The 40814-nt window shown below is 61.7% G+C and carries 43 protein-coding genes, 1 pseudogene and 1 riboswitch; of the genes and pseudogenes, 19 read left to right on the top strand and 25 right to left on the bottom strand.

Annotation, left to right across the window (positions count from 1 at the left end; translation table 11 throughout):
• From pyrR to lepA, 3 genes are all read right to left on the bottom strand, one after another.
• On the bottom strand, positions 1–510 hold a 510-nt coding region (pyrR, locus tag M6689_RS02625), incomplete at its 3' end, for a bifunctional pyr operon transcriptional regulator/uracil phosphoribosyltransferase PyrR (protein ID WP_298267575.1).
• A 229-nt stretch (positions 511–739) separates the two neighbouring features.
• Entirely contained in the window at positions 740–1381 is a 642-nt protein-coding gene (gene lepB / locus M6689_RS02630; RefSeq protein ID WP_366949718.1) for a signal peptidase I, read from the bottom strand.
• Positions 1382–1454: 73 nt separating this feature from the next.
• Positions 1455–3257: a translation elongation factor 4 gene (gene lepA, locus M6689_RS02635; RefSeq protein ID WP_298267484.1), complete on the bottom strand. Its 1803-nt coding sequence runs from the start codon at positions 3255–3257 to the stop codon at positions 1455–1457.
• A gap of 324 nt (positions 3258–3581) precedes the next feature.
• Here lepA and M6689_RS02640 point away from each other — a divergent pair, with 324 nt between their 5' ends.
• From M6689_RS02640 to yhbY, 3 genes are all read left to right on the top strand, one after another.
• Entirely contained in the window at positions 3582–4865 is a 1284-nt protein-coding gene (locus tag M6689_RS02640; RefSeq protein ID WP_298267487.1) for an ATP-binding protein, read from the top strand.
• Between the two features lie 17 nt (positions 4866–4882).
• The gene (locus M6689_RS02645; RefSeq protein WP_298267490.1) at positions 4883–5200 is read left to right on the top strand and encodes an Hpt domain-containing protein; all 318 of its coding nucleotides are present in this window, start codon (positions 4883–4885) and stop codon (positions 5198–5200) included.
• Between the two features lie 257 nt (positions 5201–5457).
• Positions 5458–5754, top strand: a complete 297-nt coding sequence (gene yhbY, locus M6689_RS02650) for a ribosome assembly RNA-binding protein YhbY (RefSeq protein WP_298267493.1) — start codon at positions 5458–5460, stop codon at positions 5752–5754.
• Positions 5755–5850: 96 nt separating this feature from the next.
• Here the strand turns inward: yhbY and M6689_RS02655 are convergent, their stop codons facing one another.
• Together M6689_RS02655 and M6689_RS02660 are read right to left on the bottom strand one after the other, a co-directional pair.
• Positions 5851–6402, bottom strand: a complete 552-nt coding sequence (locus M6689_RS02655) for a hypothetical protein (RefSeq protein WP_298267495.1) — start codon at positions 6400–6402, stop codon at positions 5851–5853.
• Between the two features lie 104 nt (positions 6403–6506).
• Positions 6507–6583, bottom strand: a riboswitch (cyclic di-GMP riboswitch).
• Positions 6584–6660: 77 nt separating this feature from the next.
• Positions 6661–7818, bottom strand: coding sequence for a deoxyguanosinetriphosphate triphosphohydrolase (locus tag M6689_RS02660; RefSeq protein ID WP_298267498.1), 1158 nt, complete (start codon positions 7816–7818; stop codon positions 6661–6663).
• Between the two features lie 155 nt (positions 7819–7973).
• On the opposite strand from M6689_RS02660, the gene M6689_RS02665 reads away from it, so the two are divergent.
• The 13 genes from M6689_RS02665 (at position 7974) to M6689_RS02725 (ending at position 19870) form a co-directional block, all read left to right on the top strand.
• Positions 7974–9065 carry a class II fructose-bisphosphate aldolase gene (locus M6689_RS02665; RefSeq protein WP_298267500.1) on the top strand — a complete coding sequence of 364 codons (1092 nt, stop codon included), beginning with the start codon at positions 7974–7976 and terminating at the stop codon, positions 9063–9065.
• Positions 9056–9634: a 16S rRNA (guanine(966)-N(2))-methyltransferase RsmD gene (gene rsmD / locus M6689_RS02670; RefSeq protein ID WP_298267503.1), complete on the top strand. Its 579-nt coding sequence runs from the start codon at positions 9056–9058 to the stop codon at positions 9632–9634. The genes M6689_RS02665 and rsmD overlap by 10 nt, the downstream gene beginning before the upstream one ends.
• Positions 9627–10121 carry a pantetheine-phosphate adenylyltransferase gene (coaD, locus tag M6689_RS02675; RefSeq protein ID WP_298267506.1) on the top strand — a complete coding sequence of 165 codons (495 nt, stop codon included), beginning with the start codon at positions 9627–9629 and terminating at the stop codon, positions 10119–10121. Before rsmD ends, coaD begins: the two co-directional genes overlap by 8 nt.
• Before the next feature lie 45 nt (positions 10122–10166).
• The gene (locus M6689_RS02680; protein WP_298267508.1) at positions 10167–11366 is read left to right on the top strand and encodes a pyridoxal phosphate-dependent aminotransferase; all 1200 of its coding nucleotides are present in this window, start codon (positions 10167–10169) and stop codon (positions 11364–11366) included.
• A 182-nt stretch (positions 11367–11548) separates the two neighbouring features.
• On the top strand, positions 11549–11743 hold the full coding sequence (locus tag M6689_RS02685) for a DUF1858 domain-containing protein (RefSeq protein ID WP_298267510.1): 195 nt from the start codon (positions 11549–11551) through the stop codon (positions 11741–11743).
• A gap of 6 nt (positions 11744–11749) precedes the next feature.
• A complete protein-coding gene (locus M6689_RS02690; protein ID WP_298267512.1) occupies positions 11750–12739 on the top strand; it encodes a PilZ-like domain-containing protein in 990 nt (329 codons plus the stop codon).
• Between the two features lie 298 nt (positions 12740–13037).
• Positions 13038–14567, top strand: a complete 1530-nt coding sequence (locus M6689_RS02695; RefSeq protein ID WP_298267514.1) for a glutamate synthase-related protein — start codon at positions 13038–13040, stop codon at positions 14565–14567.
• Between the two features lie 4 nt (positions 14568–14571).
• Entirely contained in the window at positions 14572–15021 is a 450-nt protein-coding gene (locus M6689_RS02700) for a 4Fe-4S dicluster domain-containing protein (RefSeq protein ID WP_298267516.1), read from the top strand.
• Complete coding sequence (locus M6689_RS02705; RefSeq protein WP_298267518.1) at positions 15018–16328, top strand: FAD-dependent oxidoreductase; 1311 nt, start codon at positions 15018–15020, stop codon at positions 16326–16328. Before M6689_RS02700 ends, M6689_RS02705 begins: the two co-directional genes overlap by 4 nt.
• A 47-nt stretch (positions 16329–16375) precedes the next feature.
• On the top strand, positions 16376–17497 hold the full coding sequence (locus M6689_RS02710) for a glutamine amidotransferase family protein (protein ID WP_298267521.1): 1122 nt from the start codon (positions 16376–16378) through the stop codon (positions 17495–17497).
• A gap of 88 nt (positions 17498–17585) precedes the next feature.
• On the top strand, positions 17586–18332 hold the full coding sequence (locus M6689_RS02715) for a hypothetical protein (RefSeq protein WP_298267524.1): 747 nt from the start codon (positions 17586–17588) through the stop codon (positions 18330–18332).
• A gap of 235 nt (positions 18333–18567) precedes the next feature.
• A complete protein-coding gene (locus M6689_RS02720) occupies positions 18568–19068 on the top strand; it encodes a DUF882 domain-containing protein (RefSeq protein ID WP_298267526.1) in 501 nt (166 codons plus the stop codon).
• Between the two features lie 10 nt (positions 19069–19078).
• A complete protein-coding gene (locus tag M6689_RS02725; protein ID WP_298267528.1) occupies positions 19079–19870 on the top strand; it encodes a L,D-transpeptidase in 792 nt (263 codons plus the stop codon).
• Positions 19871–19896: 26 nt separating this feature from the next.
• Here M6689_RS02725 and M6689_RS02730 read toward each other — a convergent pair whose 3' ends face one another.
• Positions 19897–20451: a cob(I)yrinic acid a,c-diamide adenosyltransferase gene (locus tag M6689_RS02730; protein WP_298267532.1), complete on the bottom strand. Its 555-nt coding sequence runs from the start codon at positions 20449–20451 to the stop codon at positions 19897–19899.
• Positions 20452–20482: 31 nt separating this feature from the next.
• Positions 20483–21379 (bottom strand): signal peptide peptidase SppA, encoded by an 897-nt coding sequence (sppA, locus tag M6689_RS02735; RefSeq protein WP_298267534.1) that lies wholly within the window; start codon positions 21377–21379, stop codon positions 20483–20485.
• A gap of 133 nt (positions 21380–21512) precedes the next feature.
• On the opposite strand from sppA, the gene M6689_RS02740 reads away from it, so the two are divergent.
• Positions 21513–21998, top strand: coding sequence for a metallophosphoesterase (locus M6689_RS02740; protein ID WP_298267536.1), 486 nt, complete (start codon positions 21513–21515; stop codon positions 21996–21998).
• A gap of 11 nt (positions 21999–22009) precedes the next feature.
• Here M6689_RS02740 and M6689_RS02745 read toward each other — a convergent pair whose 3' ends face one another.
• The 10 genes from M6689_RS02745 to M6689_RS02790 all read right to left on the bottom strand — a co-directional run bounded on the left by M6689_RS02745 (position 22010) and on the right by M6689_RS02790 (position 31448).
• Positions 22010–22402, bottom strand: coding sequence for a hypothetical protein (locus M6689_RS02745; protein ID WP_298267538.1), 393 nt, complete (start codon positions 22400–22402; stop codon positions 22010–22012).
• A gap of 16 nt (positions 22403–22418) precedes the next feature.
• Positions 22419–22811, bottom strand: coding sequence for a response regulator (locus M6689_RS02750; protein ID WP_298267540.1), 393 nt, complete (start codon positions 22809–22811; stop codon positions 22419–22421).
• Between the two features lie 100 nt (positions 22812–22911).
• Positions 22912–23880: an ABC transporter substrate-binding protein gene (locus M6689_RS02755; protein WP_298267542.1), complete on the bottom strand. Its 969-nt coding sequence runs from the start codon at positions 23878–23880 to the stop codon at positions 22912–22914.
• Positions 23874–25868 carry a hypothetical protein gene (locus M6689_RS02760; RefSeq protein ID WP_298267544.1) on the bottom strand — a complete coding sequence of 665 codons (1995 nt, stop codon included), beginning with the start codon at positions 25866–25868 and terminating at the stop codon, positions 23874–23876. The genes M6689_RS02755 and M6689_RS02760 overlap by 7 nt, the downstream gene beginning before the upstream one ends.
• Before the next feature lie 67 nt (positions 25869–25935).
• On the bottom strand, positions 25936–26940 hold the full coding sequence (locus M6689_RS02765) for a DmsE family decaheme c-type cytochrome (RefSeq protein WP_298267546.1): 1005 nt from the start codon (positions 26938–26940) through the stop codon (positions 25936–25938).
• A 33-nt stretch (positions 26941–26973) separates the two neighbouring features.
• Positions 26974–27741 (bottom strand): ABC transporter ATP-binding protein, encoded by a 768-nt coding sequence (locus M6689_RS02770; protein ID WP_366949719.1) that lies wholly within the window; start codon positions 27739–27741, stop codon positions 26974–26976.
• A 197-nt stretch (positions 27742–27938) separates the two neighbouring features.
• Positions 27939–28397, bottom strand: coding sequence for a hypothetical protein (locus tag M6689_RS02775; RefSeq protein ID WP_298267550.1), 459 nt, complete (start codon positions 28395–28397; stop codon positions 27939–27941).
• A gap of 111 nt (positions 28398–28508) precedes the next feature.
• Positions 28509–29462, bottom strand: coding sequence for a hypothetical protein (locus tag M6689_RS02780; RefSeq protein WP_298267552.1), 954 nt, complete (start codon positions 29460–29462; stop codon positions 28509–28511).
• Positions 29459–30310, bottom strand: a complete 852-nt coding sequence (locus M6689_RS02785; protein WP_298267554.1) for a hypothetical protein — start codon at positions 30308–30310, stop codon at positions 29459–29461. The genes M6689_RS02780 and M6689_RS02785 overlap by 4 nt, the downstream gene beginning before the upstream one ends.
• Positions 30291–31448, bottom strand: coding sequence for an acetoin utilization protein AcuC (locus M6689_RS02790; RefSeq protein ID WP_298267556.1), 1158 nt, complete (start codon positions 31446–31448; stop codon positions 30291–30293). Before M6689_RS02790 ends, M6689_RS02785 begins: the two co-directional genes overlap by 20 nt.
• Positions 31449–31720: 272 nt before the next feature.
• On the opposite strand from M6689_RS02790, the gene M6689_RS02795 reads away from it, so the two are divergent.
• Entirely contained in the window at positions 31721–32941 is a 1221-nt protein-coding gene (locus M6689_RS02795; protein ID WP_298267558.1) for an ammonium transporter, read from the top strand.
• 221 nt (positions 32942–33162) lie between these two features.
• Entirely contained in the window at positions 33163–33996 is an 834-nt protein-coding gene (locus M6689_RS02800) for a response regulator (RefSeq protein WP_298267560.1), read from the top strand.
• 30 nt (positions 33997–34026) lie between these two features.
• On the opposite strand, the gene M6689_RS02805 is transcribed toward M6689_RS02800, so the two are convergent.
• The 8 genes and pseudogenes from M6689_RS02805 to ffh all read right to left on the bottom strand — a co-directional run.
• Positions 34027–34482, bottom strand: a complete 456-nt coding sequence (locus M6689_RS02805; protein ID WP_298267562.1) for a nitrous oxide reductase accessory protein NosL — start codon at positions 34480–34482, stop codon at positions 34027–34029.
• A 17-nt stretch (positions 34483–34499) separates the two neighbouring features.
• Positions 34500–36443 carry a transglycosylase domain-containing protein gene (locus M6689_RS02810; RefSeq protein WP_298267577.1) on the bottom strand — a complete coding sequence of 648 codons (1944 nt, stop codon included), beginning with the start codon at positions 36441–36443 and terminating at the stop codon, positions 34500–34502.
• 101 nt (positions 36444–36544) lie between these two features.
• The gene (locus tag M6689_RS02815) at positions 36545–38242 is read right to left on the bottom strand and encodes a UbiD family decarboxylase (RefSeq protein WP_298267564.1); all 1698 of its coding nucleotides are present in this window, start codon (positions 38240–38242) and stop codon (positions 36545–36547) included.
• Positions 38196–38363, bottom strand: a pseudogene (locus M6689_RS02820) (tRNA (guanosine(37)-N1)-methyltransferase TrmD); the annotation flags it as partial. The gene M6689_RS02815 and the pseudogene M6689_RS02820, both read right to left, overlap by 47 nt.
• Positions 38360–38881, bottom strand: a complete 522-nt coding sequence (rimM, locus tag M6689_RS02825) for a ribosome maturation factor RimM (RefSeq protein ID WP_298267567.1) — start codon at positions 38879–38881, stop codon at positions 38360–38362. The gene rimM and the pseudogene M6689_RS02820, both read right to left, overlap by 4 nt.
• A complete protein-coding gene (locus M6689_RS02830) occupies positions 38881–39111 on the bottom strand; it encodes a KH domain-containing protein (protein WP_298267569.1) in 231 nt (76 codons plus the stop codon). Before M6689_RS02830 ends, rimM begins: the two co-directional genes overlap by 1 nt.
• 56 nt (positions 39112–39167) lie before the next feature.
• Positions 39168–39434, bottom strand: a complete 267-nt coding sequence (rpsP, locus tag M6689_RS02835; protein WP_298267571.1) for a 30S ribosomal protein S16 — start codon at positions 39432–39434, stop codon at positions 39168–39170.
• Positions 39435–39492: 58 nt separating this feature from the next.
• Positions 39493–40814: signal recognition particle protein (gene ffh, locus M6689_RS02840; protein WP_298267573.1), on the bottom strand; the 1322-nt coding region annotated here is incomplete at its 5' end.

Consider the following 40814-nt stretch of genomic DNA (forward strand, 5'->3'; position numbering starts at 1 on the left):
TACCTCAGTCGGCCGGGAATCGGTGTCGAACTGGACAACGATCTTTTCCTTCATGCTCGTCGGGACGTTGCGGCCGACAAAGTCGGCGCGGATCGGCAGCTCCCGGTGCCCGCGGTCGATGAGGACCGCAAGCTGGATGCAGTCGGGACGCCCGTGGTCCATGATGGCATCCATGGCGGCGCGGATCGTCCGGCCGGTGAAAAGGACGTCGTCGACGAGAACCACCTTCATCTTCTCGATGACGAAGGGGATGTCGGTCTTGCCCACCGGCAGATGGGGGGCCTGCCCCTTGAAGTCATCCCGGTAGAGGGTGATGTCCACCTCGCCGACGGGAACCTTCGCTCCCTCGATCTCCTCCAGACGGGCCGAAAGCTCCCGGGCCAGATGCACGCCGCCGGTCCTGATCCCGACCAGAACCAGGTCCTCAACCCCCTTGTTCCGCTCGAGGATCTCGTGGGCAATCCGGGTCAGCGCCCGCTTGACACCCGCCCCGTCAAGAATGGTCGTCATTTCTTCCGCCACAGCTCCCTCCTTTCCCGTGTTTCCGTCCCCCCCCGGCCGCTTCGCCGTCCCGGCAGCAGGCGCAAAAAGAGCCCTTCCGCACAGAAGGCGAAAAGGCTCGGATAAGACTGTAGTTCGAGTCTGTCACAAACACCTTTTCTAACCTCACGGGGTTAATTTAAAAGGCCGGGATAAATTTTTCGTACCGTAACACCGGGTCGGGGACGGTGTCAAGTATTCAGTGGATCAGGGTGCCGATGCTTCTCCAGCGCACACTGAAGTTGTCACGGTCCCACGACCAGTACTTGATGAAGGCGAGACCCTTGATCTGATTGTTCTTCACGACCCCCCAGAAACGGCTGTCGTAGGAGCGGTCGCGGTTGTCCCCCATCATGAAATAGGAGTTGGAAGGGACCGTGAAGGGACCGAAATTGTCCCGGGGGTTCTGGGCCGCGGGGACGAGATCGTTCTCCTTGTGGACCTCCTGGGGAATGACGTACGGCTTGTCATTGACGTAGACCCGCTTGTTGATCACCTGGACCTTGTCGCCGGGGAGCCCGATCACCCGCTTGATGAAATCCTTGCTCGGGTCCTCGGGGTACTCGAACACGATCACGTCGCCCCGCTTCGGGTCGCGGATCTTGAGAAAGCGGCCGTCAACGAAGGGAATCTTGGTTCCGTAGATGAACTTGTTGACGAGGATGTGATCGCCGATGGCAAGGGTGTCCTCCATGGAACCGGAGGGAATCTTGAATGCCTGGACGATGAACGTCCTGATGAAAAGGGCGAGGATGACGGCGATGATGATCGACTCGGCATACTCCCGGACGACGTGCTTCCTCTTCACCGGCTGCTCCGCCGGCGCGGCACCGCTCTCCATGGTGCCGTTCGGTCCGTGCTGGAAGTCCTTGTAATCCATAGTCTGGTTCCTTTGCGCTGGGAATGGGAGGGCGCTACTTGTCTTCCACCTTGAGGATGGCGAGAAACGCCTCCTGCGGCAGTTCGACGTTCCCGACGTTCTTCATCCGCTTCTTCCCTTCCTTCTGCTTTTCGAGAAGCTTGCGCTTGCGGGTGATGTCGCCGCCGTAACACTTGGCGAGAACGTCCTTGCGAAGTGCCTTGACGGTCTCGCGGGCTATGATCTTGGTGCCGATGGCCGCCTGGATCGCCACCTCGAACATCTGGCGGGGGATCAGCTCCTTCATCTTGGAGACTAGGTCGCGGCCGCGGTAATAGGCCTTGTCCCGGTGGATGATGAGCGACAGGGCGTCGACGGTCTCGCCGTTGATGAGGATATTCATCCGGACCAGGTCGCTGCGGCGGTAATCCAGGTGCTCGTAGTCCAGGGACGCGTACCCCTTGGTGATCGACTTGAGACGGTCGTAGAAGTCGAGGACCACCTCGTTGAGGGGGAGCTCGTAGATGATCATGACCCGCGTGGGGGTCAGGTACTTGATCTCGCGCTGCACCCCCCGCTTCTCCTCGCACAGCGCCAGGATGCCGCCGACGAACTCGTTGGGGGTGTGGATGGAGGCAAGGATGAACGGCTCCTCGACGTAGTCGATCTCCTGGGTGGGGGGGAGCTGGTTGGCGCTCTCGATGGTGATCACGTCACCCTTGAGCCGGTGGACCTTGTAGACGACCGTAGGCGCCGTGGTGATGAGGTCGAGGTTGAACTCCCGCTCCAGCCGTTCCTGGATGATCTCCATGTGAAGGAGCCCCAGAAAGCCGCACCGGAAACCGAAGCCGAGGGCGAGGGACGTTTCGGGCTCATAGGAGAAGGAGGAGTCGTTCAGTTTGAGCTTTGCCAGGGCGTCGCGCAACTGCTCGTACTGGGCCGTGTCGATGGGATAGAGCCCCGAGAAGACCATCGGCTTCACTTCCTTGAAGCCGGAGAGCGGGGCGGTGCACTGGTTGTGGAACAGGGTGACGGTGTCACCGACCTTGGCGTCCCGCACCTCCTTGATGCCGGCGACGATGAAGCCGACCTCCCCCACCGAAAGGGAGGGGACCTCCCGCATGACGGGCGCGAAGACGCCGACCTTGAGAGCTTCGTAGCTCCGGCCGGTGGACATGAGGAGGATCTTGTCCCCCTTCCTGAGGGTGCCGTCCATAACGCGGACGAGGATGATGACCCCCTGGTACTGGTCGTACCACGAGTCGAAGAGGAGCGCCTTCAGCGGCTTGGCCGGATCGCCGTCGGGAGGCGGAATCTTCTTGACTATTTCCTCGAGGATCTCCCGGGTACCGATCCCTTCCTTGGCGCTGGCCAGCACCGCGTCGTGAGCATCGAGCCCGATGATCTCCTCGATCTCGTGCTTGACCCGATCGGGCTCGGCGGCCGGCAGGTCGATCTTGTTCAGAACCGGAAAAACTTCCAGGTTGTTGTCGATGGCGAGATAGACGTTGGCCAGGGTCTGGGCCTCTACCCCCTGGGAGGCGTCGACGACGAGAAGCCCCCCCTCGCAGGCGGCCAGGGAACGCGAGACCTCGTAGGTGAAATCGACGTGACCGGGAGTGTCGATGAGGTTCAGGATGTAGTCCCTGCCATCGTCGGCCCGGTAGTTGAGCCGGACGGTCTGGGCCTTGATGGTGATCCCCCGTTCGCGCTCCAGGTCCATCTTGTCGAGGAACTGGTCCTGCATCTCCCGCTCGGACAGGGCCCCGGTGTACTCGAGAAGGCGATCGGCAAGGGTCGACTTGCCATGGTCGATATGGGCAATGATGGAGAAGTTGCGGATATTTTCAATCTTCATAGACACCCGTTTCCTGGACGTACAAAGGGCGCCGCCCGGACGCCTCACACATCGGCGCAACATCAGACGGGCCGCCTCTTCGTATCGGTTTAACCGAAAAAGCATATCTGATATTCCGGGAGGTTGTAAAGGGATTTCTCCCGCCCCTCCCTACAAGAGACATGCCATTAAATAATTCACATTTTTCCATTGCCGACCTGCCGCAGCTGTGGTATACAACTTTCAAATCATTTCAGACCGGTAACATCTTCACCGTGGAAGACGACATACCCGGTCCCGGACCAGGCAGGGATCAGCATCGCACACCGGAACAGAGCACACGCCATGACCATTTCCTGCTCCCACCCGTCGCACCCGCTTCCCGACAGCATTGATGAGCTGAAGCGCCTGATTTGCGAGCTCAGGGAAGAGGCAGCAAGAAGGACAAGGACCGAGGAGACGCTGAGACAGTCGCTGGCCGAAGCCTCGGAGGCGGCCAGGGCACGGGGTGAGCTCCTCGCCCACGCAAGCCATGAAATGCGGACGCAGCTTCAGGTCCTCAGCGGCGCCCTGGAACTCATCGGAGAGACCCCGCTCTCATCACGGCAACGCAAATGCGTATCGCAGTGCCGGCAGGCAAACACGCTGCTCCTCTCCTTCATTAACGACATCCTCGACAGTGCCCGGATGGACGCCGGGCGCCTTCCCCTCGAACTGTCCCTCTTCTCCCCGGCCGAGCTTCTCGGGAGCACCGGGGAGATGCTCGGCGGCCTTGCCCGGAGCAAGGGGCTGTCGCTGGAGCTGCGGGCCGCGCCGGACCTCCCCGGGTTCGTCCTCGGCGACGTGCGCCGCCTCCAGCAGGTGCTAGTAAACCTGGCGGGCAATGCCATCAAGTTCACCCGCAAGGGAACGATCACGATTTCCGTCGAGCAGGACGACTCTTCTCCGGGGCCGGAAACCACCCTGCGCTTCTCGGTGGCCGATACCGGCATCGGTATCCCAGGAGCAAAGCTCGACGAGATCTTCGAGCCGTTCGCCCAGCTTCACGGTCCTTCCGCGGGATCGGCAGGGGGGACGGGGCTGGGGCTTGCCATAGCACGGAAACTGATCGAACTCATGAACGGGTCCGTCGAGGTTGAAAGCGAAGAAGGGAAAGGAACCCGCTTTACCTTCTCGATCCCATTCGGAGCTCCCTCCCTCCCGGCGGAACGGGAACCGGCGGAGTCCGCCGCTCCGAGCGGCTCCCCCGGCCGCAGGCTCCGCGTTCTCCTGGCCGAGGACACGACGGATATCCGCCGGCTCATCACAGTCTTCCTCACGTCGTCGGGCCATCTGGTCGAGGCGGTTGCGGATGGCAGACAGGCAGTCGAGAAGTTCACCTCCGGCAGCTTCGATATCGTGCTGATGGACATGCAGATGCCCGTTCTGGACGGATACGCGGCCACCAGGCAGATCAGGGCGTGGGAGCGGGCGCGCGGTACCGGGCCGGTCCCCATCCTGGCTCTCACAGCCCATGCGGAGCGAAACGGTCACCGCCAGAGCCGCGAAGCGGGCTGTACGGCCCACCTCGCCAAGCCGATCAGAAAGGAAACCCTCCTGCGCACCGTCGCCGCTCATGCCGGCGCATGAATCAGGGAGCGTGAAACATGGACCAGACAAGGCAGAAGAGACATACCGTTTCCGTGGACCCCGAGCTCATGGAGATCGTACCGACATTTCTCGAGTATCGCTGGCAGGACGTCGCGTCGCTTCAGGATGCCCTCGCCCATGAAGATTCCGGCCTCATCCGCAAGATCGCCCACAATCTCAAGGGAGCCGGCACCTCCTTCGGCTTCAACGCCGTGACCGGCATCGGCATCCGGCTAGAACGTGCAGCCCTCACGAGTAACTGGCCCAGAATTTCGAAGTTCATCGACCTTCTGATCGAATACCTCCAGCAGGTGCAGCCGGTCAGCGGCAGATGACCCGTCGCTGCATGGAGATTGCCTTTCCTTTCGGACTATTTCGTGCTATAGGAGCCTGTCGGACTTAGGGAATCGTAGCGAAAGAATGGCAGATCGAGGACAGATTTTCGGGAATTTGAAGGCGAATAGTGGTTCTATTCGTCAAGAATTCCCGGGAATATGGACCGATTTGCCGTTCTTGCAGTAGATTCGTTCCTAAGTCCGACAGGCTCCTGAGCACCAGCGGCATCAGAAAATTCATGAAAGGAAACCGGCACATGCTGACTGGAAAACAGAAACGTTTTCTCCGCGGGCTGGGACACGCGCTCAATCCCGTGATAACCGTCGGAAAAGCCGACATCTCGGAATCACTCACGCGGGAAACCGACGAAGCGCTCGCGCATCACGAACTCATCAAGGTAAAAATACTCGAAAGCTGCCTCATGGACCGCCACGATGTCGCCGACGAACTTGCCGCCGCCTGCGGCGCCGATGTGGCCCAGGTGCTCGGACGGACTTTTCTGCTCTACCGTCCGGCGAAGGAGCCGAAGATCGCCCTTCCCCGCGGGAAGTAACGGCGGCTTTTTCATCGAACGGACACACACAAGAGGGGGCCGCCCGATGCGACCCCTTTTCTCTGCCTGCCTTCTGTTCATGACCGACACAGGGAATCAGTCGTCCCAGTGTCCTCTTCCGCGGTGTTTCCGCTCCTCTTTCTCCCACTTCCGCTCTTCCTTCCACCGCTCGTGCTCTTCCTTGCGACGTTCCTTCCACTCCTTTTCGGGCCGGAAGTATCTGCCCCGGTAGTGGTCGTGGTCCCCGCGGTATACCCGGTATTCGTGATCCCGGTAGTAGTGGATCCGTTCCAGCCTGTGCCTGCGCAGCCCCGGCGGAAGGCTCCGGTACCGGACCACTCCCCAGGGACCATTGTAGTGCGGGGCGACGTACCAGGAATTCCCCTGATAAAGATAATAGCGGCCCGAGATGAAGAAGATGTCGTAGGGGATGTCGACCCCGACGTAGAAGCCGAGACGGGGCGGGGCGATGAATACCGGCGGCTCCTCGAACACGACCCCGGGCGGGACGACGGCGACCGGCGGGGCAGGAACGACCACCTGCGGTCTGTTGCCGACGTTGATGTTCAGGTCGAACCCGACGTCAGCGGCAAAGACGGGGGAGGCTGACACCGTAAACAGCGTTGCGAGCATAAGCGCTCTTTTCATGATTCTGCTCCTTTCGCGGGAAACTGCTCCAGAATATTAAATATACTGCCGGCACGAAGCCGGAATGCAAAAAAGCCGGGGCCACAATATCTCTCCATCGATATTTCGGCAACCCGGCTGTCTGCGTGAGACCCTGTAGGCTTTCCGCCCCACCCTCGCAGGTGGTTGAGTATTATCGTCTATCGGAACCGGCTTTTTTCTTCTTAATACCCCATTCAACGCTGAAGAGTCAAGAGTGTCAAGATCCCGGCTCCGCAATCACACCCGCTCGTAGGGCTCGAACAGCCGCTTGAACTCATCGAGGGCAAAACGGTCGGTCATGCCGGCGATGTAGTCGCATACCACCCGCTCGCGCCCGAGAATCTCCATCTTCTGCTGGTACTTGCGCGGCAGGAGGGTGGGATGCTTCAGATAGCTTTCGAAGAGTTGCGTGAGATAGCGCTCCGCCTTGACCCGCATCCGCTCCACCTTGTAGTGCCGGTACAGGTTCTCCAGCAGGAACCGTTTGAGGGCACGGTTTTTCTCGGCCAGCTCGGGGCTGAGGGCAACTACCGGGCGGTTCACCCTCCGAAGGTCTTCGAGGGTTTCGATGCCGAACGCCCGGACGTTGGCCAGCGTGGTCGCGGTCAGGTCCTTGATGAAGACGCCGATCAGGGCACTGATCGTCTGAAATTTCTTCCGCTCCGGATCGAGTGCAGGGTGGGCGGCTCCGACCCTCTCCCAGACCTCCCGCCAGAGCGTCACCCCCTGGAGCTGTTCGAGGGTGATGTACCCCGACTTGAGACCATCGTCGATATCGTGGTTATTGTAGGCGATCTCGTCGGCGTAGTTGATGATCTGGGCCTCCATGGTCGGAACGACCCCCGGCAGGAACTCGTCGATGACACCGCAGGGGCGGTCGTAGGGAGACGAATGCTTGACGATCCCCTCCCGGACCTCCCAGGAGAGATTGAGCCCGTTGAAGCCGGGATAGCGCTCCTCCAGCTCGTCCACCACACGGAACGACTGCAGGTTGTGCTCAAACCCGCCGGCACCCTCCATGAGCCGGTTCAGCACCTCCTCGCCCGTATGGCCGAAGGGCGTATGCCCCAGATCGTGCGCCAGGGCCAGGGCCTCAGTCAGCTCCTCGTTCAGCTTCAGCCGCCGGGCGATCGCCTTGCCGATCTGGGCAACCTCCAGCGAATGGGTAAGGCGGGTGCGGTAGTAGTCTCCCTCGTGGTTGACGAAGACCTGGGTTTTGTATTCGAGGCGGCGAAATGCCGCGCAATGGATGATCCGGTCCCGGTCTCGCTCGAAGGCGGGACGGTGGTCGCGGAACTCCTCCCGGTGCTTCCGCCCCCGGGAAGCCGCACTTCGGGCCGCATACACCGCCAAATCGGGACGCTCCAGACTCTGTTCATCGACGCCGCTCGTCATGGGTTCCTCCTGCGTGGTGAAGCAAATCTAATTCCGCTTCACCGGGGGAGTCAACAACAAAAGTAGTCCTTGACGAGAACTGGCGTATCATGCTAGTTTTCTAAGCCTTTTTTAAGATTGACCAATCTCCGTATACACGACTGCGAAACAACGTTATGCTACAGACCCTTATCGACCGCATTCCCGCCAGGATCAAAAGCAAACTAGACTCACGGACGGCCGTCTGCCTGCTGAACGGCGCGGATGTCTTTTCCACCCTCAGGCACGAAAAAATGATCCTCATGGCCTGCAACCCTCGCATCAGGCACGTGATCCCCGGCATCATGAAGGCAGCCGAGGAGCTCGACGCCGTAATCGCCTTCGAACTGACCCGCACCGAAGGTGGGATCGACGGTGGCTACACGGGGCAGACGCCGGAGCTTTTTTTCGAGACCGTCGCAGACTACGCCGAGCGGTTCAGATTCTCGAAGCCGTTCATCATCCACGGCGACCACACCACCGTCCTTTCCACCGATCCGGCCGAAATCGAGAGGGCCCGGGCCCTCATCGCCGCGCAGCTTTCCGCCGGCTATACCTCCTTCGCCATCGACGCGTCGTTCACCCCCCTGGCGGACAACATCGCCATCACGGCTGACCTGGCCCGGGCGGTGGTTGCCGAGGGGTACGGCCTCGAAGTCGAACTGGGGGAGGTGAAACCGGCAGGGGTCACCTCGAACCTGACCACCGTGGCGGAAACCGAGGAATTCCTCACGGGCCTTGCCGGCAGGGGGATCCACCCCCAGCTCCTTGCCATCGACAACGGTTCCAAGCGGGGGAACTATCTCGACGGCGAAATGGTCAGGATCGACCTTGAGCGAACCCGCCAGATCCATGAGACCGCAACGCGCCACGGCCTTTCCGGGCTCGTCCAGCACGGGATCACCGGAACGCCGCTGCGCATCGTCGGCAAGCTCGTGGATTACGGCATCCGCAAGGGTAATATCGGCACCCTCTGGCAGAACGTGGCCCACGCGGGCCTTCCTCTGGATCTCATGGACGCCATGCGCCGCTGGGCGAAGGAGAACGGCAAGGACATCAAGTTCGCCACCAGCCCCTTCAAGGCGGAGATCGACGCGATCCCCGAGGAAAACGCCCGGCAGATCCTCGACATGGCCTACCGGGAGGCAAAGGAATTCCTCCTCGCGTTTCATGCCCGGGGGAGTGCGTCGCGCCTGGCCCAGCATCTGAAGGAATTGCCGTGCGCGTGATCAGCGGCACCGCGCGGGGCCGCCGGCTCGCCGCACCGCCGGGGGAACGGGTGAGACCGACAGCAGACAGGGTAAAGGAAGCCCTCTTCAGCATCCTCAATTCTCTCATGGGCAATTTCGAGGGAGTCCGGACGCTCGACATCTTCGCCGGGACGGGAAGCCTCGGCATCGAGGTGCTGAGCCGCGGCGGCTGCGAGACGGTCTTCGTCGACAACCACCGGGAGTCGGCGGCGACGGTCAAAAGGAACCTCGAAACGCTCGGATTTGCCGGTCGCGGCACGGTACTCGTGAAGGATGCGGTTGCAGCCATTGGCACCCTTGAAAGGGCCGGCCGCCCGTTTCGGCTCGTTCTTCTCGATCCCCCCTACCGGCTCGGCATGACCGGGCGGGTACTAGAGCGGCTTGCCGGCTCGCCGCTGGTTACCGACGAAACGATCATAACGGCCGAAACCGCCGATGACGAGGAGATTGGCACCGAGTTCGGCCCCCTGCGGATGTTCGACCGAAGGGTCTACGGCGACACCGCTCTCTCATTCTTCAGGAAAGGGGCTTCCACCGACCATGCCTAGAAAAATCGCCGTCTACCCCGGCTCCTTCGACCCGATAACCTACGGGCACCTCGACATCATCGATCGCGGCCTCAGAATCTTCGACCAGATCATCGTCGCCGTGGCCCGCAACTCGGCAAAGAACTCCCTCTTCACCATCGACGAACGGGTGGACATGATCCGGCGCGTCCTTGCCGATAACGTCCGGGCGAGGGTTGACACCTTCGACGGCCTTCTGGTAGATTACGTCCTTTCCCAGAAGGCAACGGTCATCATCCGCGGGCTGCGGGCCATCTCGGACTTCGAGTACGAATTCCAGATCGCCCAGATGAACCGGAGCATCTCCCAGGAAGTGGAAACGCTCTTCATGATGACCTCGGTTCCCTACGGCTACCTTTCGTCATCCATCGTCAAGGAAGTGAGCTCCCTGAACGGCCCCGTCGACAGCCTCGTCCCGCCGCTGGTGCGGGAGGCGCTCAAGGCGAAGTTCTCCACCATCAATAGATAAGGAATGGCCCTTGCGGAGTCATCCTATTACCCAAAGGAGGGAACAATGAAACTTGCAGATCGCGTCAACAAGATCCAGCCTTCCCCGACCCTGTCCATCGACGCCAAGGCCAAGGCACTGAAGGCGCAAGGGGTCGACGTCGTCGGCTTCGGGGCCGGCGAACCGGACTTCGACACTCCCGCCAACATCAAGGAAGCCGGGAAGAAGGCCATCGACGCAGGTTTCACCAAATACATGCCGGTGGGAGGCGACGACGACCTCAAGGACGCCATCATCGCCAAGATGAAGCGGGACCACGGGCTCGACTACACCCGCGACGAGATTTCGGTCGCCTGCGGCGCCAAGCACACCCTTTACAACATTTCCCAGGCCCTGATCCAGGAAGGGGATGAGGTGATCATCCCCGGGCCCTACTGGGTCTCCTATCCCGACCAGATCGTTCTTGCCGGCGGCACCCCGGTCTTCATCATGACCGACGAATCCACCGCCTTCAAGATCACCCCGGATCAACTCGAGAAGGCGATCACCCCGCGGACCAGGTACGTGATCCTCAACTCCCCCTGCAACCCGACCGGCTCCACCTACACGAAGGACGAACTGAAGGCCATTGCCGCCGTCCTCCTCAGAAACCCCCACGTGCTGGTCGTATCCGACGACATCTACGAGAAGCTCCTCTATGACGGGCTGGAGTTCTGCAACATCCCCATGGCCTGCCCGGAGCTCAAGGACCGCACCATCATCGTCAACGGCGTCTCCAAGGCTTACTCCATGACCGGCTGGCGGATCGGCTACGCCTGCGGACCGAAGGAGCTGATGGGGGCCATGACCAAGATGCAGTCCCAGTCGACCTCCAACGCCACCTCCATCGCCCAGAAGGCGTCCGTCGAAGCGCTCAACGGTTCGCAGGACGCCGTGGCCGCCATGGTGAAAGAATTCGAGAAACGGCGCACCTACATCGTCGACCGGCTGAACGCCATCCCCGGCGTGACCTGCTTCAGATCCACCGGCGCCTTCTACGCCTTCCCCAACTTCTCCGGCGTCTACGGCAAGACCACGCCGGCAGGGAGGAAGATCGGGAACTCCTCCGACTTCGCCGCATACCTTCTGGAGGACGCCAAGGTCGCCCTCGTGCCGGGCGTTGCCTTCGGCGACGATCGTTACGCCAGACTCTCCTATGCCACGAGCCTGGAGACCATCAAAAAGGGTCTCGACCGGATCGAAGAGGCTATACGGAATCTGAAGTAATGTCCCGGCGCCGTTGCAAAGGGGTGGCTCATTTGCTGCCGTGATGGAGAAAGGCGAGGTCTACCGCGGTATTCCTCGCCTTTTTCATACCCGGCCCCTAAAGGGACTCTCATTTCAGCCGATATATTACTATCGGACCGGTTTCGATCCCCCCCGCGAACCGACACTCCCAGGAGGATGCAATGATCACCAAGGAAATGACCATCGGCGATATCATCCGAACGTACCCCGCAACGCTCAAGATTTTCGAGAAGTACGGCCTGGACTGCTACGAATGTCAGGTGGCCGACTACGAACAGCTGGAACACGGCGCCGGCGTTCACAAAACCGACCTTGACCTGCTTCTCGAAGAGCTCAACGAAGCGATCTCGTCCTGACCGTCCATGAAGGAACAGCCGCCCAACTATTACAAATATTTCGATGTCGGGCTCCGGGTGGAGGTCCGTTTTCCGCACTCCGGGGATCTCTCCTTCAGCGACTGGGCGGTCATTACTCTCTTCGAGGAAGACCTCGTGGAGCTCCAGCTCTCCCGCGATCTCCTTCCCGAGTTCGTCAGGACCGATGTCGGCACGATTCTCGACCTGCGCCTCGGCAAGGAAGGAAGCGCCTACTGCTGTCGGTCGATCATCGTCGGAGAACGAACGGGTGCGAAGATCACGACCCGGCTCATCGGGGAGGTCGTCCCGGACGAGCTCAGGGAATTCTACCGCATCGATGCCTACATCACGCTCCGCTATCGCCTCCCCACGGGAGAGCCGGCCGGTGAAATCAAGGCCCGGTGGGAAGCCGGACGCTACGGCCATCCTGACGCCGGCGGCGATCTTTCGCCCTTTCCCGCCGGCACCGATCTGCCTGGGGGACGCCCCCTCGGCCACCCTGCGCCGGTTGCGGCAAACATAAGCGGTTCGGGGATTCGGATCAGGACCCACGAGCAGTTTGCCATCGGCGATCTGCTTCCCCTAGATCTTTTCCTGCCCGAGCAGCCGAAGACGATTTCGGTGGTCGGGCAGGTCGTTCACGTCGGCCAGGTCCGAACCCGGGATGGGGAGCCCCCCCTCTTCAGCACCGCCCTTCACTTTTTCTGCATCGACGAGCGCGATCGGGACGCCATCGTCAAATTCGTTTCGATGGTCCAACTGGAACATCTCCGCTCCATTCGCGGCAACACCATCAGCATCACCGACCTGGAATATACGGACTACTCCCGGCGGATGAGGCTGCGGAGGATCATGTTCGCCGCTATCCTGACAACCATCATCCTGATCGTCATGGCACTCCTCGCCATCTCGCGTCTCACCGGCGCCAAGGGAGAGATCGAGCGGGATTACGAACGGGAGATCAGAAAGTACCGCTCGGCAGTCCCCTGGCACTGAGACCTTTTCCGGACAAAGGGACCGGAATCGACTCCCAGTGTAATATTTATACTCTGCACACCCGCCCAATCTACCCCGTAAGACAGCAAACTCGGCAAACCTCCCCCATATCGAATACAGCGACCACGGCAAACCGCTCCGTCCGCCAGCCTGCTTTTCCAGCAGAGTCGGGGCGTTATGCAATCACCAAACATAAGTTGTCCGACAACTAGATAAATGGCACACCTATCGCAATATGAGTTGTCCACGAGGCACGAGTGTACCCGGAACACACTCCCCGCATCCAGGAGGTCCCAAGGTGCTGTACAAAACCGTAACAGAGTCGTTCAACGAATTCATCATCGACCGCAGCGACGCCAAGTGCATCCGCTGCAAGGTCTGCGTCCGCCAGTGCTCCTACGAGGTCCACTCGTACCGGGAAGAGGCAGATATCCTGACCGAGGACAACACCCTCTGCATCGGCTGTCGCCGCTGCTCCGCCCTCTGCCCCACCGGCGCCATCACCATCCGCGCCAACGAGGAGGCCTTCAAGCGGAACGAGTCGTGGTCCGGCGCCCATATCCGCAATCTCTACGCCCAGGCCGATACCGGCGGCATTCTCCTGGCTGCCATGGGAAACCCGGCAAAATACCCCATCTACTGGGACCACATGCTCCTCGACGCCTCCCAGGTCACCAACCCCTCCATCGATCCGCTCCGGGAACCGATGGAGCTGCGGACCTACCTCGGCAAGAAGCCCCACGCCATCGAGGTGGTGAGGGACGAGCAGACGGGGAAGCCGAAACTCGCCACGAAGCTCACGCCGCAACTGAAGCTGGAGTACCCCTTCATCTTCTCCGCCATGAGCTACGGCGCCCTGAACCTCAACGCCCACAAGGCGATGGCGGCGGCCGCCCAAGAGCTGGGCACCCTCTACAACACCGGTGAGGGAGGGCTCCACAAGGACCTCTACCAGTACGGCAAGAACGTCATCGTCCAGGTCGCCTCGGGGCGGTTCGGCGTCAGCGAGCAGTACCTGAACGCCGGCGTCGGGATCGAGATCAAGGTCGGCCAGGGGGCCAAGCCGGGAATCGGCGGGCACCTCCCCGGCGAAAAGGTCAACAGCGAGATCTCCGAGACCCGGATGATCCCCATGGGCTCCGACGCCATTTCGCCGGCCCCCCACCACGACATCTACTCCATCGAGGACCTGCGGCAGCTGATCTTCGCCCTGAAGGAGGCAACCAACTACGAGAAGCCGGTATCGGTCAAGATCGCGGCGGTCCACCATGTGGCGGCCATCGCCTCCGGCGTGGCCCGGGCCGGCGCCGACATCATCACCATCGACGGCTTCCGGGGGGGGACCGGTGCGGCACCCCAGGTCATCCGCGACAACGTCGGGATCCCGATGGAGCTAGCCCTCGCCGCCGTGGACTCGCGCCTGCGTGACGAGGGGATCAGGAACCAGGTTTCCATCGTGGTCGGCGGCGGGGTCCGCTCCTCGGGAGACGCCATCAAGGCCATCGCCCTCGGCGCCGATGCCATCAACCTCGGCACCTCGACCCTCCTTGCCCTTGGCTGCACCCTCTGCCAGCGCTGCTACACCGGCAAGTGCCCCTGGGGAATCACCACCAACACCCCCTATCTCGCCAAGAGACTCAACCCGGAGCTCGGCGCCGAGCGGCTGGTGAACCTCATCCACGCCTGGGGCCACGAGATGAAGGAGATCCTCGGCGGCATGGGGCTCAACGCCCTCGAATCGCTGCGCGGCAACCGCTACAAGCTCCGGGCGGTGGGGCTCTCCGAAAAGGACATGAATCTTCTGGGCGTGATGCCCGCTGGAGAATAGAACCATGAAGCGAATCTACACTCTCGAAGACGCCTGCATCGGCTGTCACCTCTGCGAGGTGGCCTGCATCACCGAACACTCCCAGTCGAAGGATCCGGTCAAGGCATTCCTCCACGAACCGCTTCGCCCCATCTCGCGCTGCACGGTCGAGGAGTGGGACGGTGGCATCGTCTCCTTCTCCACCACCTGCCGCCATTGCGACGAGCCCGACTGCATGCGGGCGTGCATCTCGGGCGCCATCCGGAAATTCGACAACGGGGTCGTCCGGGTCGACACCGAGCAGTGCGTCGGCTGCTGGTCGTGCGTCATGGCCTGCCCCTACGGCGCCATCCAGCGCAATCTCACCAAGAAAAAGGCGAACAAGTGCGACCTCTGCCCGGACCGCAAGAGCCCGGCCTGCGTCGATGCCTGCCCCAACCGCGCGCTTGTCTTCAAGGAGGGGAGCCAGAAATGAACTACGTGATCATCGGAAACTCCGTGGCCGCCGTCGGTGCCGTCCGGGGGATCAGAAGCATCGACCAGAGCGGGAACATCACCGTCATCTCCCGTGAGCGCCATGTCGCCTACGGCCGCCCCCTCATCTCCTACCTCCTCGGCGGTCTCGTCACCGAGAAGCGGATGGCCTACCTCCCCGAGGATTTCTACGAGAAACAACGGGTCAATCTCCTCCTCGACTCCGAGGTGGTCGGCCTCGACGCGGAAGCCCGCAAAGTCACGCTCGCCGCGGGCGACACCATAGCCTACGACCGGCTCCTCATCGCCACCGGCGGCGATCCCTTCGTCCCCCCCATCGAGGGAATGACGGACAAGGAGCGGATCTTCACCTTCACCACCTGGGACGATGCCGCCAAGATCAAGGGGATTGCCAACGACATCGGGAAGGTCGTCGTCATCGGCGGCGGCCTCATCGGGCTCAAGGCGGCCGAGGGGCTCCACCTCCTCGGCAAGCAGATCACCATCGTGGAACTGGCCGACCGTATTCTCTCCATGGCCTTCGATCGGCCCGCGGGACGGATCGTCGCCAAGAAGATGAAGGCCAACGGCATCGAGGTCCTCACCGAAGAGACGGTGGTGCGGATCGAGGGTGAAGGGTCCGACATCACGGGAGTGACGCTCCGTTCCGGCGACTTTATCCCGTGCGACACGGTCGTCGTCGCCATCGGGGTGCGTCCCGCCTGCACGTTCCTGAAGGGGAGCGGCATCGAAGTGAACCGCGGCATCGTGGTCGACGACCTGATGGAGGCCAGCATCAAAGGTGTCTTTGCCGCCGGCGACGTGGCCGAGGCCAGGGACTTCTTCACCGGCGTCAAGAACCCGATGCCGATCTGGCCCGACGCCTACATCCAGGGAGACATCGCCGGGGTCAGCATGGCCGGCGGCACCAAGGAGTATGCGGGGGGTATCGCCATGAACTCCATCGAGCTCTTCAAGGTGCCCACCATCTCCATGGGGATCACCAACCCCCAGGAGCCGAAGGAGTTCGAGATCCTTACGTACCTGGACCAGGAGAACTATCTCTACCGCAAGATCGTCATCAAGGATAATCTTCTCGCGGGTGCCGTGCTCGTGGGTGCCGTCGACCGCGCCGGGATCTTCGCCGGGCTCATCCGCGACAGGGTGGACATCGCTTCGTTCAAGGAGCAGCTTCTCGTTCCGGATTTCGGCTTCGCCCACCTGCCGAAGGAGTTGCGGAGCGCCCTGTTCGCCCCCGCCGGCAAGGTAACGGATACCGGGGCGCCGGCCCCGGCCGTCGGGCACTGACCCGTTTCCTTCCCGCGATTCGCCATGACCAGACAGAGGTTCGAACTATGAACGTAACGCGCAAACCGACCCACAACTTCCAGAAAGACATCTCCAACTGCGGTCTGACCGGCTTCATCTCGAAATCGGGGACCCTCGTGGGCGGAGAGGTCATCATCAAATCGATCGCCCTCATGCACGACCGGGGGAATGGCCTCGGCGGCGGCTTCGCCGCCTACGGGATCTATCCCGACTACAGGGAGTTCTTCGCCTTCCACCTCATGTACGAGAGCGGCATGGCCCTGCAGCTGACCGAGGAGTATCTGGAGCGCCACTTCTTCATCGAGCAGCATGAGGAGATCCCGACGCGCCGCACACCGGCCATCGTCAATCCGCCCGTCTTCAAGCGCTACTTCGTGAAGCCGCTCGAAACGCCGGAGTACAGGGAGGCGATCGAATTCCAGAAGATGACCGACGAGGACGTCGTCGTCCGCCACGTCATGGCCGTCAACAACGAGATCGAGGGGGCATTCGTCGTCTCCTCCGGCAAGAACATGGGGGCCTTCAAGGGGGTCGGTTACCCTGAGGAGATCGCCGATTTCTTCCGCCTCGAAGAGTACAAGGGGTATGTCTGGACCGCCCACAACCGCTTCCCGACCAACACCCCGGGGTGGTGGGGGGGTGCCCATCCGTTCACGCTGCTTGACTGGTCCATCGTCCATAACGGGGAGATCTCCTCCTACGGGATCAACAAGCGTTACCTGGAGATGTACGGCTATCTCTGCACCATGCTGACCGATACCGAGGTCGTCGCCTATACCCTCGACCTCCTGATCCGCAAGCACGGGCTCACGCCGGAGCTGGCGAGCCTTGCCATGGCATCCCCCTTCTGGGACATCATCGACGCGCTCCCCGAGGACGAGCGGAAGCTTCTGACCGCCATCCGCCAGGTTTACGGCAGTGCACTGCTCAACGGCCCCTTCGCCATCCTCTTTGCCAGCAACGAGGGGCTCATCGGCCTCAACGACCGGGTGAAGCTCCGCCCGCTGGTCTGCGCGACGAAGGACGACTTCGTCTACATGGCCTCGGAGGAAGCGGCGATCCGCGAGATCTGCCCGCAGCCCGACAAGGTCTGGGCACCGCGCGGCGGCGAGCCGGTCATCGCCAAGCTGAATCCGGGAGTTATCTAATACCAGGGGGTCCGGGCTCCGGACTGGGGGCTAGGGATTTTACCGGCCCCGAGTCCCGAGTCCCGAGCCCCTCTACAAGAGGTCAGACATGAAAATCGATGCGCAGGGTCTCTACTATCGGGACCTCAACCAGAAAATCCGCGAAGCAGTGGCAGCAGGCGCTACGGAGATCGAACTGGTCAACGTGAACGGCCAGTATTTCATCGGCGATGGCATCAACCGGGAGGTGACCCTCACCATCCAGGGTGTTCCGGGCAACGACCTGGCGGCATTCATGAATGGCGCCACCATCATCGTCAGGGACAACGGGCAGGACAACATCGGCAACACGATGAACGCCGGCAAGGTGATCGTCCATGGTCACGCGGGGGACGTGCTCGGTTACGGCATGCGCGGCGGCCGGGTTCACATCCGCAAGGACGTCGGCTACCGGGTGGGTATCCACATGAAGTCGTACAACGAGAACAAGCCGGTCCTCGTCGCGGGTGGCAAGGCAGGCGACTTTTTCGGCGAGTACATGGCCGGCGGGGTGCTGATCCTGCTCGGAATGTTCAGCGACGACGCCGACAAGCCGAAGCACGGCTTCCGCTTCGGCACCGGCATGCACGGGGGAACCATCTTCGTCCGGGGTGAGGTCGACGAAAAAAAGCTTTCCCGCGAGGTGGGGGTCTTTGAACTGACCGACGGGGACCGCCAGGAACTGGAGGGGTACCTGAAGGATTACTGCGGCGACTTCGGGATCGACTTCGCCGAGGTTATGGCGGAGCGGTTCGTGAAGATCCTCCCCAAGAGCACGCGCCCCTACGGCAACATGTACTGCCCCATGCCGCGCTGACCGGCAGCAGCACAGAGGCAGAGTAACTGAAAAGGAAGGCCAACCGGCCTTCCTTTTTCATTTCCCGGCCTGCCTTCATGAAAGTCATTATAGTTGAAATTACTCGCGTTTTTTGCTATGAAAAGCTGCTTTCACGCAAGTCGCACGATCACTGCGGCAAGAAAGGACTCAAAGCTTGTTTTCGATCTTATTAAGCAGAAGGATCTTTCTCAAGGCCTCCCTCACCGGGGCGCTTATGCTGTTCGCCGGAAAGCCCGCTTTCCCGAAGGGGCTCGCGAACGCCCCTCTGCCGGAAGGAAGGCTCTCATTCTACAACATCCACAACGGCGAACGGCTGACCGTCACCTACAGGCCCCCGGAGGGTGACTACGATCCCGAGGCGATCAGCGCCATCAACTGGATCCTCCGCTGCCACTACACCAACGAGTCGACCGAGATGGACGTCCGCACCATCGAGTACCTGAACATGGTCGACAAGAAGCTGGGGGGAGGCAACGAGATCCACGTAATTTCCGGCTACCGCTCCCCCCAGTACAACAGGCTGCTGCGGGGAGAAGGGAGACACGTCGCCAAACACAGCCTCCACATGTCAGGAAAGGCTATCGACATCGCCATCCCGGGAAAGAGCCTGGAAAGCGTCAGGCACACGGCGCTGAACCTGCAACGGGGTGGAGTCGGCTACTATCCCGGCCCGGGATTCGTCCATCTGGATTCCGGCGCGTTCAGAAGCTGGTAAGCCCGTTTCCATGCTGCGCCTTCTCCTCTTCGGCCTTCTGCTCCTGCCGTCTCTTACAGCGCGGGATGCCGCCGCAGAGGATCCGAAAAAAATCCTGAACCTGTGCACAATTGACTATCCGAGCGACGCGACCGTTGCATGGGAATGCCACCGGTTGAAACCGGGAGAGACGGCGGAAACACTGTTCGGCGATTCCTGGCGGGACGTGCTGCGGTTCAACCGGGTCGACCGGAGGCACCTCTCCCCGGGGGTCTCTCTCAAGGTGCCGAAAAATCTTGAGGATGTGGCCGATTTCACGCCGATGCCCCGCTTTTACCCCGAGGCGGAGAACGAGGCGAAGTTCCTCCTCGTCGACCTCTCCGAGCAGTTTCTCGGCGCCTACGAGTTCGGGCGCCTGGTCCATTCCTTCCCCATCGCCTCGGGAGACCGGGAGAACCCGACCCCCACGGGCGACTTCAGGATCACCGCCTTCGACCGCCGCCACGCTTCCACGCTCTACAAGATCGAGAAGACGGACATCCCTTATCCCATGCACTACGCCTTGCGGTTTTTCGTAAACAGGAGATGGGTTTCTTTCTGGCTCCACGGCCGTGACGTTCCCGGCTTTCCGGCGTCCCACGGCTGCATCGGACTCTACGACGAGGAGATGCAGAAAAGGTACTACCACTTTCCCCGGGAACCGCTGCTCCAGGACGCCCGGATCCTCTACGAATGGGTTGTTTCCCCGCTTCCGGACAGCGGCGGATTCACACCTCTCAGGGAGGGACCACGGCTGCGGATCGTCGGTGAGCCGCCGCTTTAGTCCTTACGTAAATCCGTTAAGGGGGATCAGTAGTCGATCCCCTTCTGGGGCTCGATCCCCTGTCGGAAGGCATGCTTGATTTCCAACATCTCCGTGACCGTATGGGCGCGCCGGATCACCTCGGGGTGGGCGTCGCGCCCGGTCAGGACAAGGTGGGTGAGGGGCGGCTTCGCGTCGATGAGGCCGAGGACCTGGGAAAGGTCGACGAGTTTGAGTTTGAGGGTGTTGTTGATTTCGTCGAGGATGACGATGTCGAACGCCCCGGAAGCGATTTTTTCCCCGGCCAGCCTGATCGCATCCTGGGCGTTGGCCCGGTGTTCCCGGAACGGATAAGGGTTTCCGCGGATGCCGCAGAATCCCTTGCCGGTCAGATGGTGCTCCACGTTCGGCAGGAGCTTGAGCCCGTCGATCTCCCCCGCGTACAGATCACCCTTCATGAACTGGATGAGACAGACCCTGAGGCCGTGTCCCGCCGCCCGGAGGCAGAGCCCGAGCGCCGACGTGGTCTTTCCCTTCCCGTTGCCGGTGATGACGACCACAAGACCTGCCTTCTCTTTCGTCTCCAGGCGCTGAAGTTCCATCTACTCCTCTGCGGGCGCCGGACCCGGCACCTCAGTTGGCGCCGCCATTCAGCTCATAGTTGACGCTGAAGCCGCTATCGCGACGCGACGCCTCGCCGACGACGCTGCTCACCCCTTCCACGAGCAGATCCCGCAGCAGACTTCGCTTCTTCGGCGGCATGATCAGCTTCGGCTCTCCCTTGATCCCCGCCAGTCGTCCCGCCTCCGCAATGGCATCCTGGAGCGTCCCGATCCGGTCGACGAGGTGTAGTGCCAGGGCCTGCTCGCCGGTGTAAACCCGGCCGTCTGCCAGCTTCCGTACCGTGTCGGCCGGCAGCTTCCGACCCTCGGCCACCGCCTTCACGAACTGCCCGTGCAGATTGTCGATGATTCCCTGCAGGATTGCCCGGTCTGCCGGGGTCATCTTGCGCAGCGGCGAGCCGACATCCTTGAACCGGCCACTGGTGATGGTGAACGCCTTCAGCCCCACCTTACCGAGGAGTCCCTCGATGTTCGACATCTTCATCAGGACACCGATACTGCCGGTGATGGATCCCGCATTGGCATAGATCGTCGTCGCGGGAACCGCTATGTAGTAGCCGCCGGAGGCGGCAATGCTCCCCATGGAAACCACCACCTTCTTCGCGGCGGCAAGCTTCTTCATCTCCGCGTAAATCTCCTGGGACGGCCCGACGACACCGCCCGGGGAATCGATCCGGAAGACCACCGCCTTGACGTTGGACCGTTTTTTCAGCTCCTGGATCTGCTTGATCGTTTCCTCGGAGTCGATGATGGGTCCCTTCACCTCCAGGTAACCGACCCCCTCCTCGCTGGTCATGACACCCAGGGAGTCCCCCAGGATCAGCCGCGCCACCTGCACCGAGAAGGCAAACAACATCAAGAGCGCCACGGCAATGACGATGCCGGTTATTATGTGGTTCTTTTTCATGCCACCCCCCTGCAGGGACTCCCGCCGCCGGTCCCACCCCCTGCCGGAATCGAATTTATACAGGGTTTACATGAGTGATTTTTCTCGATAAAGATGTTGACCATAGACACTGTTTTATCCCAGAATGCTTCTCATGAAAGTCGTAATCCTCTCGGACACCCACGGCAATCAGACCCTGGCCCTCAGCATTGTTGACGCCAATGGCGACGCCGATCATATCGTGCATCTGGGCGATGAAACGGACGATGCCTGCTTCCTTGAGGATGTGACCGGCAGGACCGTCGTGAAGGTCAGCGGAAACTGCGATTGTACCTCACGCTACCCCCGCGAGGTGACGCTCGATTTGGAGGGATGCCGCATCCTCATCACCCACGGAGACCTGTACAACGTCAAGGCAGGGAAGGAACGGCTCAAAAAACGGGCCCATGAGGTAAAGGCCGATATCGTCCTTTACGGCCACACCCACCTCCCCTCGATCGAAGAAATCGACGGCATCCTCTTCATAAACCCCGGTTGTCTCAAGAAAGGGTGCGAAGAGCCGAGCTACGCCGTACTCACCCTTGGAAACGGCGCCCCATCGGCTGCAATCATCCCCGCACCGACTCCCCACCCCGAGTAACCGTCCCCCCTTCAGCATCCACAGCCGCAGTTGTGGCATACCTTCCGGTTATGGTCCTCCGGAGGAACCGTTTCGGGGGCAAAGGCGATGCGGGTCACTGCCCGCCTGATATCCTCGAAAAGGCTGAGGTTCTCGCTCTTGCCGATGACATGCCCGACGCAGACGCTGTGAAAACCATCTGCAGGGGAGGAAATTCTCACCGAGTTGAGAAGGTCGGCGTAGCTGTTGATATCGATCGTGAAGACGTCATTGGCGGCGCGCTTCAGGACAATCCCGAACCGCGACAGATCTTCCGCGAATTCGGCAAAAAACCGGTTCGCCGCCTCTCCGTCGATGTCGACGCGCCAGTTGTCCCGCTTATGGTTCTGCCGATAGAACACCACCGTCATCTCTTTCTTTGCCATGGCCATCCTTTCCCGATCAACCGGCGTTCGCCGCCGCCTTGCGCTGCAGAGAGTTGAAGATCATGTCAAGCACCGCCTTCTGGGCGGTTTCGTACTTGTTCATGACCGCCAGACACGTCCCCAGGGGAAACTGCTCGTGAAGAAAGTCGGCCTCGCGGCTCGAAAGGATGATGATCCGGCTCTTGTCGATGCCGACCTGCCGGGCGTAGTTCGCCACTTTTTCGCCATCGAGCACCGGCATTTCGTAATCCACCAGCAGCAGGTCCAGGTCCCCCTTCCTGATGAATGAAAGTGCCCGCACGGGATCAGAGCAAACCTGGACGCTCAGGATGGGATAGTATCGCTTGATATAGCTCTTCAGGAGCCGCGAAAACGCCTTGTCGTCGTCAACGATCAGAATCTTGCCCATTAGTACCTCTTGCTGCACTCGTCCCAGAAATCCGCCCCCTGCTCAGGGGATCGGAACCGTTGCCCGCCTCCGCTTCGTCACAATCGGGGTCTGTGCCGTATCACCTGAGCACCTTGGTGGCGACACTCAGGGTTCGGAACGGGACCTGGAGACCCAGCAACTTCGCCGCATTCAGATTCACAACCAGCTCCACCCTGTGCGGAGAGGCAATCGGCATCTCGCCGGGCTTCTTCCCCCCGAGAACCTTGACCACAAACTCCGCGGCGAGTTGCCCCTGCTCGGCGGGGCTTGCCTCCAGCGAGAGAAGGGCCCCTTTCTCCGAGGCGTCGGGGACTGTGGAGATGACGGGGAGCCGTGCTTCCCTTGCCCTGCGCATGACCCTGTCGATCTGCCTCCCCACCACCGAACTCTCCGTGACAAAGAGGCAGTCCGACCGGGCAACGAGATGATTGAGGGCCGCGTCGAGCCCGGCGGCGCTGGGTACGTTGGCCTCCGCCACCTGGAAACCATGCTGCGCCGCGAGGCGCTTGAGCTCCTTGAGCTGTACGATCGCTCCCGCCTCCCGATTGTTGTAAAGGATGCCGAAGGTCTTAACCGGCCGGATTTCCATCATGCTCCTGACGAGCGTCGCCACGGGGACCTTGGAGCTTGCCCCGCAGAGATTGTTCCCCGTCCTGGTCATGCTTCGCGTCAGGCCGGTCTCCACCGGGCCATAGACGTCGGCAAAGACGATTGGAATATTGTCCGTTTCCTGAACGGCGGCCAGGGTCGCGGGGGCGCCGAAGGTGACAATCACATCGGGTCTGACGGCATTGAATTTCCTGAGGGTATTCGCCCACGAGATCGGATCGGGATTCGGGGTCTGGGTGATGATTTCCAGCTCGTTGCCGCGGGCGGAAAGCGCCCTCACGAAGGCGTGGTGAGCCTCTTTATAGCGCGGCAGGTCGCTGGTCAGCACCGTGGCCACCACCTTCCCCCCCCCCGACGCACTCCCGTCCCAGAGCGTCACGATACCCAGGATCAGGATTGCAATGAAACGCGTCACCCCCATGGTCGCCCTGTTTACCATATCGTCTTGACCGAGGCCGAGACGACGTGAACGGTTCCTTCCCCCAAGGTGCCGTCCCTGTTATCGTAATCACGGAAAGAGTAGTCGAGGGCACAAGAGAGGTGCCTGGTTACCCGGTAGTCGGCACGGGCAGAAAGGGAGCGCTCGATGGTCCTGACACGGCTCAGCTCCCGGACGCCGGCTGTCGAAAATCCCCCGTCGGTCGTGGCCGCAGGCTTGAATTCGGCGCGGGAATGAAGCTCCTGCAGCGCCAGGGAGAGATCGACGGAATCGGTCGCACGGTAGGTGGCATTCAGGGAGTAGAGCTCTCCCTGGGAGACGTAATCGGAGGCAGCCTGATACCCGTTGAGCACGGACGCGAAGAGCACCGCCTGATCGGAGCGGTTGCGGAGGAACCCAAAGTGACCGCTTAGGACCAGACGCTCCGTCGGGCTGACCCAGAGACCGGCAGCGGCATGGGCCATGACCCGGGCTGTGGGGAGGACGTAGGTGATGGACGGGCTGCCATCGAACGGCTGGGTCGAACGCGCGATGCTGTCGTTCCATTCCCGCGAGATCCGGTAGTCGGCGGTGGCCCCCCAGCGCCCGTTGCGCGTGTACGAGGCAAGGATTTGTCCTTCATGTTTCTGTTCCGGCGACGTTCCGTATGAGGGGTTGTCCGTCGTGGAGTACCCATAGAGCCCCCTGAGCCGCAACCCCTTGAAGGGACGCAGCAGGAGGGTCAGGGTGGCGCTGTGGGTGGCGGAATTCTCGGGGAGGTTCCATTCCGCCCCCACCCCGTTCCGACGGAGAAAACTCCCCCGGTACTCGCCGTTTACCGAAAGGATGGTGTTGGGCCGGATCGTGACATTGGCCGAGATGATGTCGCGCACGGTGTCGAAAAGAGGGCGGCCGCTCGCCACGCCCCCCGTAAGTGAAGGGACGACGAGGGTTGACGGACGCTCGCGATCGATCTCCTGGTGCCGGTATCTGACGGCAGTCGCAAACCAGGCGCAGGGGGCATAGGTGAAATCCCCCGCCGCGTTCTGCAGCGTGTCCCGCGCCTGGTCGGCGCCGATCACGGTAGAGAGGGACGAACGGTTTTCGCTCCGCGCGTAGGAGTAGGAAGCGGCCCCCGTAATCCCTCCGGCCAGGGACGAATAGAGCCTGACAGTATGGGAATAGAAGCGGCTGTCGGGGTTTTCGTTATGCTCAACCGGACCCGGCTGGGCAATGAAGGTATCGGCAGGAGTCCCCCCCCGCTCGTCGTGCTGCCTGATCTGGAACTGGTAGAGGAGGTTGATCGGCCCCAGATGGGCATCGAACCCCGCGGTTCCTTCCTGGGTGGTTCGGTCGATCCGCCGCGATTGGGAATGAAGCGACGAAGCCCCCAGGTTCTCAAAAGAGAAATCGGCGAAGCGGAGTTGGGCGCTCCCCTCCCGATCGATGAGCCAGTGGCTCAGATTGAGATGGATCGGATAATCGCGCAGCTTGTACCGGAAATGAAGGGCATCCTGCCGGGTGGTGATGCCGTAGCGATCCAGGGGGGCCGCATCGATAAAGAGGGAAGGGGGCAGCGGAGACGTTTCGTGGTCCAGGTTGTGGAAGAGCGATTCGGTCCGGAAATCGAGCCGGTAGTACCCGGCATAATCGAAGTCGAGGGTGGCGTGGTAGTCATTGCTGTTGAGGTAGGCGCCGTCGATATCCAGCTTGAGGTCCTTCCCCAGATGTGCCGCATGGGCGGCGCCGGTAACACTCGGACGGAGATACTCGTACTCGGCGGCCCTGCCACCGTAACCGTCGGTTTCGACGAAACGGTATCCGGCAGAAACATCGAAGGAACGGTGGGTTTCGACTTCCGTATCGTACGGAGAGAGGGCCAGCGGTTCCACGGCTTCCGCTTCGCTGCCGGCATCCTCCACTGCGGCCGCTTCGTCGTTTCCGGCGGCAACAGGCTCCTCACCCCGGGCCGGGGCGACTCCGAGGAGGAACAAAATGGTAAGGGGCACCAATACCTTCTGCCGCGACATAAGCCTCATCACAGTTATACCCCTTCCGCTGGGGAGCCGGTACCGGTCATTTGAGGAAGACCCCCTTCTTCACGGTGTCAGTCGGGACGTCACTGCCGTGGATCTGCGAGTGGCAATCGGTGCAACGGTTGTTGAACAGCGGCGTACCGTTGGCGATGACATCCGAACCGACCACGTGCCCCGCATGGCACTGGAGACAGAGAAACGGCATCGCCGCATTCAGGAGATTGTTGTTGACGGAGCCGTGGGGGGTGTGGCAGTTGGCGCAGTTATCGGTGACGTCGCCATGCTCGAAGGCGAAGGGCCCCTGCTTGTCCATGTGGCAGCGGGTGCACAGCTCCTTGACCGTGTTCCCCTTGAGGAGGTGGGACTGGGTGGAGCCGTGGGGTTCATGGCAGTCGACGCACGCCATCTTCTTCTCCCGCAGCGGATGATGGGAAAAGAGGCTGTTTTCCGCCCTGATCTCGGGATGGCAGCCATAGCACATCTCCGCCATTTCCTCGCGGCTCACCTTCTGCCGGGGACCCTTGTGGAGTTTGTGGCAATCGAAGCACCCCACATCGTTCAGCGCGTGGATGCTGGCGTTCCAGAGGGCAAGGCTCGGCGTCGAGGCGGCCGAATGGCATTTCAGGCAGATGAGGGACTGGGCGGGGGTGGGGAGATTCTTGATATCGAGGAACTTGCTCGTGTCGCACTTGACCTTCTTCTCGTCGTTCTGCGCGACATCATCGGAGATATTTTCGACGGCGAGGCTTCCCGGTCCGTGGCACGACTCGCAGTTCACCAGCGGCAGCCCCGTCTCCGGCTTGATCTGCTCCCCGTGGACACTATGCTTGAAGTCGTCGGTGATCTTTTCGTGCTGGTGACACTTGGAGACGCAGTTGTCGGTCCCCACATATTCGGCGTCGAGGCGACCGACGATCATCCGCTCGTATTCCCGGACCGGAAGAAGGGGGCGATCCTGCTTGATTGCGGCACAGGCGGCCAGTAGCGGGAGGACGCAGACGACGGCGGCAAGCAGGACGGTGCTCGTCTTCGGTTTCTCGTTCATGGAGCTGCCCTTGGCTGGCGGGGCGAGGGGCTGCTACTCCCCCTTGATCCCCTTGGTTGTCGTGTAGATGAATCCCCGGATGATCGGATCACTGCTTGCCTTGATTTCGGCCGGAGTGCCGACCCCGACGATGGTTCCGGCGTGCATCATGGCGATGCGGTCGGAGACGTAGAGGGCGAAGTTCAGGTCGTGCGTGACGATGACCGTCGTATTCTTCGTCGACTCCTTGAGGCTCAGGATGGTGTTGGCCAGCTCATCGGTGGTGACCGGGTCGAGCTCCGCAGTCGGCTCGTCGTACAGGATCAGGTCGGGATTCATCGCCAGCGAGCGGGCAATGGCAACCCGTTTCTTCATCCCCCCCGACAGTTCCGATGTCCTGAGATCCTCGGTCCCTTCGAGCCCCACCTGCGCAAGCTTTTCGCGGATGATCTCCCTGATGCGCGGTTCCTTGCAGACCCGCTTCTCCCGGAGCCAAAGCCCCACATTCTCCCCCACCGTCAGGGAGTTGAAGAGGGCGGAGGACTGGAAGACCATGCTGTAACGGTAATCGTGGAGATTGTGTCGGTTCTCCCGGGCAAAAAGCGGCTGATCGTCGATGTAGATCTCGCCGTCGTCGGGAGTTTCCAGCTTCACGATATGCTTGAGGAGGACGCTTTTCCCGGTGCCGGATGGCCCGATGATGCAGAAGGTCTCTCCGGCCCGGATTTCCAGGTTCACATCCCGCAGGACATGCTTTTCGCCAAAACGCTTGTTGAGATGCTCTATCCGTATCGACACCCCCCGGGTGTCGCTCAGGTCGATCCTTCAGCCGGCGCCGCTGTCGTGGAAGATGGAACCGGCAAGGCCGTGCATCAGCTTGGTGAGCAGCCCTCCCCCTTCGTTTTTCGATTCCATCAGTGCTTTCAGAAACACATGCGCTCCTTGGCCACCGGCATACCGACGACGACGGCCCGCCATGATACCAGAGGCGGCCGGCGACCGCAACCTCCACTACCAGGTCAGAAAAGGTAGAGTTTCCGGTTTGTGAAAAAGCGGCGGTGACGGTAGATGTACTGCGTCAGCAACAGGATCGCCAGTGCACTTGCGATGTTGTTGACGACCAGGGCATCGTGGTCGATGTGCTCGCCGACGACCCGCTCCAGTTCCGCCAGGGAGATGACGTTGAGGTTGACGACGGTATTCACGATCTCGATGAGGTTGTAGCAGATAAGAAGGTACCAGGTCATGAACTGCCGCTTCACGAGGCCGAGAAACAGGTAGAGGCAAACGAGACTGTCGGCGAATACCAGGACCTTGGCCGCAGTTCCCACGTAAATTCTCCCCAGAAACGGAAACGGATGGCCATAGGTCGAGGCGGTGACCAGGAAGAAAAACAGGTAGAGTCCCGTCAGGAGAACCAGGCCGAGGGGGCGGCGTTCCTCGTCACCTTCCGTCAAATCGCGCTCTTCGTCGTTCATTTCTTGCTCTTCCTCATGTCGCTGATGGCGACACAGACGAATATGGTCACCATGACGAGTGCAATGAAAATCCAGTCTGCAATACTGAAGCCGAACACGGCGCCTCTCCTTCTATTCCGTCAGGTGTGCGAGCCGGGAGCGGGACTCCTCATGATCCGGATCGATCTTCAATGCCTCGCGGAACTCCTCTTCGGCGTACTTCGGCATGCCGAGCTCGGCAAAACATTTCCCCATGACGCTGTGGATCTCGGCAACCGCAAATTCCTCCCGGAACACTGGATCCCGCACCACATCCTGCAGAATCGCCAGGGATTCCTCGAAATCACCGGCCTGGAACTGGGAAAAGGCCACGCCGACCGCCTCCAGGTAGTCGACGGTCGGAATGAGCGGCAGCCGCCCCTCTTCAATCCGCGCCAGTCGCCCGGCGAGGCCGCCGGCGTCCGCCGGCCCGGACCCTGCAACTATATCACGCCACAGCCCCGCCGCATCGCCGTATTTCCCGAGCAGGTAACAGACCTCTCCCAGCAGCCGGCGGGCGTTCCGATCTTCGGGTGCGAAGGAGACCGCACGGCGGAGAAAATGCTCGGCGCGATAGAGGCTTACCGTGGAAAGATGGAGCGCCGAAAGCCGCAGTCCCCGGTCAAGAAAGGTCTTACCGATTTCCAGGGGAAGACCGGCGTTCTCCGGTTCCAGCAACGCAAGCACCTTGAGGCAGTTGATCTTGCGGTCGAGGTATGGCACCTCCACGTCCTTGCCGTCAAGCATGATGGCGTTGCTCGCCAGTTCGGCCAGGTAGTGGGGATAGGCATCCCTCAGGAGTGCGGCGTAACGCTCGCAGAAGGAGCAGTCGGGGTTGGCCCGCAGCGCCTGATAGATGCCGCGTCCGACGACGTCGTAGGAAGGCTCTCCCTCCAGGGCCTCGTAATCTTCGTCCAGCAGCGGGATCGAAAGCCCGCCATAGGAAACCCGGGCGGTGCCGTCCTTGAAAACAAGCTCGGCATCGTCCGGCGGATAGTAATACTTCATTCCCCTGATCGGGGTAAGGTCTGCCCGTTGCGCCATCATCCTCGCACCTCCTCCATTTCAGGCTCCCTGCCGGGGAAGGTATCGACCCCGGCATGCACTCCCACCATCTTGTAGATCCTCACCCCGTCCCATGGCTCGTCCATGATCCCGTCGTGAATCGCCCAGCTCCGCCCGCGCACCGTCCGCTCCATCCCCGGCATCCGGAAGGGGGAGGAGCCGTCGAGGCGCCGGAAAAGAACGCCACCGGGCTGAAACTCCCGGTCGATCTCAAGCATTAGCCGCTTGCCGGTGAGGTAGTCAAAACCGTACTTTTCGTAGCGGATGGCGTTGTCGTAGGTCAGTGGCTCGGCCACGATCATCTCCATCCCGAGCGCATCGACGAAGCGCTCGAAGAGCACGAAGAACTCACCGAACAGCTGCAGCCCCCGCCGGGTCTGATTGGGGAAAAACCCCGCCTTCATGGCGCGTTCCTCTTCCCGGCGGTTCCTGCCGAGGGAGGCGAACAGGTTGTCCCGCCCCTCGCTGTCGCGGTCGACATCGAAGCGGGGAGAGCGCGGATCGGCGATGATGCAGAACGCGAGCTCCATCTGCCGGAACTGGGTGTCGGCCAGTTCGAGGAAAAAGACCGTGTCCCGCTGGGAGGGATGGGCCTTCACCTCCAGCCGGACGATACCGATCCCCTCGGGGGCGATGACCTCGACCCGCTTCAGGCCGTCCCGGCCACGCAGGGAGTCCGGGGCAATGTCGAGATACGCCAGGAGGCGGGGCGGGAGCAACGTGCCGTAGATCCGCTCCTTCTCCTCCGAGCCGAGGGCGTTGATCTCCCGGAGGGAGTGGAGCGGCCTCCCGCCGCTAGCCACCAGCGCCTCATTCCCCGCAAGCCGCATCGTACCGTCCGATGATGATCGGGAACACGTTCTCCCTGATGGCGGCGATGCTCCTCTCCACCGCGTCCAGGGCCCGGTTCCGGTCGTCCTCCTCGGCCCAGTGCATGGCGTCGAGGAGCATCCTGTTTTCGTGCCCCATCGGGGCGATGATCTCCACGAATGTGCCGGGAAGCCGCGGCGAAAGCTCGACGCCGTTCATCACTCCCCAGGCGATGGTCCAGGCCCGGGCGACGTTCACCAGGTTGTACCCCCCTCCCCCCACCGCCACCCAGGGGATCTTCAGGGCCTTCAGCTTGCGGAGGATGTAGGAGTAGCTGTGGGTGGTCATCTCAAGCCGCGTAAGGGGATCGGTCCGGAACGTGTCGGCGCCGAGCTGGGTGACAAGCACGTCGGGGTTGAAGGCTGCGATCAGCGGATAGGCCACCTCGTCGAAGGCCTTCATGAACAGGGCATCGTCCGCGTGGGCCACCAGCGGGACGTTCACCGAATATCCCTCCCCCCGGCCGCTGCCGATCTCGTTCTCGAATCCGGTGCCGGGGAAGAAATAGATGCCGCTTTCATGGATCGAAACGGTCAGCACCCGATCGGTGTCGTAGAAAGCCTCCTGGACCCCGTCGCCATGGTGGGCGTCGATATCGAGGTACGCGACCCTCAGCCCCCTGACCAGGAGCCGGTTGATGGCGACCACCGCATCGTTCAGGTACGAGAACCCCGATGCCTTGGCCCGATGGGCATGGTGCCATCCCCCCGCCAGGTTGAAGGCGATGTCGTATCCCCCCTCCGTGACCAGGCGGGCCGCCTCGACGGTCCCCCCGGTGCCGAGGCGCGCCCAGTCGTAGAGTCCGCGGAAGACGGGATTGTCCAGATCGCCGAGCCCGTAGCGGAAATCGGCCCGGGGTTCGTCCGAGCCGCTGAACTCCTTCAGGCGGGCCAGATAGTCGGGGGCGTGGAAGGAGAGGAGATCCTCCTCCGCCGCGGGGGGACAGTCGATCAGAGCGGCATGCGGTACATCGGTGAGCCCATACTGCCGCATGAGCTCGAAGGCGAGAAGAAAGCGCTGGATCTTGAACGGATGATCGTCGCCGTAGCTGAAGCGCTCGAAATCATGTGAGTAGATGAGGGCGGTCTTGGCAGGCACGAGGATCCCGGGTCGCGGCAGAAACGCCGCTTTTTCTTTTAACCGCGCGAATTTACAATGTAACCCCCAAACCGTCAACCTCTATTTTCCCCATCCGTGCCCATTTACAAGGCACCGCTGCCCAACAAAAAGGCAGACACGAAAAAGGAGCACCCCGGTGGTCATGTAATTTCATCGGGTTAGGCAGTTGGCAGAAAGGTTGCTAAGGTCGCGGGACAGCTCTCCCCAATGGCGGGTTTAAAGAGAGCAGATTACCAATGGAGGTAATATCGATGGACACTCTGTCAATGGCGACAGGTCTCAGGAACAGCACCGACGTTCTGTTCCTCATGCTCGGTGCGGTCATGGTCTTCGCCATGCACGCCGGCTTCGCGTTTCTCGAAGTGGGAACGGTCCGCAAGAAGAGCCAGGTGAACGCCTTCGTGAAGATCCTGACCGACTGGTCGGTATCGACGGTGGCCTACTTCCTCGTCGGCTTCCCCCTTGCCTACGGCATCTCCTTCCTCGTTCCGGCCAAGGATCTCCTCGGCGCCACCCAGGGATACGATCTCGTCCACTACTTCTTCCTCCTCTGCTTCGCCGCCTGCATCCCGGCCATCATCTCCGGCGGCATCGCCGAGCGGGCCAAGTTCTGGCCCCAGGTGTTCGCCGGGGCGATCTTCGCCGCCATCACCTACCCGGTTTTCGAGTCCCTGATCTGGGGGAAGAACGCCTCGCTTCTCCAGGGTTTCTTCAAGAGCGTCGGGGGAACCGAGTTCCACGACTACGCCGGCTCCGTGGTGGTCCACTCCATCGGCGGCTGGATCGCCCTTCCGGCGATCCTCTTCCTCGGTCCCCGTGCCGGCAGGTATGTCAGGGGCAAGTCCCATCCGCTCCCGATCAGCAATATCCCGTTCCTGGCGCTCGGCTCCTGGATCCTGGCGGTGGGTTGGTTCGGTTTCAACGTCATGAGCGCCGGCCATCTCCAGAACATCTCGGGGCTCGTGGCGGTCAACTCGCTCCTCGCCATGGTCGGCGGCGTCCTCTCCGCCCTCGTGGCCGGGAAGAACGACCCCGGCTTTGTCCATAACGGGGCGCTGGCCGGTCTCATCGCCGTCTGCGCGGGGAGCGACCTGATGCACCCCCTCGGCGCCTTCGTCACCGGCATCGTCGCCTCGCTGATCTTCGTCTACGGCTTCCACTTCGAGCAGGAGCGGCTCAGGATCGACGACGTGCTCGGCGTCTGGCCGCTTCACGGCGTCATCGGCTCCTGGGGCGGGATCGCCGCCGGTATCTTCGGCCAGCCGCTCTTCGGCGGCATGGGAGGCGTATCGCTCATCTCCCAGACCCTCGGCACCGTCGCCGCCATCATCTTTGCGCTGGCAAACGGTTTCCTGGTCTACGGAGTTCTCAGCAAGACCGTGGGGATCCGGCTATCGGACGAGGAGGAGTTTGCCGGTGCCGACCTTTCGATCCACCACATCGGAGCGTATCCGGAAGAGCACATCCACTGACCTTCCCTCCTTCCCCCCCTGCAACGAGGCCCCTTTCAGGGGCCTTTTTTCGTTGGGCAAACAATTTACTGAAGCATTCCCACGCCTTCTCCCTAAAGTTTTGCACCCTGCAGCCGATAAAACTAATGAATCCTCCAGCCACTCAGCAGTAGAAAAACTGGGGAACTCTGTGGTAAAGAAGGATGGAGACCTTCCCCCGGAAGTTATGGAGTATCCTTCACATGGCCGACAAGAAACAACTCGGAGACCTGCTGGTAGAGGCGGGAATCATCACCACGAAGACGCTCGAACGGGCTCTGGAGCGGCAGCGGGGTAGCGGCAAGAGGCTGGGGCAGGTTCTTGAGGAGATGGGGGTCATCACCGGTGAAGAACTCATCGACGCCCTCTCGAAGCAGTTCAGCTTCCGGACGGTCAAGGGGTTCGCCGAGTTCTCCTTCCCCGCCGACCTGCTGGCCCTGGTGCCGCAGGACATGGCGGTCCAGAGGCTGGTCTTTCCGATCAAGACCAAGGAGAACATGCTGGCGCTCGCCATCAACGACCCCTTCGACCAGGAGACGATCGATTTCCTCGCCAAGAAGAACCGCCTGCAGGTGATTCCGGTGCTCGCCACCCGCCAGGAGTTGCAGATCGCCATCGAGAAGCACTACCTCCACGGCAAGATCAAGGACACGGAACGGCTGAAGGTGCTGGTGGTGGAGGATTCGGCGCCCATCGCCACCATCATCCAGGTGGCGCTTCTGAAGGAGGGATACGACGTCCTGGTGGCCAACGACGGGGTAGACGGCCTCAAGTGCGCGGTGACGGAGAAGCCCGATCTGCTCATCTGCGACTCGGTCATGCCCCGCATGGACGGCTTCGGTCTTCTGCGCGCCATGCGGGCGAATCCCGCCACCGCCGAGATCCCCATCATCCTCCTCACCTCCAAGGCAACCGGAGAGGACGAACAGCGCGCCCTGGAGGCAGGGTTCATCGACTTCATCGCCAAGCCGGTCCAGCCGATCAGGATCGTCACCCGGGTCAAACGGGCGTTCGAACTGATGAAGAAGTATCGCTGACACCGAGGCCTTTCCCCTTCATACCCCCGATCAATGATCGTCCAGGGTACTTTCCATTCCCGCCAGCTTCAAGGCCTGTTCGAAGGTGGCAACAACGCCGCCGTTTTTCTTCACGAATGCCCGGGCTTCCTGGTTGCCGGCAAAGGCCAGCTGCACCACACCGGCCATGGGTCCTTTCATCTTGCTGCCGATCACCCATACCGCCCTTTGGGCATCGATCAGTTTGCCGCTCTGGAAATCGGCCACCCTGATCGATGCGATCTTCTTGCCGGACCGCTCATCCATGGCGATGGCAGCGCAGTGCAGACTGCAGGTCCCGACGACAGTCCCATCGGCATAGGTAATCAGCACCCGGCCGCGGGCAAAATCCCCCCTGTTCATGCCGCACACCTGGCAGGATGCTGGGGGTTCCACTTTCTCCATGGCGAAGGCCGCAACGGCAGTAACAACCAGACAGAGCACCATGCCAGAGATAAATTTGATCATAGCCGTATCCCTCCCTGTCACTCTTCCATTTGCTTCGTAGCGCCCGTCTCCGCGCCGGGCCCCTCCCCCTCTCCTTTCGGCGGCGGCAAGTCCGGGGGAGGTGGCTTGGAACAGTCGGCCGGCTGGGTCCCCGCGATATAGAACTCATCCCTTTTTTCGGGAGAGTCGGCCGATGCCGGGCACCCCGTCGCGGGGTCGATTGAGAGCGAGACGACCGTATCCGGCTTCTGAAAATCGACGGCCGGCTGGGCGGCCAGGGCCGGGCCCATGAAGCGTTCCCAGATGGGTGCGGCGACAGCCCCGCCGGTGAAGCCCTTCCCTCCGGGCCGGGGCCTGTCGTATCCCACCCAGATGCCGGTTATCATGCGGGGGGTGTAGCCGATGAACCAGGCATCCCGATAGTCATCGGTGGTGCCGGTCTTCCCGGCCGCGAAGTGTTTCTGGCCGAACTTCTTCAGGGTCTTGGCGGTGCCGTACGCCAGGACGTCCTTAAGCATCTGGGTCGTGACAAAGGCGGCGCCTGGCGAAAGAACCGGGGTCTCCGCCGGAGGATTCTCCTCCCAGGCCCGGCGGCTTCGGTCGTAGATACGGATGATGGTCCTCGATCCGGAACGGACCCCTCCATTGGCCAGGGAGGTGTACGCCGTTACCAGTTCGTTCAGGGTGACTTCGTCGGTGCCGAGGGCCAGGGAGAGATCGTTGTGCTGGCGCAGCGGCAACCCGAGCCTTGCGGCGAAATCGACGAAATAGGGGACCCCGATCGACTCAAGCAGTTTCACTGCTATGACATTGTTGGAGTACGCCAGGGCCTGCCTGAGCGAAAGCTCCCCATACTGCTCCCTGCCGTAGTTCATCGGCGTCCAGAGCTGATTGTTACCCCGGTTGTAGGCGACCGGAGTGTCATCCCAGAGGCTGCTCGCCACTACCCCCTTTTCCAGGGCCGCGGCGTAAATAAGCGGTTTGATGGCCGAGCCGGGCTGACGCCTGGCAAGGAAGGCCCGGTCATACCCCTTCGCCAGATCGGCCCCCCCTACAGCAGCCAGCACATCTCCCGTGGCGGGGTCCAGGGAAACCAACGCCCCCTGGAGCTGGGGAGAAACCCGCCTGACCCCTTCGCTCAGGCTCTTCTCCGCCAGCTTCTGCAGGTTCAGATCCAGGGCGGCGGTCACTTCCAACCCACCACGGTCGATGATCTGCGGACCGAACCTCGCAATCAGCCCGCTCTGGACATGGGCCAGGTAGTACGGCGCCTGATTGCGCTGCACCACGGATACGCGCCGGGACCTCAGGCTCTTTTTCTGGCGGGGGGTGATCATCTTCAGTTCCACCATCCGATTGAGGACCACGTCCCGCCGGGCAACGACCCGGGACGGCTTGCCAAGGGGGTTGTAGCGCCCCGGATTCTTGGGCACCCCGGCCAGCAGGGCGCATTCGGCAGGGGTCAGTTCCTCCGGGTTCTTGTCGAAATAGATCCGGGCGGCCTGGGCGATCCCCCAGGCACCGTTGCCGTAGTATATCTCGTTGAAATACATCTCCAGGATCTGCTTCTTGGTGTATTTGCGTTCGTATTCCATGGCCATCCGGGCTTCCTCGATCTTCCGTTCGAAGCTCTTCTCCCCGGAAAGGTACTTGTTCTTGATCAACTGCTGGGTGATGGTCGATCCCCCTTCGGCCAGCCTCCCCTTGACCACGTCTTTCACCAGGGCCCGGGCAATCCCCCGCAGATCGATCCCCCCATGCTCGTAGAAGCGGGCGTCCTCGACAGCCACCAGCGCCTTCTGCAGGAAGGCGGGAATGCGGTCGATGGGGACCCAGTAGCGCTTTTCCGGGAGTATCCGCCCCACGAACCGGCCGTGACGATCGAAGACCCTGATGGAGGAGTAGCCGGACGGAAGGAGGGGATACCTGACGAAGCTCTCCTGGGCCCGGGCCGCGGGGACCAGCGCCAGGAACAGGAGCAGTCCCGCCGTAATGAAGAAGACAAATCGTTTGCTGCTTGAAGATTGAAGGGAATGCAAGGTTCTCGTTCACTCCTTCGGTGATAAGTATGGGAGGTACCGCTTCATATGATCCCGTGCAGCGGCCCGCCGGGGGCGCCGAGGAGGTCAACGCTCCGCTCGACCTCCGGCACCTCCTCCAGCGGCGGTGCGTGATGGGGCTTGACCCGGGCGTCGATGACGAGCGCCCCCTCGCATCCCCAGTGTTTGGCGCGGGTCAGTTCACCGATCCCGTAGATGTCCGACGCGGGGTTCGACCGGGTGAAGGTCACCCAGAGGAAGTTGTTGAGGGTCCGGGCGGCGAAGTCGCTGTCGTCGACGATGACGACCAGCGGAAAGCGGTTGATCGGGTCATCCGGGGCGAAGAATGCGCAAAACCGCGCCGGTTCCCGGCCGTCGATATAAGCCGGCCCCTGCACCGCCAGGATGCCGGGAAGACAGAGCCTGGGCTCACCGAAGCCGTCCGGAAGCCTCAGCCCCGGGGGAAGTTCGGTCGGCAGCTGGCGGCGCCTCTCCCCCGCGGCGGCGACGACCACCTTCGATCCCTCGTTGAGACCGCTTCCCGAGTAGTCGAGGGTATCGATGGTGGTGCGGGTCTGGAAGTGGAGATCCCGACGCCAGTCGACCCGCTCCAGCATGAAGCGGAGGAATTCGTCGATGTGGTGGAGGTCGGGAGGATTGTCCTCGTGGGGGGCAATGAAGAGATACTTGGCGAGGGAGAGCTGGCCATTCCCCAGGATGGCGTTGGCGATGGTGAGGAGTTCTCGGGGGGTGCGCGCCGGCGCATACGGAACGTAACGCTCCGAGCCGATGGCCAGGAGCAGCGGATGGACGCCGGCGGCATCGACGGCATGGACCGCGCGCACCCCCGGCAGGACCTCGGGGATGAGGAGCCCGGTCAGCTCGTGGATGAAGGCACCGAAGGTGGTATCTTCCTGGGGAGGACGGCCGACAGTGGTGAAGGGCCAGATGGCGCCGTCGCGGTGCCAGACGTTCTCCACCCGCAGGACTGGAAAGTCGTGGACGAGGCTGTAGTAACCGAGATGATCGCCGAAGGGGCCTTCGGGGAGGGTCTTCGCCGGATCGACGGTGCCGGTGATGACGAAGTCGGCCTCGGCCGGCATCGGCAGCCCTCCCCCGGGGGAGGTGACCATCTCGATCCGTCTCCCGCCGAGGAGCCCGGCGAACGAGAGCTCCGGAAGCCCCTCGGGGAGAGGCATCACAGCGGCGACGGTGAGGGAGGGAGGGCCGCCGACGAAGACGCTCACCCGGAACGGGAGCCCCCGCTCGATCGCCTCGGCGTGGTGAACGCCGATGCCGCGGTGGATCTGGTAATGGATGCCGACCTCTTCGTTCGGGCGGTAGCGGTTGCCGGCAAGCTGCACCCGGTACATCCCGAGGTTCGAATGCCGGAACCCGGGGCGAAGAGGGCTCTCCGAATAGACCTGCGGCAAGGTAACGAAGGGGCCGCCGTCCATGGGCCATGATCTGAGCTGCGGCAGCTGGTCGACCGTGGTCCGGTTGGCAAGGATCGCCCCCCGGGAAACCTTTTTCGGGAGGAGGTGCAGTGCGGCCCGCGGCACGCCCAGATAGCCGAGAGGATTCTTAAGTGCGGCAACGGGGTTGATCTTCAGCTCCACGAGACGGTGAATATCGGCCAGGGCATCCCGGAACAGGTACCGGGTCCGCTCCAGGGTGCCGAAGAGGTTGCCGAGCACCGCCGTAGGGCGCGTCGTCGGCCGTCTGGTGGCGATCCGTGGCATAGTCGCGGATATTGTGCAGCCTGATGTCAATGAGCTGTTTTTCCCTGGCCCGCCGAATGATACTCTCGTCGAAAGGCCCGCTGAACATCCCCGGGAAAAGGGTCAGAATGTCGAACTTCATAGATCCAGAAGCCCTTCCAGCGGGGTTATGGTCATCTTGCCGCTTTCCAGGTCAACATTGCTGATAACGGAGGCCACGGCAGGAATCAGGTATTCCCGTTCACCACTCCGCACCACGTAGACGTCGTTGCTGCCGGTTTCGAAGATGTCAACGAGGGACCCGATCACCGCCCCGTCCGTGGTGACGACCTCAAGTCCGATCAAGTCCCGCCAGTAATACTCGTCCTTTTCCGGCTCCGGCAGTTGGCTGCGCAGCAGGCAGACCTCGCTGCCAACGAGCGGCAGAACCTGGTTGATGTCGTTGAAGTCCTTCAGTCCTAGGATGATCTTCCCGCTATGGGGGATGACACTCTTGAGGGCGACCTCGCTCATATCCCCTTGCGGTGATTTCAGGACAACACTGCGGGCAGCCCGGAGGCTTTCCAGGTTGCCCGAGTAGGAATACACCCTGACCTGTCCCCTGATCCCATGGGCACCGATTATCTTCCCCACCGGGATCAGCGCGTCCGACTCAGGCATTATTCCACAATCTTGAGCACAGCCTTCTTGTTATCCTTGGTGGAAACGGCATTGAGGATGGTGCGAATGGCCTTGGCGGTTCGACCTTCCTTCCCGATGATGCGCCCCATATCTTCCTTTGCGACGGTCAGCTTGATGACCAGGGTGTCCTCTTCCATCTCCTCGCCCGCCTGAACCTGCGTGGGGTCATCGACGAGGGCCTTCGCAATGGTTTCAACAAGTGCTTTCATGTCGGTATCCTCAGCTCATGTGGAATATCCGGCGTACCGGAGATAGAATGGATACGCTATGCGGTGGGTTGTGCCACCTTGTCCAGAATTCCGGCCTTTTTGAGAATCTGCCTGACCGTGTCGGTCGGCTGTGCGCCCTTGCCGAGCCATGCCACGATCTTCTCCTCGTTCAGCTTGTACACGGCGGGATTCTTGGTGGGGTCATAGGTCCCCATGTTTTCGATGAAACGCCCATCCCTGCGGCTGCGCTCGTCGGCGACGACCACCTGGTAGAACGGTCTTTTCTTGGCGCCTGCCCGGGCAAGCCTGATCTTTGTTGCCATGGTGATTCCTCCTGATTCTTTCTCGATGCGTTTTGTGTATGAAATAGTGATACGTGTCCTAGCCAAACGGTAACATGCCCCTGCCGAGTCCCCCCATGCCCTTGAGGAGCCCCTTGGGGCCGAGTTTCTGCAGCTGCTTGACCACCTTCTGCGCCTCGGTGAAACGCTTCAGAAGCTGGTTGACCTCCTGAACGCTGGTGCCGCTCCCCTTGGCGATGCGCAGGCGGCGGCTGCCATTGATGATGCCGTGGTTGGCACGCTCGGCCGGGGTCATGGAGCGAATGATGGCCTCGATCCGCTTCATCTCCTTCTCGCTCGGCTGGGCGCCCTGCATCTGCTTCATCATCTTGCCCATGCCGGGGATCATGCCCATGATGGATTCCAGGGACCCAATTTTCTTGATCTGCTGGAGCTGAGCCAGAAAATCTTCCAGGTCGAACTGGCTCTTCTTCAGTTTCTGCTGGAGGCGGGCCGACTCTTTCTCGTCAAAGACCGATTGGGCCTTCTCCACCAGGGTAAGCACGTCACCCATGCCAAGGATTCGCGATACCAGGCGGTCGGCGTGGAAGACCTCCAGGGCGTCCAGCTTTTCTCCCAGGCCCACGAACTTGACCGGCTTGCCGGTAACGGCCTTGATGGAAAGGGCCGCGCCCCCCTTGGCGTCGCCGTCCAGCTTGGTCAGCACCACACCGGTGATGTCCAGGCGTTCATTGAAGCCGCCGGCCACGTTGACGGCCTCCTGGCCGGTCATGGCATCGGCCACGAACAGGATCTCGCGGGGAAGAACGGCGGCCTTGATCTCGGCCAGTTCGTTCATCAGAAAGTCGTCGATCTGATGACGGCCGGCGGTATCCAGGATGACCGTGTCGTACCCGTTCAGCTCGGCGAACGCCATTGCCGAGGTGCAGATGTCAACCGGCTTTTGGTCGGCCGAGGAGTTGAAAACCTCAAGGCCGAGTTGGCGGCCTACGGTTGCGAGCTGTTCGATGGCGGCGGGCCGGTAGATGTCGGCCGGAACCAGCAACGGCCTGCGTTTTAGGCCTTTCAGATGTCTGCCCAGTTTGCCGCAGGTGGTGGTCTTTCCGGCTCCCTGAAGGCCGACCATCATGACGGCCACCGGCGGTTTTGCCGCCAGGTCGAGGCTGTTGTCCTCGTGACCGCCCATCACGGCCACCAGTTCGTCGTGGACGATCCTGACCACCTGCTGGCCGGGGGTCAGGCTCTGCAGCACCTCGGTGCCGACCGCCTTTGCCCGTACGTTCTCGACAAAATCCTTGACGACCTTGAAGTTGACGTCCGCTTCCAGCAGGGCCAGCCGCACCTCGCGGAGCGCCGCCTGGATATTCTCCTCGCTCAGCGTGCCGTGGCCGCGCAGCTTCT

The sequence above is a fragment of the Geobacter sp. genome (assembly GCF_027327745.1).
Taxonomy (GTDB): Bacteria; Desulfobacterota; Desulfuromonadia; order Geobacterales; family Geobacteraceae; genus Geobacter.

Coding starts and splice junctions, on each gene's coding strand:
- lepB (WP_366949718.1), bottom strand. CDS start 1,381: ATGGAGAGCGGTGCCGCGCCGGCGGAGCAGCCGGTGAAGAGGAAGCAC.
- lepA (WP_298267484.1), bottom strand. CDS start 3,257: ATGAAGATTGAAAATATCCGCAACTTCTCCATCATTGCCCATATCGAC.
- M6689_RS02640 (WP_298267487.1), top strand. CDS start 3,582: ATGACCATTTCCTGCTCCCACCCGTCGCACCCGCTTCCCGACAGCATT.
- M6689_RS02645 (WP_298267490.1), top strand. CDS start 4,883: ATGGACCAGACAAGGCAGAAGAGACATACCGTTTCCGTGGACCCCGAG.
- yhbY (WP_298267493.1), top strand. CDS start 5,458: ATGCTGACTGGAAAACAGAAACGTTTTCTCCGCGGGCTGGGACACGCG.
- M6689_RS02655 (WP_298267495.1), bottom strand. CDS start 6,402: ATGAAAAGAGCGCTTATGCTCGCAACGCTGTTTACGGTGTCAGCCTCC.
- M6689_RS02660 (WP_298267498.1), bottom strand. CDS start 7,818: ATGACGAGCGGCGTCGATGAACAGAGTCTGGAGCGTCCCGATTTGGCG.
- M6689_RS02665 (WP_298267500.1), top strand. CDS start 7,974: ATGCTACAGACCCTTATCGACCGCATTCCCGCCAGGATCAAAAGCAAA.
- coaD (WP_298267506.1), top strand. CDS start 9,627: ATGCCTAGAAAAATCGCCGTCTACCCCGGCTCCTTCGACCCGATAACC.
- M6689_RS02680 (WP_298267508.1), top strand. CDS start 10,167: ATGAAACTTGCAGATCGCGTCAACAAGATCCAGCCTTCCCCGACCCTG.
- M6689_RS02685 (WP_298267510.1), top strand. CDS start 11,549: ATGATCACCAAGGAAATGACCATCGGCGATATCATCCGAACGTACCCC.
- M6689_RS02690 (WP_298267512.1), top strand. CDS start 11,750: ATGAAGGAACAGCCGCCCAACTATTACAAATATTTCGATGTCGGGCTC.
- M6689_RS02700 (WP_298267516.1), top strand. CDS start 14,572: ATGAAGCGAATCTACACTCTCGAAGACGCCTGCATCGGCTGTCACCTC.
- M6689_RS02705 (WP_298267518.1), top strand. CDS start 15,018: ATGAACTACGTGATCATCGGAAACTCCGTGGCCGCCGTCGGTGCCGTC.
- M6689_RS02710 (WP_298267521.1), top strand. CDS start 16,376: ATGAACGTAACGCGCAAACCGACCCACAACTTCCAGAAAGACATCTCC.
- M6689_RS02715 (WP_298267524.1), top strand. CDS start 17,586: ATGAAAATCGATGCGCAGGGTCTCTACTATCGGGACCTCAACCAGAAA.
- M6689_RS02720 (WP_298267526.1), top strand. CDS start 18,568: ATGCTGTTCGCCGGAAAGCCCGCTTTCCCGAAGGGGCTCGCGAACGCC.
- M6689_RS02725 (WP_298267528.1), top strand. CDS start 19,079: ATGCTGCGCCTTCTCCTCTTCGGCCTTCTGCTCCTGCCGTCTCTTACA.
- M6689_RS02730 (WP_298267532.1), bottom strand. CDS start 20,451: ATGGAACTTCAGCGCCTGGAGACGAAAGAGAAGGCAGGTCTTGTGGTC.
- sppA (WP_298267534.1), bottom strand. CDS start 21,379: ATGAAAAAGAACCACATAATAACCGGCATCGTCATTGCCGTGGCGCTC.
- M6689_RS02740 (WP_298267536.1), top strand. CDS start 21,513: ATGAAAGTCGTAATCCTCTCGGACACCCACGGCAATCAGACCCTGGCC.
- M6689_RS02745 (WP_298267538.1), bottom strand. CDS start 22,402: ATGGCAAAGAAAGAGATGACGGTGGTGTTCTATCGGCAGAACCATAAG.
- M6689_RS02750 (WP_298267540.1), bottom strand. CDS start 22,811: ATGGGCAAGATTCTGATCGTTGACGACGACAAGGCGTTTTCGCGGCTC.
- M6689_RS02755 (WP_298267542.1), bottom strand. CDS start 23,880: ATGGTAAACAGGGCGACCATGGGGGTGACGCGTTTCATTGCAATCCTG.
- M6689_RS02765 (WP_298267546.1), bottom strand. CDS start 26,940: ATGAACGAGAAACCGAAGACGAGCACCGTCCTGCTTGCCGCCGTCGTC.
- M6689_RS02775 (WP_298267550.1), bottom strand. CDS start 28,397: ATGAACGACGAAGAGCGCGATTTGACGGAAGGTGACGAGGAACGCCGC.
- M6689_RS02780 (WP_298267552.1), bottom strand. CDS start 29,462: ATGATGGCGCAACGGGCAGACCTTACCCCGATCAGGGGAATGAAGTAT.
- M6689_RS02785 (WP_298267554.1), bottom strand. CDS start 30,310: ATGCGGCTTGCGGGGAATGAGGCGCTGGTGGCTAGCGGCGGGAGGCCG.
- M6689_RS02795 (WP_298267558.1), top strand. CDS start 31,721: ATGGACACTCTGTCAATGGCGACAGGTCTCAGGAACAGCACCGACGTT.
- M6689_RS02800 (WP_298267560.1), top strand. CDS start 33,163: ATGGCCGACAAGAAACAACTCGGAGACCTGCTGGTAGAGGCGGGAATC.
- M6689_RS02805 (WP_298267562.1), bottom strand. CDS start 34,482: ATGATCAAATTTATCTCTGGCATGGTGCTCTGTCTGGTTGTTACTGCC.
- M6689_RS02815 (WP_298267564.1), bottom strand. CDS start 38,242: ATGCCACGGATCGCCACCAGACGGCCGACGACGCGCCCTACGGCGGTG.
- rimM (WP_298267567.1), bottom strand. CDS start 38,881: ATGCCTGAGTCGGACGCGCTGATCCCGGTGGGGAAGATAATCGGTGCC.
- M6689_RS02830 (WP_298267569.1), bottom strand. CDS start 39,111: ATGAAAGCACTTGTTGAAACCATTGCGAAGGCCCTCGTCGATGACCCC.
- rpsP (WP_298267571.1), bottom strand. CDS start 39,434: ATGGCAACAAAGATCAGGCTTGCCCGGGCAGGCGCCAAGAAAAGACCG.